Genomic DNA, 57,671 nt, shown 5'->3' with positions numbered 1-57,671 from the left:
GCCCAGAACGGTTAAGTCTACATGACCACCCCGTATCATGGCAAAACTATCTGCACTATTAAATATAGCTGCACCGGTAGCTGCCGTCACGGTTTCTTTACCCGCGTTGATCATATCCGCATCAACAGTGGCTTTAGTAGGGTATTCGCCCATGCCTAAAAGACCATTTTCGGACTGTAGCATAACTTCTATGCCATCGGGTACATAGTTTGCGACGAGTGTCGGAATACCAATGCCCAAATTAACATAAAACCCATCTTGTAACTCTTGAGCTACGCGCATTGCGACTTGTTCACGTGATAATGCCATTGTTAGTGCTCCTGCTTAATCTCGTGTGGTAACACGTTCAATGCGTTTTTCAAAGTTACCTTTTATAACGCGGTTAACAAAAATTCCTGGCGTATGTATTTGGCTTGGCTCAAGTTCGCCTGGCTCAACAATTTCCTCTACTTCTGCAACGGTAATTTTACCCGCAGTAGCCGCCATTGGATTGAAGTTCATGGCTGTATGACGAAATACTAAGTTGCCGTAGCGATCCGCTTTCCATGCTTTTACAATAGCGAATTCACCGGTAATTGACTCTTCTAAAATATAAGGGCGACCATTAAACTCTTTTACTTCTTTACCCTCAGCAACCGGTGTGCCGTAACCTGTGGCTGTGTAAAAAGCAGGTATTCCTGCACCACCAGCACGCATTTTTTCAGCAAGAGTACCTTGTGGCGTAAGTTCTACATCAATCTCGCCACTTAGTAGCTGCTGTTCAAACAAGGCATTTTCGCCAACGTATGAGGCGACCACTTTTTTAATTTGCTTGTCGTGCAGTAACAGCCCTAAACCAAAGTCATCAACACCACAGTTATTGGAAACAACGGTTAACTCTTTAGTTTGCATTTTTTTAATTTGGGCAATTAGACCCTCAGGGATACCACATAAGCCAAAACCACCGGCTATTATTGTATCGCCGTCTTTTAAACCTTCCATTGCAGCTTCATAACTAGAAACTACTTTATCAAAACCGGCCATGAGTCACTCCTCATTCTGTGCTATTTAATTATTGTGCGTGTAATGCTGCAGAAACCTTGCTAGCAGGTTGTTTGTTCAGTGCACTCGTAATTTGCCAACCTGCCTCAGCAAGCCTTTGTAAATCAATTCCATGCTCAATGCCAAGTCCTTGCAGTAAGTATACAACATCTTCGGTGGCAACATTTCCTGACGCGCCTTTGGCATATGGGCAGCCACCAAGGCCGGCAACAGCACTGTCAACCGTTGCTATACCAAGGTTTAGCGCAGCGTAAATATTTGTGAGCGCTTGCCCGTATGTGTCGTGAAAATGTACAGCAAGTTTAGATTTATCAATATGTTTAAGTAGCAATGTAAGTAGCTCTATTACTTTAGCGGGTGTGCCAACACCTATGGTGTCACCTAGGCTAATTTCATAACAGCCCATTTTTAAGAGTTTAGCAGCAACAGCCAGTACAGTATGAGGGTCAACATCTCCCTCATACGGGCAACCTAACACACAACTTACATAACCGCGTACGCGAATGTTATGCGCCTTTGCAAAAGCCATAACTTCACTAAAACGCGCCAAACTTTGCTCAATAGAGCAATTAATATTTTTTTGGCAAAATGCTTCGCTCGCTGCGGTAAATATTGCAAATTCTTTAATACCTACAGCATCTGCTGCCTCTGCCCCTTTTAAATTAGGGGTAAGGGCACTGAGATTAACCTCAGGTAAATTAAGTGCGCTGATTACTTCACTAGAGTCTGCCATTTGTGGCACCCATTTAGGTGAGACAAACGCACCGGCTTCTATGTCTTTTATGCCTGCAGCGGCGAGTGCGTTAATAAGCGTTATTTTATCAGCAGTTTCTACAGCGGCTTCATTTTGAAGTCCATCTCTGGCGCCCACTTCAACAATTCGCACTGCTTTAGGTAATAATGAACTCATATTAAGCGGGTTCCTCTGCAGTTGTGTCCTCAACAATGGCCAGTAATGCGCCATGGCTTACCAGTTCACCTTCAGCAAAGCAGTAGCTTTTAAGTACGCCATCATGTGGGGCATTAAGTGTGTATTCCATTTTCATCGCTTCAATAATAACCACAGCATCGCCTTTAGTGATGGTACTTCCCACCTCTAACAAGTGTTTAACTACAGTACCATTAAGCGGCGCAGCAAGGGGTAATGCCTCATTTTCATGTGAGCTGATGAAATGTTTATCAACACATTCAAACTTAGTTTGCAGTGCTTGGTTCATTACCGTAATGGCGTTATCAACGAGGCTTACATGCGCGGTGTGCTTGGCACCATTAATAAATACGCTGCAGTAACCATCAGCTAACTCACCTTGTACTTCAAAGGTATTGTCATTAATGGACATGCTGTAGCCTTGCGCGGTTTTTATTGCGCTTACAGGCGTATCGCTAAATGGAATGCTAATGTGTTGCGGCGCATTTAAACTAAACCCATGCAATTGTTGCCAAGGATTTGCACTACGTGTGTTACAGCCAAGTGATGCTAAATACGCAAAACCTGCAATTAAGCGGCTAGTTTGTAATAAAGACGGGTCAATAGTAACTAACGCTTCACCTTGCTCTGCAATAAAGTGGGTGCTTGGAGCACCTTGTTTAAAGCGTGGATGAATCGCTAAATTATATAAAAAGCTGATATTAGTGCTAAATCCGGCTAAATGAAATTGTGTTAATGCTTGTTGTAAACGCGAAAGTGCTTGGTCTCGGTTATCATCATGAACAATAAGTTTGGCAATCATTGGATCGTAATACGGGCTTATTTCATCACCTTGGGCAATACCAGTATCAATACGTACATATTCACTGTTAGCGGGCGTATATAGTGCCTCAATAGTGCCAGAGCACGGAATAAAGTCATTACTTGGATCTTCAGCGTAAATACGTGCTTCAAAACTGTGTCCTTGTAGCTGAATATCTGCTTGCGCTAAAGGTAACGCTAAACCACTGGCTACATTAATTTGCCAATTAACTAAATCAACGCCTGTGACCATTTCACTCACTGGGTGCTCTACTTGCAAGCGAGTATTCATTTCCATGAAAAAGAACTCATCACCACAGAGTAAAAATTCCACAGTGCCAGCGCCTCGGTAGTTAATTGCTAGGGCACATCTTACCGCGGCTTCGCCCATTTCTTTTCGCAATGAGTCTGATAAACCGGGGGCAGGCGCTTCTTCAATCACTTTTTGATGCCGACGCTGCAATGAACAATCACGATCACCTAAATACACACAGTTGCCATAGTTATCAGCAAATACTTGTACTTCAACATGGCGTGGTTGGTCAACATAACGCTCAAGCAAAACCAGATCATTACCAAAACCGGCAGTAGCTTCACGTTTAGCACCTTCTAATGCGCTTATAAACTCACTGGCTTTTGAAACTATACGCATGCCCTTACCACCGCCACCAAAGGCCGCTTTGATAAGCACAGGGTAGCCAATTTTTTCAGCCTCAGCTTGTAAAAAGCTAGGGTCTTGTTTATCGCCATAATAACCTGGCACCAAAGGAACATTAGCGGCTGCCATAATTTCTTTTGCACGGGTTTTAGAGCCCATAGCTTCTATGCTGCTTGCTGGTGGCCCAATAAAGGCAATGTTATTAGCTTCACAAACATTTGCAAATTCGCTGTTTTCAGATAAAAATCCATAGCCCGGGTGAATACAATCAGCACCACTCATTTTGGCAACGTTAAGTATTTTATCTGCAACTAGGTATGAGTCTTTACTCGGCGCTGCACCAATATGATAGGCTTCATCAGCCATTTTTACATGTTGAGCGTTTTTATCTGCATCTGAATAAACCGCAACCGTGGTCAAGCCCATTTGCTTTGCTGTTCGCATAATACGACAAGCAATCTCTCCGCGATTAGCAATCAGAATTTTTTGTAAGTGTACTGTGTTCATAATGCGTCCTAGAGTTGCCATTGGGGAGGGCGTTTTTCAAAAAAGGCAGTTAGACCTTCTTGACCTTCGTCTGATACACGAATTTTGGCTATACGTTCTGCAGTGAGCGCAATTATTTCGTTATCGATTTCTTTGTTTGCCACATCATTAATAAGCGCTTTAGCTGCTTTAACCGCTACCGGGCCATTATCTATCAGCGTTTGTAGTAGGTTATCCAGTGCACAGTCTAAATTTCCCGTAATTTGATGAATTAGCCCCAACTGCTTGGCCGTATGCGCATCAAATACTTCAGCCGTTAAAAAATAACGACGAGCAGCGCGTTCACCAATAGCTTTTATTACATAAGGGCTGATCACAGCAGGAATTAAACCTAATTTAACTTCACTTAAACAAAATTGAGCGTCGTCTTTACTGAGCGCAATATCACAGCAAGCAATTAATCCCAATGCGCCACCAAATGCTGCGCCTTGTACCGCACAAATTGTAGGGTGTGGGCTTTGTGCTAATACTTGCATTAACTTAGCCAGCTGCATTGAATCGGCCAAATTATCGTTATAGTTGTTATCTGCCATCGATTTCATCCAGGCTAAATCGGCACCGGCTGAAAAGTGTTTACCCTCAGTTTTTAATACAAGGGCACGAATATCGAGGGTATTAGCATGTTCAATACATTGAATGAGCTCATGGATAACGTCGCTATTAAAGGCATTACGTTTTTCTGGGCGACTTAAAACAAGTACAGCCACATTAGATTTTGTTATTTGTAGTGTTACTGACATTTTAAGCTCCCATTACATTCTAAATACGCCAAATTTCGATTCACGCTCAGGGGCATTTTTAGCTGCGCTAAGTGCAAGCCCAAGAACATTGCGTGTATCGGCCGGGTCAATAATGCCATCATCCCATAAACGGGCACTGGCATAATAAGGGTGACCTTGCTGTTCGTATTGATCGATGATTGGCTTTTTAAAATCGCTAATTTGTTGCTCGCTCATGCTTTCGCCTTTGCGGGCGAGACCATCTTGTTTTACTTGCGCCATTACACCAGCGGCTTGTTCGCCACCCATAACCGAAATACGGGCATTTGGCCACATCCACATCATGGTCGGTTCAAACGCTCGGCCACACATACCATAGTTACCTGCACCGTATGAGCCACCGATTAAAATAGTAAATTTGGGTACATCGGCACACGATACCGCCATTACCATTTTAGCCCCGTGCTTAGCAATGCCTTCAGACTCGTATTTTTTACCGACCATAAAGCCAGTGATGTTTTGTAAAAATACCAGGGGAATGTTGCGCTGAGCACACAGTTGAATAAAGTGTGCGCCTTTTTGCGCTGACTCACTAAATAAAATACCGTTGTTGGCCACTATGCCTACGGGATGACCATAAATGCTGGCAAAACCTGTTACCAGTGTTTCACCAAAGTAGCGTTTAAATTCATCAAACGATGAGTCATCGACAGTACGGGCAATGACCTCACGGATATCAAATGGCTTTTTAAGATCAGTACCGACAATGCCGTAAAGTTCGTTAATATCATAACGAGGGGCTTTTACTTCTTCGAGTAATGGTGAGGTAGGGCGCGAATAGTTAATTCGTTCAATACACTGGCGAGCAATCGACAAGGCATGAGCATCGTTTTCAGCGTAATGATCGGCCACACCTGATGTTTTACAGTGTACATCGGCGCCACCAAGCTCTTCTGCAGTAACTACTTCACCGGTGGCAGCTTTTACTAGTGGCGGACCAGCTAAAAAGATAGTGCCTTGCTCTTTTACAATAATACTTTCATCGGCCATAGCAGGAACATACGCACCACCTGCAGTACATAACCCCATAACCACAGCAATTTGTGGAATGCCTTTACCCGACATACGCGCTTGGTTATAAAAAATACGACCAAAATGCAGTTTGTCAGGGAATACGTCGTCTTGCTCAGGTAAGTTTGCGCCACCTGAGTCAACTAAATAAATACACGGTAAATGACAACGTTCGGCGATGTCTTGTGCGCGTAAATGCTTTTTAACAGTCAGCGGGAAATAGGTGCCGCCTTTTACTGTCGCATCATTAGCAATCACCATACATTCAACGCCTTTAACGCGACCAATACCTGCAACCACACCGGCACAAGGAATATCTTGTTCATAAACGCCAAAGGCAGCAAATTGCGATATTTCTAAAAATGGCGAGCCTTCATCTAGCAAAGTGGTAATACGGTCACGGACAAACAATTTACCGCGGCCTTCATGGCGCTCTTTTAAAGCAGCACCACCGCCTAAACGTATTGTTGCTGCTTTACTGCGTAAATCATCCACTAGCGCCGACATGTTGTTGTGATTTTGCACAAAATTTGGATCATGCGGATTAACGCTCGATTTTAAAATCGTCATAACTAATCCTTAGCGGCTTTCAGTGAATAATTCGCGACCAATTAACATACGGCGTATTTCTGAGGTGCCTGCACCAATTTCATACAATTTCGCATCACGCAGTAAACGACCTGTTGCGTATTCATTTATATAACCATTGCCGCCTAAAATCTGAATTGCGTCTAATGCCATTTTAGTTGCAAGCTCAGCAGCGTATAAAATTGCGCCAGCAGCGTCTTTACGGGTGGTTTCGCCGCGATCACATGCTTTTGCTACTGTGTACACATATGAGCGAGCTGCATTCATTTGTGTATACATATCAGCAATTTTGCCTTGTATTAACTGAAATTGACCAATAGGGCTGTCAAATTGCTTACGCTCATGGATGTAAGGCACCACAATATCCATACACGCTTGCATTATGCCAAGTGGGCCGGCCGCTAAAACAACACGCTCATAATCAAGGCCACTCATAAGTACCTTAACGCCTTCGTTTAAGTTACCTAAAATATTTTCTTCGGGTACTTCACAGTTTTCAAATACCAATTCACAGGTATTTGAACCACGCATGCCGAGCTTGTCGAGCTTTTGTGCGGTTGAAAAACCAGGGAATGTTTTTTCTACAATAAAGGCTGTAATCCCTTTAGCACCAGCGTTTAAATCTGTTTTTGCATAAATTACCAACGTATCTGCGTCAGGGCCATTAGTGATCCACATTTTATTACCATTTAAAATGTACTTATCGCCTTTTTTCTCTGCTTTAAGTTTCATAGAAACAACATCAGAGCCCGCGTTAGGTTCACTCATCGCCAGTGCACCAATGTGCTCACCACTAATAAGTTTAGGTAAGTATTTTTCTTTTTGTGCTTGTGAACCATTACGGTTTATTTGATTAACACACAGGTTTGAATGCGCACCGTAACTTAAACCAATAGAGGCACTTGCACGGCTAATTTCTTCCATGGCAATAACGTGCTCTAAATAGCCTAAGCCAGCACCACCAAATTCTTCATCCACGGTCATGCCAAGCACGCCCATTTCACCCATTTGCGGCCAAAGTTCATTGGGGAACGCATTATCAAGGTCAGTTTTTTCAGCTAGTGGGGCAATTTCTTGACTGGCAAAGCTGTTTACGTGACTGCGGATCATATCTGCAGTTTCGCCAAGGCCAAAGTTCATTTCTTTATATAGTGAAATAGTGCTCATGATTAATTCCTGTGTGTTGATGACGTTGTTATATTTTATTCATCTATTTTGCTAAGCGTGTCGCGACAGCGACGTTCAGCGGTGACCAGTTCCATAAGAACCACTTTAATGTCATCCATCTGTTGTGAAAGATCGGCTTTTTTCTCACTGATAAGGTCAAGCATGGTGACTAACTGTTTTGCACTTGATTTATCAGCATCGTACAGTTCAAACAAACGACCAGTTTCAGCTAAGGTGAAACCTAAACGCTTGCCGCGCAGTATTAGCTTTAGGCGAACCTTGTCGCGCTTTGAGTAAATACGTGTTTGGCCATTGCGCTCTGGCGATATTAACCCTTGGTCTTCGTAGAAACGGATAGAGCGGGTGGTAATATCAAATTCTTTAGCCAATTCACTAATGCTAAAAGTTTGTTCGTTTTTAGCCGGCTCGTTGGCTGAATTTGCAAAGTTTGTTTGATTATCTGATTTCATTGTAATGTTTACCTCATTCGAATAACTCCAATATAAGTGAAGTTTACGTAAAGGTAAAGTGCGATCTGGTTGTTATACTTTAGACGTATAAAATAAAAGCGGAAATACAGCAGAAGTTGAGTGTTTATAAACGTTATAAGCCAGTTAGACAGTATGTAATAATTTTTTAGCAAGCTAACTTTACAGTTTTTACACTAATTAGAAAGTTGATTTTAGATTTACGTTGGCGTAAACGTAAATTTTATGTATGCTCGTATTTATCAGATTAGTTTAAACATTAAGCTAAACATAATAAAACATGTTTGCGTTAATTGAAAATGGAGCCTTTTATGTCTTTCGAAAGCGTTGTAATTGTAGCAGCAAAACGCACCCCAATGGGTGGATTTATGGGCGCACTAAGTGATGCGCAGTCTACCGAATTAGGTGCTACGGCCATTGCAGGTGCACTTGCTCAAACGGGTTTAAGCAATGATGCAATTGATGAAGTAATTATGGGCTGCGTATTGCCAGCCGGTTTAGGCCAAGCACCTTCGCGTCAAGCAATGCTTAAAGCGGGGCTTGCACTAAGCACCGGCGCTACCACTATTAATAAAGTATGTGGCTCTGGATTAAAAGCCGCGATGTTAGCGAATGACCTTATTAAAGCAGGTTCTATTGAATCAGCAATCGCTGGTGGTATGGAAAGCATGACCAATGCACCTTACTTTATTCCTAAAGCCCGTGGCGGTATGCGTATGGGCCATGGCGAAATCAAAGATCACATGATGAGTGATGGCCTAGAAGACGCCTACGACAATAAAGCAATGGGTTGCTTTGCTCAAGACACAGCCGATGAATATGGTATTGGTCGTGAGCAAATGGATACGTTTGCACTGGGTTCATTAAGTAAAGCAAACGCAGCCATAGAGAATGGGTGGTTTGATAACGAGATCACTCCGCACACTATTAAAACGCGTAAAGGCGATGTCACTGTTTCAATTGATGAGCAACCTGGCAACGCACGCCCTGAAAAAATTCCAAGCTTAAGAGCTGCATTTAAAAAAGACGGCACTATTACTGCCGCTAATTCATCGTCTATTTCAGATGGTGGTGCTGCGCTAATACTAATGAGCGAATCAAAAGCAAAAGCTGAGGGTTTAACGCCACTTTGTAGAATTGTTGCTCACAGTACTCACTCTCAAAAACCAAGTGAATTTACCGTAGCTCCAGTGGGCGCAATGAACAGCGTTCTTGAAAAAGCTGGCTGGACAACCGCCGATGTTGATTTATGGGAAATTAATGAAGCGTTTGCCATGGTCACTATGCTGGCTATTAACGAATTAAAGCTCGATGAAAGCAAAGTAAACGTTAATGGTGGTGCGTGTGCACTAGGCCACCCAATTGGTGCTAGTGGCGCACGTATTTTAGTAACACTTATTCATGCGCTTAAAAACCGAGGCCTCAAAAAAGGCGTTGCGTCTTTGTGTATAGGTGGCGGTGAAGCCGTTGCTATGGCAGTCGAAGCACTTTAACTGATAACAAAGCCGCAGCAACTATAACAATCACAGCGCTGCGGCAATTAAATTGACTCAATAGGATTTATTATGCACCAAGTACCTTTACTAATTAACGGCGAGTTCGTTCAGTCAACGTCAAATGAATTAATTGATGTTGTAAACCCAGCTAATCAAGAAGTGCTCGCGCAAGCGCCATGCGCTACAGACGCAGAGATGGATGCGGCGATTGCATCAGCAAGCGAAACATTTAAAACATGGAAAGATGTGCCTATTACAGAGCGTGCGCGCATTATGATGAAATACGCGGCGCTATTAAAAGAAAACCATGATGAACTAGCCACTATTATTTGTCATGAGCTAGGCAAAACGTTTGAAGATGCAAAAGGTGATGTGTGGCGTGGTATTGAGGTAGTTGAACAAGCTGCTAATGCGCCGTCGTTAATGATGGGTGAAACCATGGAAAACGTAGCACGCAAAATTGATACGTATTCTTACATGCAACCACTGGGTGTGTGTGCAGGTATTACGCCATTTAACTTTCCGGCAATGATCCCATTGTGGATGTTCCCACTGGCAATTGTGTGTGGTAACACCTTTATTTTAAAACCGTCTGAGCAAGATCCGCTTACTCCTATGCGCTTAGCTGAGCTATTTATTGAAGCTGGTGCACCAAAAGGTGTGTTACAAGTTGTGCACGGTACTAAACCACAAGTAGACCGCTTATTAGAAGACAAAGCCGTACGTGCTATCTCATTTGTGGGTTCATGTGGTGTAGGTGCATACATTTACTCTAAAGGCACACAAAACTTAAAACGTGTTCAAGCGTGTGTTGGCGCTAAAAACCACATGGTAATTATGCCTGATGCGAGTAAATCGCATGTTGTTAATAACCTTGTGGGTGCCTCTGTAGGTGCGGCAGGTCAGCGCTGTATGGGTATCTCTGTGGCGGTATTTGTTGGTCAAGCAAAAGACTGGGTTGATGAAATTAAAGCAGGCTTTGAAGGTGTACGCCCAGGTGTTTGGGATGATGCAGACGCGGCTTATGGCCCACAAACATCACCTGCTGCAAAAGCACGTATTTTATCACTGATTGCTGATGGTAAAGCACAAGGAGCTACCTGTTTAATTGATGGCTCTGACTTTAGCGTTGAAGGTTACGAGCAAGGTAACTGGGTAGGTCCTACGTTATTTACTGATGTAACCAAAGATATGAACTTGTACAAAGAAGAGATTTTTGGCCCTGTATTGGCGTGTATGTTTGTTGATACCCTTGAAGAAGCCATTGCGCTTATTAACGAAAGCCCTTACGGCAACGGTACTTCATTATTTACCTCAAGTGGTGCGGCTGCACGTAAATTCCAACACGAAATTGAAGTAGGCCAAGTGGGTATTAATGTGCCAATTCCTGTGCCTTTACCATTTTTCTCGTTTACGGGTTGGAAAGGCTCATTCTACGGCGATACACACACGTATGGTAAACAAGGTATTCGTTTTTACACAGAAACCAAAACCATTACTTCTCGCTGGTTTGAAGATGATATCGCTTCAGGTCCAAATATGAGTATTAATCTTAAGTAACAGTTTAACCGCATAATCAATAAAAAAGAGGGGCACAACACATAATGTTGTCGCTCCTCACTAATAACTCCCTTGATGGGATGCACCGACAACAAACAAAACACAACAAGAGGTCTACCATGGACTTTAACTTATCTGAAGATCAACAAGCTTTTGCGCAAACGGCGCGCCAATTCGCAGAATCTGAACTAGCACCACATGCAGCTAAGTGGGATCGCGAACATATTTTCCCAAAAGACACAATAAAAGCCGCTGGTGAGCTTGGTTTTTGTGGCTTATACACGCCTGAAGAAGCCGGTGGCTTAGGTTTATCTCGTTTAGATTCAAGCATTATTTTTGAGCAACTTGCACTGGGTTGTACAGCAACTACGGCTATGCTGACCATTCATAATATGGCAACCTGGATGATCGCAAGCTTTGGCACCGATGCGGTAAAAGACAAATACGTTGAGCAATTGGTAATGGGTGAATTACTGGCATCGTACTGTTTAACTGAGCCAGGCTCTGGCTCTGATGCTGCGTCATTAAAAACTAAAGCAGTTCGTGATGGTGATGAGTATGTTATTAACGGCTCAAAAATGTTTATTTCAGGCGCCGGTGAAACAGAAATTTTAGTAGTAATGGCTCGTACTGGGGCTGATGGCCCAAGTGGCATTTCAGCGTTTGTTGTACCAGCAGATGCCAAAGGTATTGAGTACGGCAAAGCAGAAGAAAAAATGGGTTGGAATGCCCAGCCAACACGCTTAATCAGTTTTGAAGATGTACGAATTCCAGCAGCAAACTTGTTAGGCGCTGAGGGCGAAGGCTTTAAGTTTGCCATGCAAGGTTTAGATGGCGGCCGTATTAATATTGCAACTTGCTCTATTGGTACTGCACAAGCTGCACTTAATACCGCACGTGAGTATTTAAAAGAGCGTACCCAATTTGGTAAGCCATTGGCTGCGTTTCAAGCGCTACAATTTAAAATTGCCGATATGAATACCGAGCTTGTAGCAGCGCGCCAAATGGTACGACTCGCGGCGTTTAAACTTGATACTAACGACAGTGAAAAAACTACTTATTGTGCTATGGCTAAACGCTTTGCAACCGATGTTGGTTTTACTGTGTGTAACGATGCGCTGCAAATTCATGGGGGCTACGGTTACATTAAAGAGTACCCACTTGAACGCCACGTACGCGATGTACGTGTTCATCAAATTTTAGAAGGCACTAACGAAATTATGCGCGTGATTATTGCGCGTCGTATCTTAGCCGAATCAGCCAGCGAAGTTTTATAAGGAGATTAGTATGTCAAATCCTAGCATTGAGTTAACTATTGAAGGCCATGTAGCTATTTTAACTATGTCGAATCCGCCAGCGAATACCTGGACGAAAGACACCTTAGTAGCGCTTAAAGACACAGTTAATCAGCTCAACACCAATAAAAATATTTATGCATTAGTACTGACTGGTGAAGGCGAAAAGTTTTTTAGCGCCGGTGCCGACCTAAATGTATTTGCAGGTGGCGATAAAGGTGTAGCTGCAGATATGTCATGTGTATTTGGTGAAGCGTTTGAAGCGTTAACTAATTTTAGAGGCGTGTCGGTTGCAGCCATTAATGGCTATGCAATGGGTGGCGGGCTTGAAGTAGCGCTTGCTTGCGACATTCGTATTGCAGAAGAGCAAGCACAAATGGCATTGCCTGAAGCAAAAGTGGGTTTATTACCCTGTGCTGGTGGAACGCAAAACTTAGCATGGCTAGTGGGTGAAGGCTGGGCAAAACGCATGATTTTATGCGGTGAGCGCTTAAAAGCCGATAAAGCCCTACAAATTGGCTTAGTGGAAGAAGTGGTTGCACAAGGTGAAAGCTTTGCAGCAGCACTAAAACTAGCTAACCAAGTGGCAGAGCAAAGCCCATCGTCGGTTGCTGCATGTAAAACATTGATTCAAAAAGGGCGTCATCAACCAATGGCGAATGCATTGCCACTGGAGCGAGAGCTGTTTGTTGGTTTATTTGATACCGAAGATCAGCAAGAGGGCGTGAACGCCTTTTTAGAAAAACGCAAAGCTAATTGGGTGAATGGCTAATGAGTGAATTAACCCGTTTAAATTCAGCTGATGCTGCCGTGGTATTCGAAACGGCAACCACAGACAATGGCCGACTCATTGGTTTTGCTACGCTTAACGCGCCGAAGTCATTAAACGCGTTAAATTTTGAGATGATCAGCTTACTTGAGCCACAACTACAGCAATGGGACAAAGACGATAACATTGCATTAGTGGTTCTTAAAGGTGCTGGTGAAAAAGCATTTTGTGCCGGTGGCGATGTAGTGAGCTTACACAAAGCAATGAGTGAGGGTAAACCGAGCTCACTGGTTGAAGAGTTTTTTACTCAAGAGTATCAACTCGATTACCTTATACATTGCTATAACAAACCCATTTTAGTCTGGGGTAACGGTATTGTAATGGGCGGCGGTTTAGGTTTAATGGCCGGTGCCAGTCATCGTGTTGTTACCGAAACATCACGCATTGCCATGCCAGAGCAAACCATTGGGCTTTACCCTGATGTAGGTGGCAGTTATTTTTTACATAAAATGCCCGCCCATGTTGGTTTGTTTTTAGGGCTGACCTCAGCATCTATAAATTGTGAAGACGCTAAGCTTGTATCGCTTGCCGATCACTTTATAAATGCCGATAAATACCCAGAGCTTGTTGAAACGTTACTCAATACTAAATGGGGTAAAACAGCAAGTTTAAACCACGACAAGCTAAGTAACTTGCTTATTGAGTTAGATAACAACTCTAGCCGTATGCCAAGAGGTAATTTAAAAGCAAACTTATCGCTAATTCAAAAGTTAGGCGAGTTTGACACGTTACAGCAGCAGGTCGATTACATTTTAAATCTAACCACAGATGACAAATGGCTACAACGTGCACAAAAATCGTTGGCGCATGGTTGTCCATTAAGTTGTGCTTTAGTGAGTGAGCAGCTTAAACACAGCAAAGGCAAAAACTTAGCTGAGTGTTTTAAAATGGAATTAGGTATGTCGGTTCGTGCTGGCGAAGTGGGCGAGTTTCAAGAAGGTGTACGAGCCTTACTAATCGATAAAGACGGTACGCCACAGTGGCAGTTTAAAACCTTAGCTAATGTGCCAAGCGAAGTAGTAGAGAGCTTTTTTGTAAATCGCTTTGGCGAGCAACATCCGCTAGAGCCGTACTTTTCACAACTAAATTTACAAGGGTAAAGCGATGAGTAAACTTAATATAGGATTTATTGGTTTAGGAAACATGGGCGGCCCAATGGCAGCAAACTTAGTTAAAGCTGGCCACAGTGTGCGCGTGTTTGACTTAAGTGCAGAGGCCGTTAAAGATCTTGTGAATCATGGGGCTAGTGCGGCGCAAAGCGCAAGTGACTGTGCGCACGAGGCTGATGTGCTAATTAGCATGCTACCGGCAAGCAAACATGTTAAATCACTTTATTTAGGCACAGACGAGCAATCGGGTTTAATTAAAGTACTGAGTAAAAGTACCTTAGTGATTGATTGTTCAACCATAGATGCACAATCGGCTCGTGATGTAGGCCATGCCCTTGGCGAGCAAGGCATTGCGTTTGTTGATGCACCGGTATCGGGTGGTGTAGCAGGGGCAACGGCAGGAACGCTGACCTTTATTGTTGGTGGTGAGCAAACTGCATTCGATAAAGCGAATTCTGTATTAGTCGATATGGGTAAAAACATATTCCATGCTGGTGATATTGGTGCAGGGCAAGTTGCTAAAATATGTAACAATATGCTGTTGAGTATTTTAATGGCGGGTACCAGTGAAGCTATTCAAATGGGGATTAATAACGGCCTCGACGCAAAAGTACTCAGCGACATAATGAGCGCAAGTTCGGGTCGTAACTGGACGTTAGAACTTTATAACCCCTGCCCAGGTGTTATGGAAACCGCACCAGCTAGTAACGACTATAAACCTGGCTTTATGGTCGATTTAATGGCTAAAGACTTAGGCCTTGCTATGGAAGCAGCGCAACAAAGTAATTCACTGACGCCAATGGGCTCAATGGCTAAAAATTTATACACTATGATGCAGCACCAAGGTGCAGGCAGTGATGATTTTAGTGCCATTTTTAAATTGTTTTCGAAGTAGGAAAGTATCGTGGAAATAAAAAATAATACCGTAGTTATTACCGGTGGCGCACAAGGCTTAGGTTTTGCAATGGCGCAAAAGTTTGCCTTAATGGGCGCTAATATTGCCTTAATTGATATGGCGCAAGCCCAATTAAATGAAGCAACCGAGCAACTATCTGCATTAGCAGGCGTAACAGGCACTATTAAAGGCTACAGCGCTAATGTAACCGTTGAGAGCGAAGTTGAAGACGTATTTAATACCATTAACAGTGACTTTGGTCACATTGGGGTATTAATTAATAACGCCGGCATTTTACGCGATGGCATGTTTATAAAAGCCAAAGACGGCAAAGTGGTTAAAAAAATGTCGCTTGATCAATTTCAATCAGTGATTGACGTTAACCTAACAGGCGTATTTTTAGCAGGGCGCGAAGCGGCAAGCCACATGATTGAATCAGGCAAAGGCGGCGTAATTGTAAATATGTCGAGCGTAGCGCGTGCGGGTAATATTGGCCAAACTAACTATGCCGCCTCAAAAGCGGGTGTTGTGGCACTCACCACTACATGGGCTAAAGAGCTTGGCCGCTTTGGTATCCGCGTTGGCGCCATTGCCCCAGGTGTTATTAGCACCGCGATGACCGATGTAATGAAGCCAGAAGCCAAACAGCGCATGCTTGCTGTAACACCAGTAGGACGGTTAGGTGAAACCGCTGAAATAGCCCATACTGCTCAGTATATTATCGAAAACGACTTTTTCACTGGCCGTGTAGTAGAGATAGACGGCGGCATACGTTTATAACTTGTCAGCTCTAATTTACTTATTGAAAGCACAGCTCTTTGAGCTGTGCTTTTTTGTTTTAAATCGGAGAGTTATAATTTAATCATGGTTAGAAACAGAGATTTCATAAACGATATTTAACTTAAAAAGGAGTGCTGTATATATAAACAGTAAGTGGTGTTTTGTCTAATAACATTATTAAAAGTCGTTTTGGTGTATTTTAACAACGATAATTTTATAACTTGCGTAATAACTTGTTTACATTGAAGTTATTTAGTGGAATTATTGAGCAATGTAATATACGCCGTTTTGGGGTGCTATAACTCCCCAAAGTGGTGTTCAATAACCTGTTAGAGCACCAGTAATCAAGCATGGATGAACATATGAAGTTTGGTGAAATTTGGGACAAATTCGAATTATACATAATGTCACTTTGGTTTCTTTTTTTCTTAATCATTGTGATCACAGTAGATATTCCTATGTGCTTTGGTGATAACTGCCAATTCGTAGGGTTTTGGGACGTTATTAAAAAGAACATAGTTCCTGCTATTTCTTTGCTGTTGGTTTTATTTGGGGTTATTTTTTATTACCGCTTTGATTACAGGGTTTCAGGTAGTAAAAAATTACCTGTTGAAATTGTAGATATAGAAGATCTGAATTACGAGCACCTTACATTTCTAACCACTTATATAATCCCTTTAATCTGCTTTAACCTGACAAGTACAAGATATTTGATAGCTTTAGCGTTTTTGTTAATTGTCATCGGTATTATTTATGTAAAAACTGATAAGTTTTATGCCAACCCGACTCTTGCTGTTTTAGGATTTAGGTTATACAAAGTTACGATTAAAACAAGAACCGGTATAAAAGAAAATATTGTTGTAATAACAAAAGACAGGTTGAGTGAGCTTGATCAATTAAAAACCCTAGATTTAGATGACAAAGTATATTTTGCGAGGAAAGTCGAATGACTATTGAAAACTTAAAGGAAGAAATTTCATCGGTTATAACAGCGAAAGGATGTTCTGCTGAATTTTTCTTTCTTTTAGATGGCGATGAAGGCATGTGTGTTAAATCTGTTGATATTAATGAAGCAGATCAGACAAAATTGGCAGAAATGTTTACGGAGTCATTGAGTAGTAATATTCTCCTTAATGATGATCTGTCACTTATTCCAATATCAAGTGCAGATGATCGAAAAAATGCTTTATACGAATATGATTTAGATGATATCCCAGATGAACTTTCGAACTTAAAAAAAATAATTGAAAGTGAAAAATTTGATCCTTTCTCATTTAGTGATGACTCATTAAAGCAACTTGAAGGTGTGCTTATTCTAATTGGTAATCAAGACGTTCAACTTGCCATTTATAAACATCACTACCCAATAACATTATTACAAAAAGATAGTGGCTTTAGCCTTACTAAAATGCGAGGCTCAAATAGGTTTCAGAAACTAGATCAAGATATTCTTAAAATTGATCCTAAGTTTCAGTTTATTAAATTGAATGGTAAATATTATATCCTCGATATAAAAGCATTAGAGAGGTTTTTCGGTTTCCATGATGCCATTAAAAACATTGCTACACAGGGTGTAGAGAATATTAAATCATCTGATTTAGTAATGGATTGTGGTGTGTTTGAATCTCGTCTTGATGATATAACCTTTTCAAGAAAGTTAGTTAAATCGGCTAGCCAATCACCTGTTTTATCAGTAATACCTAACCGTGAAATACTATCCTTTACAAATACTCACCCAGCATTAAAAGGTAAGTTTAAATATAGTACCGATGGCTCGCAATTCGATTTAAAAACTAAAAAGTCTCAAAACTTATTTCTTAAACTATTAAACGACGATTTTTTACAATCTGAATTAACGAAGAAATACTATGAGAGCGTTGCAAAAGATAATATTGAAGAAGCTGCTGAAAATGCAGCGTAATGGTGCTCTAACAAGTTGCTTAAACGGACAAAAAACAGCTGGCTTTTGCTCGTCCCTCGCTTATTTTAGCCAGCTATTTTATTGCTGCTTAGCAAGGCGTTAGCAATACAACAAACGGGGTTTCGCAAAATGAAGAGTCTACAAAAACTAGCTGGTATCGCAGCAATTTTCCAAGGGCTTATTTACATAGCAGCCTTTGTGTATTTTGGGGCTTTTTGGTCATATCCGGTTGATGGTAGTCCAGTCGAAAAAATGACTTACATGGCAGAAAATCAACTTCTATTTTCAATGATCTATTTTCTAATGTACGTGGTGTTTGGCATTTTTCTGGCCATACTCGTTATTGGTATGTATGAGAGGCTTAAACATAAAGTTAATCCCTTAATTGCTATTGGATCTCTATTCGGGGGCATTTGGGTCGGTCTGGTGATTGCAAGTGGAATGATTTCGAATATCGGGCTTGATCATGCAATCGATCTGATGGATGCAAATCCAGAAAAAGCTCTTGATATGTGGATAATCGTTTCAGTGATAACAGAAAGTATAGGTGGTGGAAATGAATTAGTTGGCGGACTTTGGGTTTTATTGATTAGCGTAGCAGCTATACAAGAGGGCAGATTACCCCGGTCACTTAACTATCTCGGATATTTTGTAGGCATAGCGGGCATTGCAACGATTTATCCTGACAAACTATTTACTGAAATATTTGGCGTATCACAAATTGTTTGGTTTATTTGGTTGGGTATATGTTTACTAACCGAGGAAAATGCTAACAAATCAATCCAGCAGACCGCTAACGCGTCGGCTGATTGAGGCGTTGTACGAACAAGGAATTGATAAATGCGGTTAACTTTTTTTACTACTTCTGTTAGTCAATTTTGGCTGCCTTGCCTCATCTTGCATCGTCACCGATGAAATGCGCGAGAAGTTCCAAGCATGGTGAACCAAATGGGTTAAATCTTGACTTTAGGCATCATAAGAGCCAATTCTTCAAGCTTTGGCTAGTCTAAATCACTCGTCGTTCTCGATACTCTTTCATTTGCTGCTGTTTATTATTTTTAAAACACGTTAATTGTTTAAAACCGTAACTTAAGGTTGTCGTTTTTTTGCCTACTATTTAAGTTTATTTTAAGCTTGCTCAGTTATTGTAACTAATACTTAAATTCCAGAATCATTAAACCATTGAACTGACTTAGTAACTCATTTTATGTTTCAGATCATTAAACTGTGAGTGATTAAAGGTTAGCCTGTAAACATGTACTCATACGCATAAGTGAGCTTTTAACTTTAATGCGTTTATTAGGAGGTATTATGAATTTTAAAAATACAGATACTCATTACAATACACTTTCTGTTGCTTTGCATTGGTTGATGTTTATTTTAATTGTGACTGTGTACGGTAGTATTGAACTTCGCGAATTATTTGATAAAGGCACTGAAACGCGTGATGCCTTTAAAATGTGGCACTTTATGTTGGGTTTATCGGTGCTAGCTTTAGTTAGTGTGAGGGTAGTTGCGCGTTTAGTGGGTGGCGCAGCACCTGCTATACAACCTGAGCCTGCAAAGTGGCAAAATAAATTAGCTACATTTGTTCATATTGCGCTGTATGTGTTTATGTTTGCTATGCCTATAGCTGGTTGGCTAATTTTGAGTTTAGCAGGTAAACCTGTGCCATTTTTTGGTTTAGAGCTGCCTCCATTGGCAAGTGAAAACAAAGAGCTTGGTAAAACCATTAAAGAAATACACGAAACAGCGGGCGAAGTTGGTTATTACGTAATAGGCTTACATGCAGCGGCTGCATTATTTCATCATTACATTTTGGCTGATAATACGGTATCGCGAATGCGTTTGCCTAAATAATAAAAGTTAACAGTAAAAAGGGAGACAGAGTCTCCCTTTTTTAATGTTTAATACTTTTAAATCCAATTCTAAACCCACCCCAATGTTTACCGTTTACATATATTGGCACCGATAGATCATGCAATATCTCGCCGGTATCGCGCTTATAGGTTTGTAATAAAAAGCTCTCTGTATGGCTACCGCAGCGAATGCCTGTGGGGTCATTAAAAATTCGCTTAGTGCGATTATTAATTAAATCTTGTTCGTAGTTGCCGCTAAGAGGCTGACTAAAACGTTTATTATGCGTTGGAAAATACCCTTTTTTATCCACAGCGCCAGCAAATATTATCTCTTTATTATCAAGTATGGGCTCTTGGATTGCTGGCAATGTTTGATCGCATAGTGCGTCGTAATGAGTGGAATATTTGGGCGGCTTAGTATTAGCAATAGGTGTATAGCTTTGGCTAAACAGTTGCTGCTGCGTAATTTTATTACTGGCTATCCACTGGGTAAAGCATTCACTAATTTTTTTACTCGCTTTTGTGGCTTCTTCTAATATGGGTTTGAAAAACGCATCATGCTCTATGCTGTCAAGTTCTCTAAAAATTAACTCTGATCCCAATGACAGTGATGAAGCCTGCTGCGCTATCGAACCGCTCTTAGTGGTTACCTCACCGAGTAAATGGCTAATGCTAGTTACTGAGCTATTAATTTGTGTGGTTGCTTGCTGAAATGTGGCAACACCTTGATGCATGCTCTCTAGTGCCGCAGATGATGAGCCAATATCTTGATTAATAGCAATGAACGATTCAGTGACGGTTTCAAGCTCAGACTTTACTGTGGCACTGTTTTGGGATACTTGTTTCATATCGTCATTGGTTTTTATGCTGTTAGCATTAATTTGAGTGAGCATATCGGCAATTTGCTTAGTGGCGTCGTTGGTTTTATTTGCAAGGTTACGCACTTCATCGGCAACAACTGCAAAGCCACGACCTTGTTCACCTGCGCGTGCGGCTTCAATAGCCGCATTTAACGCCAGTAAATTGGTTTGCTCTGCAATATTTTGAATAACTTGGGTAATGCTCTGTATATCGTTTGCGCCTTTTAATAAAATATCGAGTTGTAAGGCAACGTTATCAATTGAGTCGCCCAGTGACTCTATTTGTTTGGTTGCTGTTTGTAAGCGACTATCGGCAGTGCTAGATGCTTGGGCGGTTTGAAGCATTGCTTGGTTTATGGTGGTCATGTTGTCGCTGAGCTCAGTGCTATTATGAGATAGCGCTTGGGTTGCAAGCCCCACCGTTTCGCTTTCTTTATAACAGGCGTCTATTTCTTTAGATAAGCTATCAACATAAAACGATACTTCAGCAGCCCCTATGGCATTTTGCGAGGTGGCTTTTGTAATGTTTTGCGCAATTTTATTGGTGAAGCTTTGTTTAGGCGCTGAGTCGTGGTTATGAGTTGTTTTTGAAGTGGCAGGCTTTATATAAAAGAAACCAGACAACAGCACTATAATTGCTGAGGCAATGGCGGAGAGCTGTTCAAAATAAAAAAGAAAACAAATAGATAAATAAAAAATACTATAGAGCAGGTAGGTTATTTTCATTCCTTTGACCTCGTTACTGTTTGATTTTTTATCTTTGCCTATAAATTAAACAAAATCAAATAATAAAACCCATTTAACGTTTTATTTTATGATGCTTTAGTTATAAAACAACCCAGCTAAAATGTAAAAAGCGCCAAAACAGTAAACCATTTTGGCGCTTTTAATTAATCAAATTAATGATGATTAGTTAGCTAATAACCATTCGCTTAGTAAACGTACACCAAAACCTGTACCACCAGGTGAAAGCTCATCTTTGCCTTTTTTCACTAATGCATTACCAGCGATGTCGATATGTACCCAACGGGTTTCACCAGCAAAATGCTCTAAGAAAGTAGCGGCTGTGGTTGCACCAGGGCCACCTGAACCTACATTTGTTATATCAGCAATGTCAGACTTCAACATATCTTTATAACCTAACGGTAAACGCCATAGGTTTTCGTTTACTTGTTTACCTGCAAGGGTAAGTTGCGATACTAGCGTGTCATCATCAGAGAATACCGCTGCGTATTCATTACCAACAGCACGAATTTTAGAACCCGTTAAGGTTGCAACATCAATCATGATCTCTGGCTTGTAGTGCTCACGTGCATACCACATTGCATCACTTAATACTAAGCGGCCTTCGGCGTCGGTATTTAAAATTTCTACGCTTAAGCCTTCAGCTGTACGAACAACATCGCCCGGCGCTACAGCAAACTGCGACACCATATTAGCTGCCATGCCCATAACAGCTACTACGTTTTTATCGGCTTTAGCTAACGCCATTGCTTTTACAGTACCAAGTACTGCAGCAGCACCGGCCATGTCTGATTTCATACGTGCGATAGACGCACCGGTTTTAATGCTGTAACCACCTGAGTCAAACGTAATACCTTTACCAACAAGGGCAATAGGGGCATCGTCAGAGCCTTTATAATGAGCTACCACTAAACGTGCACCTTGCTGGCTACCTCTACCTACAGCTTCTAATGCGCCCATGCCTAGCTCTTTTAGCTCTTTTGGCTCTAATACTTTGATAGTAACACCTAACGAAGCTAATTCTTTTGCTGCATTGGCAAAATCAACCGGCGTCATTTCGGTAGCCACTTCTGAGGTTAAATCGCGTGCTAAAAATACACCTGCTTGAATACTCTCTAATTGGCTGTAAAGCTTGCGAGTTTGCTTGGTGTTATCAACATCAAACGTATAGCTAACAGTTTCAGTGTTTGGCTCTTTTTTGTAGTTTTCAAAACGGTGATCGCGTAAATTTGCACCGTGGGCAAAATTAGCAGCAAGCGCAGCATTATCATTTGCGCCAGTTACATCATCAAAAATAACACTGGCAGTGCCTACTTTAGCTTTAACTAGGCGAGCATGAATATTACCGCCTAACTTAGCCGCTTTTGCTTTATTTAATTCGTCTGCTTTACCTGTACCTACAACCAAAATACGGCTGTAGTTACTTTTACTAGGCGCGACAAGTTGCGTGACTTTTGCGTAATCGCCAGTGAAGTTTTCAATATCGATAACACGTTGTAATTGGCCATCGAATTGTTTATCAAGTGATTTAAATTGGCTGTTGTTGCCATCTTGGCTATAAAATACAACCAGCGTGTTTGCATCGTTGTCTACTTTTGTAGAAAAGTTAAAGTCTGCTGCTTGTGCATTAATACACATACCCAGTGCAAGCGCGATTGAAGAGGCTTTTATAATACGTTTCATTTTTTAACCTAAGAATAATTTAAAGGGGTGTTTTACCCTATTTAGGCTGTTATGGGTAAGTAGGATACGGTGAAACCGCAAATATCAGCGATATACGTCAAAATCATTAGTAAATAATATAAGTTTTGTAAGTCAATAGTGACCTTAAAGGTTTAATAAAAATAACGGCCGCGTTACTATCAAACATAAAGGCATTACGCAGCTTTTAACCACCAACCTAGAGAATCTGCATTGAAAGCAAAAGAAATTCGCAACTTTTATATTAACGAAGAACAGTCTGTTTATTTGTTATCGCACCGTGATGCTAAAAAGCATCGCCAATGGCTTAACATTTGTATTAAACAGCTAACACTACTTGGCTATAAAAATGTTGAAATGATTGGTTCGGGTGCGTTTGGCTTTGTATTTGCGGGTGATGATGAACATGGCCTGCCTTGGGTGTTTAAATTTTCAAGAATAACGCTGGCGCAAAGTGTACGAGACCGCCTTGAAGACGAAGCGTATATGCTGTCTCAAATTGATAATCCGCTAATACCAAAATTTTATGGTTTTGAGCGAATAAAAAAACAGGGCATTTTGATGATGGCTCGTGCAATAGGTGAAGATCTTGAAAAAGTATCACTTAAGCAAGGGCGGCTATCTGCTGCAAAAATAATGAACTTAGCGGTAAAATTGAGAAATGTGTTGCTTGATTTACGTCATCATAAAAACGGATTAAGCCCACAACCTATTGTGCATGGCGATATTAAACCCTCTAACTTGGTTTGGGATGAAAATGCCAAGCAGCTTTCATTGGTTGATTGGGGTAGTTCGGTATATGCCCAAGTAGATGAACAAGGCAACCCAATTGCCAGTAATTTTATGGATTTAATGTCGGGTGATTTAAGCACTACTAACGCGCGAATGGGTGATGTGTATTTTATTGGTGATGCGCAAATGTCTGGTGAAAAGTCATCCCCTCGTTTTGATGAGCAGGGGGTTGCATCAACTTTGTATGCACTTGCATCGGCTCAGTCTTGTCGATTTGGTGCTCAGGCTATTCCGGCCAGTAGTTTAATGCTCCCTAAAGAGCTGGCGAATGTAATTGACGGCATGCTTTCAAAAGAGCGTAGTGTAAGGGATAAAGCCGGCGACTATTTTATGCGTAACATAGAAGCTATGGCAAAAGCATTTTTACCAGAGCTACCAAAGCAAGACACTAAAGCACGCATTCCTTTTTGGTTTAGCCAAGATCCTGAGCCCGAAACCGTTGTATATAGTTCCCGAAAACAGTTTTTACGCCAAGCCGACCATAAACAGCAATTGTTAGATGTAAACGATGCTCAGTTAGATAGGTATTACAAAGAATTTTTGTTTGATACTGGGGATACCGAAAAAGCGTTTTTATCGTCAATTAGTCGCTTAGCGAAATACCCAGTAGTAGGGGGGCTGAGTTTTCATTGGAAAGATGATTCTTTGTATGTTGAGTCATCACTTATTATGCACGATGAAGCTTTAGCAACCGCGTTTACTGATGCGGTAAATAATACTGTAATGCTGGCACAAGCGATTAGTCAAAAGGGCTTATTTAAGTGTTGTTTATTTGATGCCCGTAAAACGATTCAGCTAGAACGCGATGGCACCGGTGCGTTTAAATTTAACCAGTTACCTGAGCTTGACTATGAAGTGGTTAATGTAAAAGCCAGCGATGTAACCCGTCCACACTCATATTTTGAAGATGGTAAAGATCCCGATGAACAACTGCAACTGCCTAAAAAGGTGATTAAATGTGTATTTGAGCTAAACCAGATACATCATACGGGTTGTATTATTTTTGAAGCACTACCAGATAGGATGAAGATTCACCATTACTATCGATTACTCGATGCTAGCAAAGAAGTTGAATTTAAACGTTTGCTAAATAAACTCATGCAGTACGCGGTTAATATAACTGATGTGGGGGTAGCTGGTTTTATGAAGTTGCCGTATAAAAATACTCGCGAGTTTAGTTTATGCGAGCAGCAACCCAGCAATTATTATCCTAAAAATCCAAAACAACTACTTAATTAATAAATCACTCGCTGAGGCTGGTGGCTTAACAATAGAAAGAAAAAATAGAAAGTTAAATGGCAAAATCTAAACCACAAATTACATTAGAAAGTTACGGTATATATACCAACTGGGACAAAGCTGACAAAGCGTTACCACAAATCACGCAATTCACCACAAAGGTAACCGCGTGTATTGATGTGGAATTTGGCCTAATAGTAAATATCAAAAAAGCCAAAGGCGAAAAGCTACATTATTGTATTTATCACCCCGGTATTATAGATGCCGATGGCGAAGTGATGCTGCCTTTTGAGGGGAATGTATACGTTAAAGATAACGATTGGTCGTTTTATTTAGGCGACACCGTGTGGGAGCCTATAGAAGATAAAATAGGTAACTGGCGTATGACCTTATCATTAGCAGGAAAAGTTATTGCGGATAAAACATTTAATCTAACTAATGAACAGACCAAAACAGAAGATGATTTTTGGAAACACCGAGGCTATTAATTTCCTCAATAAACAAAAAAAGCTAACAATAAAGTTAGCTCTTTTATGAAATTAGCTTAGTTACCCCAAGGGTTACTTGAATTTGAACGCTGTTTACGAGTACGGGCACGTTGCTTGGCTGCTTTTTTCTCTTGAATACGCTTAGCATCAGAAAAACTTAACTCGCATGGTTCACCCGGTTTGTCACCTTCAGGGATAATACGGTCGCGTGGCGGTAGTTCGTATTGTACGTCATCTGGACGAGGTAAGTTTTTTAGGCGATACAAATAGAAATTATCTACTTTTTGTTGTGCCCACTCAGTTTTACGTAAAAATTTAACCGCAGATTTAATGTCAGGATTATTTTTAAAGCAGTTGAGTTGTAAGTAGGCATGTAGGAGTTCCCACCCATATTGCTCAACCAGTTCTTCAACCACTTGCTCTAATTTAACGCCTTGCAGTGGGTTATTACTGAAAAGTTCTTGGTTGCTCATAGGTGTTCTCTCGTTATTAAAAATACGGCCAGTATTATAAATTTAATAACGAGAGTTTAATAGCAAAAAAGCTTAACTTTGACAATTAACCACAACACGACCACGAATTTGCCCCTGCATTAGCTGTTCGGCATTTTCAATAACCTGATCAAGTGTGATTTCGGTCGAAATCTTATCTAAGTAATCGCTACTAACTAGGGATGCTAAACGATCCCATGCTTCAACACGATCCGCTTTAGGACGCATTACGCTATCAATACCCATCAAAGAAATACCACGTAAAATAAATGGCGCCACAGACGCTGGCAAATCCATACCTTGTGCAAGCCCACAAGCTGTTACTACACCACCGTATTTAAGTGAGGCACAAATATTAGCAAGTGTGTGACTACCTACCGAATCAATTGCAGCAGCAAAGCGTTCTTTTTGTAGTGGTTTACCTGAGTTTGAAAACTCGTTCCTATCAATTACATTAGTTGCACCTAATGATTTTAAATAGTCAGCTTGTTCCATGCGACCTGTTGCTGCGGTTACTTGATAACCTAGCTGGCTTAGTAAATAAATAGCAAAACTGCCTACGCCACCATTGGCACCGGTGACTAACACTTCACCTGAGTCAGGGGTGATCCCTTGTTTTTCAAGGGCAATCACGCTCAACATTGCTGTGTAACCCGCGGTGCCAATTTGCATAGCTTGTTTAGCAGATAAGTTAGCGGGTAGGGGAATTAACCAATCGCTGCTAAGAGCCGCTTTTTGGGCTAGGCCACCCCAGTGTTTTTCGCCAACACCAAAGCCATTTAAAATAACCTTATCGCCAGCTTTAAATTCTTCACTGTCGCTGTTGGTAACTGTCCCCACTAAATCAATGCCAGGTACCATAGGAAAGCTGCGAACTACAGGACCTTTGCCAGTAATGGCTAAGCCATCTTTGTAATTTAGGGTACTGTACAGTACGTCAATTAATACATTTTCGTTTGGTAAATCGTCACTGTTTATGCTGCTTAAAGTGGCACTGTAGTTGTCGTCTTGCTTATCTATAACAATAGCTTTAATAGAATTGCTCATTAGATTTCCTTTTAGACCGATCGTCTTTAAATTAGTAATAAAAAATGCATTAACAAGGGTCTGATGACCTTTGTAGATTAAAATTTGTTCAAACTAGGGACGGTTTAATTGCGGCGCGAGGTTTGTAACCTAGTGGGCTAAGTCAAAACCGAGCAACAAAGAGTAAATCGCCCCTAGGCAGAACCCAAAGGACAGCGCCTGTTTGGCATTGATGCTGCGTTATCGCCTATTTATGGGGAATAACCACACCACATAGGCTCTGCCTTGCCTAAATACCAAACAGACTGCTGCAAATTTAACCTTGAAAGATCAACAGACCCTAAGTAATGCGCGTAAAAACATTTCTGTATACAAAGTCAGTGGTTTGCTTGATTGTGTTAGTTTAGCTCGCATTACAGCGCCTTCCCAACCAATCCAAAAATATTCACTCATTTGTGTAGTATCAATATCAGCTTTGATAGAGTGTTGCTGTTGAGCCAAGTCTAAGCACTGTGTTAACTGTGCTTGCCAGGCATTGTAGCTTTGCATCAAACGGGCGTTAAATTCGTCACTTAAATGATTGAGTTCTTGGTTTAAATTTCCTACCAAACAACCGCGTTTGTAATCATACTTTTGCATTCCGGCAATAGCACTTTGAGTAAAGTTAACAATGCGCTCTAGGGGCGGTACTTCAGGTTGTTCTAAATAAAACTTAAGTTTAGCTATAAAAAACGCGTCGTACGCATCAACCAGAGCTAAGCCAAATGCTTCTTTACTTTTAAAGTAATGATAAAACGAGCCCTTAGGAACTTTAGCTTTTTTTAATATGGTGTCGAGCCCTGTGGCACTAAAGCCAAACTCAGTTAGGGTTTCTAATCCCACACGCAAAAGCAACGCTTTAGTATCTGCGTTGTCTCTGGCTATTTTAGGTGGGCGGCCACGCCTAGTTGTAACTGCTGATATTTTGTTCATGGCTTATATTAGACCGATCGGTTTTAATTAATCAAGTGTTTATTTGCAATATTCTTAAAACAACGATGTTGGTTTATTTTTCGATTACAAATTAATTGGGAACTTAGACTAATTTATCGCGTCATATAAATGGTACATAAGTACAAAACCAAAAATTTTTGAGGTGTATGTTTTAGCCATTTTATTGCTGCGATTAAACAATAAATCACGCAATAAAAGTTTTTTAATGTTAATTCATTTTTGCATCAGCAGCTTAGTTAAAGTCAAACAAATTAATTGCTTTTACAGTTTGAATTAAACATTTTTATTAGCTATTTATTAAATGTAGATGAAATTAATGCTACAAAAATATAAATATAAAGGTGAGGATTTTACCGATGAAGAGACAGAAAAGAGATCGTTTAGAAAGAGCTCATTCTCAAGGTTTTAAAGCTGGTTTAGCTGGTCGCTCAAAAGAGCACTGCCCTTATCAACAAGTTGATCCTAAGTCTGAGTGGCTTGGTGGTTGGCGCGAGGCAATAGAAAATCGCAATATGTATAAAACATAAACTCATAACTAATTAAAGCAAAAAGGCCTCCAAATGGAGGCCTTTTTGCTACGTGTTTTAAACTTAAAACGCGCTGGTATCTTGGAACAAGCCTACCTTTAAATCTTTTGCTTCGTAGATAACGCGGCCATCTACTTCTACGGTGCCATCAGCCATACCCATAAACAATTTACGCTTAATTACGCGTTTCATGTCTAGACGGTAGGTTACTTTTTTAGCCGTTGGCAATATTTGACCGGTAAATTTAACTTCACCCACACCTAATGCACGACCAAGACCAGGACCACCAGACCAACCTAAGAAAAAGCCTACAAGTTGCCACATAGCATCTAAGCCTAAACAACCCGGCATTACAGGGTCGCCTTTAAAGTGGCAGTCGAAAAACCAAAGGCTAGGGTCGATATCTAGCTCTGCAATTATTTGACCTTTACCATGTTCACCACCGTCATCGGTAATTGAAATGATACGATCCATCATTAACATGTTGTCACTTGGCAAACGACAGTTTCCTTCACCAAACATTTCACCTTGACCACAAAGGATCAAATCTTCTTTTGTATAGCTATTTTTAGGTTCCATAACACTTTATCTTTGCTTAGAAATTGCCCCGTACTTTAGCGTACACTTGTACGCTAAACAACTCGGAGCAGTTAAAAAATGGTTTAATTATAAGCAATCAGTTAATGCAACTGATTTTAGTATGATTAAACCGCGCAATTACTAACAGAAATCATTATAATTAGGGCTGACTTTTAATCAGTTTAAAGGAAATTTATGACCCTTTTTGTTAACTCACTCACTGTGATTGATTTTTCTTACTTATGCAATAAACGCGGTGCAGTTGGCGAAAGTTGGATTGTTGATTTGACTTTACATGGCAAACTAAACGAAGAGTCTATGGTGTTAGACTTTGGCTTAGTTAAAAAGCAAATTAAAGGCATTATTGATGAGTGTATTGATCACCGTTTAGCTGTTCCTAACAACATAAACGGCAGCATTAACGAATTTGCTGATCACAAAACATTAGATTGTACATTTGCTGATAACAAGCACCTTGCAATGAGCGCGCCACATCAAGCATATTGTTTAATAGATACTGATGAAATTACCGTTGAATCAGTGACAGAGTATTTGGTTGCCACCATACTGCCACAGCTTCCTGATAATATTGAAAAAATCGAATTGGTGTTAAAGCCTGAGCACAATCAGAGTTTTTATTACCACTATAGTCATGGCCTTAAAAAGCATGATGGTAATTGCCAGCGTATTATTCATGGTCATCGCTCACAAATTGGTATAAGCCTAGGCGGTATTTCTATGCCTCGTTTGCAAAAACAGTGGGCTGATAAGTGGCGTGATATTTACTTAGCAACTAGTGAAGATCAAATTACCGCTTCTGAATTAAAACATATCACAGCTAAAAATGATGATGTTTGTTTTGCGTATACTGCAGCGCAAGGTTATTTTGAAATGGCCATTAGTGAATCGCGTTGCGACATTTTACCGATTGATACCACGGTAGAATGCATTGCTGACTACATTGCCAGCCAAGTGAAATTAGAGCACCCAGAAAAAGACGTTAAAATTACCGCCTACGAAGGCGTTGGTAAGGGGTCGATTAGTTATGCTTAAAACCTTATTAGTTTCGGCGTTAATCGTATCAACTAGCTTTAGTGCTATGGCGCTTGAGCTAAAAGGGCACTTAACTCAAGGCGGACTAGTAACAGGGCAATTAGAAAACGCTAAGTCGGTGAGCCTTAATGGTAAGTTGTTAAAGCTTGCAGACAGTGGCTTATTTGTATTTGGTTTTGGCCGAGATGCAAAACCTGTGCATACATTAAGCTGGGTAGATAACAGCGGTAAAAGCCACAGCCAAGATTTAGTTATAACTATTCGCGATTACAATATAGATAAAATTACTGGTGTTGCTAAAAAATACGTATCGCCACCAAAAGCGGTGAGTGAACGCATTAGCCGTGAAGCCGTTGCCGTAAGAAAGGCTCGCGCTGTTAACTCTGATTTAGAATACTTTTTACAACCAGTACTTAGGCCTGCAAAAGGGCGTATTTCAGGTGTGTATGGTAGCCAACGTTACTTTAATGGCGAACCTCGCAGGCCTCATTTTGGTTTAGATATAGCAAACAAAACAGGTTCACCTGTGTATGCGCCGATCAGCGGTACCGTAGTATTTGCAGAACCCGATTTATATTACTCAGGTGGCACATTAATTTTAGATCATGGTCATGGGGTTACCTCTACTTATATTCATTTAAGCAAGCTTGATGTAAAAGTAGGGCAGAAAATTGAACAAGGTACAAAGGTGGCTGAAATAGGTGCTACTGGCCGTGTAACTGGCCCGCATTTAGATTGGCGATTTAATTGGCAAGGCGAACGCCTTGACCCTGCATTATTAATGCAAGACACATTAGCAAACAAAAAGTAGAGATTATGACTCAAGTAGAGCGCGAAGCCATTATTGCGCAGCGTATAAAAGATTCAACCACCTCGGTGACAAAAGCAGTATTTCCTGGGCGTACTAACCATCATAATACGTTATTTGGTGGTGATGCATTAGCATGGATGGATGAGGTTGCTTTTATAGCTGCCACCCGTTTTTGTCGTAAACCATTGGTAACTATTTCATCAGATAGAGTAGATTTTAAAGAGGCTATTCCGGCAGGTTCATTTGCCGAATTAATCTCAAAAGTGTCGCATGTTGGTAATACCAGCTTAAAGGTAGATGTTGAAATATTTTTAGAAACCATGCACAAAGATAATAAGCATTCTGCCATTACAGGCAGCTTTACCTTTGTTGCTGTTGATGATAACCACAGGCCAACACCTGTCGTGTGTGACAAAATGCTGCATGGTTTTGAGTTATAACACCTAACAGTAAAAATAATATAAGCACCATGATTGGTGCTTATATTATTAACCATAAAGAACACATCATACTGTATTTATCTAATGGCCAACTTAGCAATTGAATATAATAAAAAGTATTAGTTTTTCAATAAGGAGGGCGTATTAAAGTAGTAAATGAGACTAATAAAAAGGCGTGCAATGCACGCCTTTACATAATTATAAAACCATAGCGGCTATCCAGCCAAACACCAATAGCGGAATATTAAAGTGAATAAAGGTTGGCACAACCGAATCCCATATATGGTCATGTTGTCCGTCAGCATTAAGTCCTGATGTTGGCCCTAATGTAGAATCAGACGCAGGGGAGCCGGCATCACCTAATGCGCCAGCAGTACCAACAAGTGCAGCGGTTGCCATAACCGAAAAGTTTAGCTCTAAACATAAAGGCACAAACAAGGTGGCAATAATAGGCACCGTTGAAAACGAGCTGCCAATTCCCATCGTTATGAATAAGCCGACTAATAAAATAACAGCGGCTGCTATGGGTTTATTACCATCAAAAATAGCGGCGCTACTGTGAACTAAGCTGGCTACGTGCCCAGTTTCTTTCATGACCGCGGCAAAACCTTGTGCTGAGATCATAATAAAACCAATCATGGCCATCATTGTCACGCCTTTACTAAATACGTCGCCGTTTTCTTCCCACTTAACCACACCGAATACACTAAATATAACCACACCAACTAGGCCGCCTAATATCATAGAGCCACTGGCATTTTGAGCAATTAACGACGCAACAACAGCAAATAAACCAACCATCATTACTTTTTTGGGGTTAGCAATTTCTGTTTGTTTACTCTCAACGGTAAGGGCGGTATTTGTATATTCTCGGCGTTTTCTATAAGTAATAAACAGCGCAATTAACAACCCCACGAACATGCCAATAGCAGGAATAATCATTGCCAAAGGTACGCTGGTATTGACTATTTCAAGGCCATTATCCACTAGGTTTTTATGTAATATAGAGTATAAATAAATTCCACCAAACCCATAAGGGAGTACCATATACGAGGTGGCTAAACCAAAGGTTAAAATACAAGCAATAGCGCGTCTGTCTAATCGCAATTTGTTAAACACCACTAATAGCGGCGGAATTAGAATAGGAATAAACGCAATATGAACAGGGACTAAATTTTGTGAAGAAATAGCACAAATCAAAATAATAAACAGGATAAAATAGCTGAGCAGGGTTTCACTCGAACCTGTTTGTGCATTAACTTTAGCTAATAACTTCGCAGCTAAAATACGTGTTAGGCCTGACTTAGAAATTGCGACGGCAAATGCGCCTAACATAGCATAACTGAGCGCTATTTCTGCACCTGACGATAATCCTGAATTAAACGCATCAATGCTTTCTTTCAATCCCATGCCAGCGGTTAATCCAGCAACCAGTGCACTTATTGTCATTGCAACAATCACATTTACACGGACTAAAGTGAGTCCCAGCATTAAAATAACGCCAATAATAACTGCGTTCATAGATTTCTCTGTTTTATAGATTTAATTAATTTTATCAGATCTTTAGCCTGATTTTTATGTTCTTTGGTAAATGGTTGCCTCGCATAGCGTACTTGCTCAAATAAGTGACAAAAGGCGGTTATTTGTTGCTCTGCATAGGGGGCATGTTGACTAATGTGCAGTAAAGTTTGAACTGGCGGGGCATTTTCAGGGTAGTTTATAGCCTGCTTATTAGCCCATTTTAGTAGTTGATAGTACTCGTTTACCAGGGGAGGTTGTTTGGTGGTAACCTTGGGGCGGTTTATATAAATAAAATAAGCGCTAAAACTTAAAATTAAAACAATAATAACCCCTAGCGGTACTAACCAAATATAAGTGTTACCAAATAGGGCCGCTAATAAATCTTGTTGTTTGTTTTTATCAAACCCCAGCACCCAACTAGACCATTGGTAATCTAGGTTTTCTAATTCAAGGCGTAGCCAGTTTATGGCAGCATAATTACTTAAGCTAACTAAACCAAAATTAATATTATTTTTAAATTCGTCATTTAATGCTGCACTTTGCGATAAAGAACCATTTAGTCGTTCGGGGGCTACAACCGCTGTTGCATCAAATATTTTCCAGCCTGCATTAGTATAAACCTCAACCCAAGCATGCGCATCGTATTGACGAACAGTAATATAGTCATTGCTTTGATTGTACTCGCCGCCTAAATATCCGCTGATTACCCGTACTGGTAAACCAGCACTTCTAAAAATAAAGGCTGCTGCACTAGCGTAATGACCACAAAAACCGCGCTTATTGTTAAACATAAATTGATCAAGGGTATCATCGCCGCGCATAGGTGTTGGTGTAAGAGTATAGCTGAAATTATTTTGCGAAAAATAATCTAGCAGTTTATTAAAAAGCTCATCGGCGCTAGCACTACTGTTTTTTAATTGTTGCGCCAGCTGATAACTTCTTGGGTTATTACTCACTGAAAGCGTTTTATAAAAACGCTGCTCTACACTATTAAGTTTTTTACTAGATAATGGTTTAGTACTAACGGAATATTGCAACACTTTGGATTTATATTGTTTTTTACGCAGTAAACCCACTGAATTGGAAATTACATTTTCATTGTCACTGTTGGCATAGCCAATCCCATATAACCAATCAGCCATTGCTGGCTCAGCAATTATTGAGTATTGAGTGCTATTTTCATTGCTGCTATTTTGGGTTGGCAACATCATTGCTTGCTTTAAAAATGAAGATGTTTTCCAAGCTTTACCGTCAAATTCATCATGTACAATAGCGCGCCAGTAATAAGGGGTAGAGGGTGAGTTATCATCAAACTTAGCTCTAAACACCAATTCATCAGAGTTTGATAATTTAGCTATATCAAATGGGTCTACTTGTTCAGATAGGCCTGTTTGCGCCATTTTTGGCCCAGGTAATTGCCAAAATGCAGGGAGTTTTGGTAAAAATAATAAGAGCACAACAGCCAAAGGAAAAGCCAGCAGCATTATTTTAGCGCTTTGTTTCGATGACAGTTTTAAACTATGACTCGATTCGAGCAAACCCAGTACCGCAAAGTTTAAAACATACAGTGTGCTAATAATTAAAGTAGTAAAAATAGTTTGGCTAAACAAATACACTGCTGAAAGTGAAAAGAATGTGAGGGTGATGATCAATTGATAATGCTGCTTTGTTTTTGCCTGTAGTAATTTAAAAACGCATGACAGCAAAAGCATGGCAACAAACAGTACCACGGTATCTTTAAAGCCAATACTGCTAAGCATAATAATTAATGCTATTGCAGCGAGTCCGTTTGCGAGCCACGCATTGGGCTTTTGTTTGTATTTAAGGGTTAAAAAAATATTCCAGCCACATAACATGCTAAGCATAATAATAAAGGGCAGGGGCAAGTGCTCTATAAAAAAACTCACTAACCCTAAGTAAATAAATGACAGAGAAAAATTTATAACGCGTTGATTTTTGATCTTATTCATAATCAGTGTCTACACTACTTAAGGCTTGTAAACAGCGTTGCTGATGAAAATTACCGGAGCCATTTTCTATGACCATATTAGGCAATTTCAACGAGTAATTAATGTCGCTTTCAAACGCTTGGCATACTAGGTAACACAATTGCCCTAAGCGTTGCTCGGTATCGCCAGTCATTAAATTAAAGTCAAATTGTGTCTCGGCAGATTTAAAATCACTAAATTGCTTTACTAATAATTGCTGAGTTTTTGCGTAGTGTTTCCACGAAACTCGCTGCAACCCCATTTCAGGCAAATGAGTAATTAAACTTTCAAACTCGTCATCGCCTTGGTGTTTTTCAGCTCCTTCATCATCATTAGCAGTCATTTGGCTTAATTGTTGATTAAGCGTTTTAATAATTGATGGGTAAACATAAACCGCATGACTAGGTTGAATATAACTCCATACACTAACCAAACCAAATGGATAATTGCTGGCAATTTTTATTGGTTTTAGTGAATAGCGTCCGCGCTTTAAATAAGGTAATGATAACTGGCATTGTATAGCGTCGGTTTTAACACTCTCTATATAGCAGGTGTGTTCAAAATTATTTGGATAACTTAAAGTAATTGACTGACATATGTCGTTTGCTTTTATTTGCCACACTAATTGGGGTGGCTGAGGTGCATAACTCTCAATGGCATATTTAAAGCTAACAGTTAATCCTTTTGCGTTGCTGTAACCTAACAACAAGGCAAAAATAATAATCACAAACATTAAGTACGCCATAAACAGAATTAAATTATTTTGATAATTAATTCCCATTACAAAGTTTAATAGCGCAACTATCGTAAAATATACACCCAGTGTGGAAGGCAAAACATAAGTAGTATTATGCGTTAAAGTGATGCTATTTTTTTTGTGCTTATTTTTTAATAAGGCCGTTAAAATTGCACTTTTTATAGCATGGATAAAAGTAGGGCGTTTTATTTTAAAAATACCCATTGTTTTAAACGGGCACTAAAACATGTTTTAAAATGTCTGCAATTTGGTTGTTGCCCGCTTCACTGTGCAAATCTAATCTATGCTGGCACACACTAGAGAATACCGCTTGTACATCTTCGGGAAGTACAAAATCTCGACCTTCAATATAGGCCCATGCTTTTGCTGATTTTGCCAATGCCATACTTGCTCTTGGTGAAAGAGAAGCTGATAACGATTGAGCCTCACGAGTGTAAGTCACTAATTCAATTATATAATCAACAACCGGAGCGCTTAGCGTAATATTAGCTATAGATTCTTGTATTTGTTTAAGTTGTTGTTGGTTAATTCGCTGTGGTAATTGGGAGTAATCGCGCTTTTGATTGTTTAATAGTAATCTTTTTTCAGCGTTTTTAGGTGGAAAACCTAAGCTTATGCGCATTAAAAAACGGTCTAATTGCGATTCTGGCAGCGGATAAGTTCCTGCTTGATATAAAGGGTTTTGAGTAGCAATAACAAAAAACGGAGTAGGGAGCGGGTACTTTTCTCCATCTACGGTCACTTGTTGTTCTTCCATGGCTTCTAATAAAGCACTTTGGGTTTTAGGACCCGCACGATTTATTTCATCAGCAAGTACAACTTGACTAAAAATCGGGCCTTTATGAAATGAAAAACTGTGTTCTTTATTATTAAAAATATTGGTACCAATAATATCAGCGGGTAATAAATCGCTAGTAAATTGAATACGTTGATACGATAAACCCAAAACAGCAGCTAATGCATGCGATAAAGTGGTTTTACCCATACCTGGTAAGTCTTCAATTAGTAAATGACCTTCACTAAACAAACAGGTTAATGCTAATTTTATTTGTTGTTGCTTGCCAAATATAACGGTAGATAGGTCATCAATAATAGTGGTAACTAGGTGCTGCATAATGTCCTTTAATCTATCAGTTCTAAACGTTTCATTACGGCATCAACTTTTTGCGCGTTGAAAGGCTTGGCTATAAATTCTTTTGCGCCAAGTTCCCAAGTATTTTGTACGGTCTCAAAACTATTATGGCCTGAGCACATAACCACATGAGCATATGGGTGCTCGTTATTAATCGACTCTAAAATTTCGATGCTTTCAGAATTAGGTAAATCAACATCTAAAAATATAACGTTGGGTGATTTTTCGCTAAGTAAGGGTTTAGCACAATCAAAATTATCACACTCAATAATGTCATCAAAACCTAAGCCGGCTAACACTTGGCTTAAGTCAGCACGGATTTGTTTAACATCATCAATAATTAAAATTGGTTCGAGTGGGCGTACAAATTCCATATGAATACTTCAACATTTTTTACGGCTTGTGGTTTAATATTAAGCCAAGCATTAAGGAACCTCAAGGTGATAACTATGAATTACCGTAATAGTCGTTTAAATGCACTTAATGTCCGATACCGTCTGGTATTGGACTTAGTGAGCTTGAAGTTATTAAAATAGAGCGCCACACATGCACTTAAATATTACTACCTATAATTTATATTATGTTAAATAGGGTAAATTAATACTTTAACAAGCTAACGGCACGGTGTTTATGCACGTTATTATCACTGTATCTGAGCCCTTTTCCCATAAAGATGTATTCAACTATAAAACTCACTACGCGCTATTTGCTTTGTTTAAACAATTAAGCTCATTAGTTAATTGTTGTAGCTGCTTAGTTTTTTCATTTAGCTTTTGCTGATACTTTTCAATTTTATCGAACTTGCCTTGTTGCTTAGCTTTATTTATATCAGCTTTATATTCTTCAATTTCGATACTGGTCTTATCTATTTTTTGTTGTAACTCTGTAATTAATCCTTCGTGGCTACAATGTGAATTTATACTCTTTAGTGCTTTATCAAGGCCCGCGACTTTGTGATCATTACCTTGTTGTTTTGCAATTAATAATTCTTGGTTAACTTCACAGGCTTTCTTTTCACAGCCGTTTAAATTCATACAATTGTTTTGAGCTAACACACTTGCTGAGCTTACTAATAACAGGCTTATTGCTATACCTCTTAAATATTTCATTTATAGTTTCTCATTCTGGATATTATGCTTATTTAATTACTATCTACAAAATACAGATAACAGCCCTTGTAGCTCGTCACTAATAACGTGTTGTTTTACAACATCTTGCATAGGAGTATTTGATACTTTGTTATTTAAAATACCCACCATTATAGCGGTTTCCCCAGCACATAATGCTTTTACACTTTGTACAGCCAGTCTAATTGCTAACATACGATCAGCCGCTGATGGATTACCACCTCGTTGTAAGTGCCCTAGTTTAGTTACACGTAAATCTATATTTGAATTTACAGCAGCTATTTTTTCACACACATGCTCAACACCAATTTCGTCGCCTTCAGACACTACCACGATAAATGCGTGTTCACTGTGATAATCGCTAATCTTTAGCAATAAATCATCAATGTCTTTATCATTTTCAGGAATTAATATTGAGTCGGCACCAGAAGTTAGCCCTGCATAAGTACCAATATATCCGGAATCACGCCCCATAACTTCAATAACAAACACCCTATTATGAGATTCTGCTGTATCTCTAATATTATCAATACATTGCATTGATGTGTTTACTGCCGTATCAAATCCTAAGGTGTAGTCTGTGCCTGCAATATCGTTATCTATGGTGCCGGGAATACCAATATAAGGGATATTGGTTATGTGTGATAACCATAAACAGCCTCTAAAAGAGCCATCGCCACCTATGACAATTAAGGCATCAACATTATTATGTTCAATTGTAGCTAAAGCTTGCTGTCTGCCTGTCTCAGTTCTAAACCTTTCACTACGTGCGGTTTTTAAAACGGTACCGCCCAAGTGCATACTTTGTTGCAGGTTTTTGCAATCAAGTGTCACTAAATCATTATCAATTAAACCCTCATATCCTTTTCGAACTCCTGACACTTTTATGCCTTGTTGTTGAGCGGTTTTTACGATGGCAAATAAAGCGGTGTTCATCCCTGGAGCATCACCTCCAGAGGTAAGCACGGCAATATGATTAATTGGTTGCATCGGTTCACGTCCTTAAAGCAAGCTATACATTAAAATGATAATAGCTGTTTATTGTTAGGCAGTGTTAACTAAGTGCAGTAAAGTTGATCTAGTTATGTGTTATTAAACAATATTTTTCATAACAATAGAGGGAAGTACTTATATTGGCATGCTAACTTGATGTCAACATGCCGTGGTTAGGTATTAATGTAGAGCAGCAGTAAATGGTATATTTTTACAAATTTCTGCTTCTATTATTAATAACTCTTCTAAACGATCATCAACTTCTTGTTTATCAAAGTATTCGTAAGCAAGTTCAACAAATAGGTTTTTATGTTTTTCTTCAGACTTGGCTATCGCAACATAAAAATCTTTTTCTTTTCCTTCTGGTAAGGCTTCGGCAACTAAAGAAAAACGTTCGTGTCCCCTCGCCTCAATTACACCGCCAACGAGTAGCCTATCCATTAAAAATCCATCGCGTCCATGTCTAAAGTGTGCGCGAATTTGTTTAATGTAAGGGTCTTTTTTATCGTCACCTAAATTAGTATCACGCTCAATGAGTAATTTCAGCACTTGCTTGAAATGAATTAACTCTTCTAAGGCTAAGTCAGTCATGGCTTTAACTAATTTACGCTTATCAGGGTAATGTGAAAGCATAGACATAGCCATGCCCGATGCTTTTTTTTCAGCAGCAGCGTGGTCTTGTAAAAAAGTTTCAAAGTCGGCTAAAACAACTTCGGTCCATTCAAATGGCGTGTGGTATTTTAATTCAAACATATGGATACAACTTATAAAATAATGCGTGGATTTTAGCGTATTTAAAAATAAAAATCTTTGCTCGCGGTTTAAATTTGTCTCTCATAAGGTAAAAATTTATCTATCCGCCCTTTCGCGGTCGACTCAATTTTTAATGGATGTTTTATATCATTCCACGCGGTGACCTTACCCCCCATATTCATTTTTTCAAAGCCATTTAACTCAGAGGTAATACTTAAAAAATCACAAAGCTGACTAAAACTGTTAGGGTTGGCAATATCTATCGCTAAAAAATCATGTTCTCGATTACTAAAATAAGCCTTAGCATTATTAATGTGTACGTTATAACAATCAGTTAAATACTGATCGTTATTTATATTCTCTAGTGAAAAGTCTTTAAATGTATTTAAATAACAGCGCTTTAAATGAATGTTAAAGCCACCATCTGTACGGATTAAATTAGTGTGCATTCGCTGTAAAAGCTGTCTTATTGATGGTATCCATGTAGTAAGCTCTCGCTCTAAATATATAAATTTTGCGCCAGGATAGTATTTATCTAATACTTTAAAATCGTTAAATATGGGGGTGTCTGCAATTGCGACCGCATTATCAAAACAGGCGGTAGTGTATGCAGTATGAGCAGTTGGTATACCAAAATGTAAAAATGCATTACATACACTGGTGGTACCGGTTCGCGGTAAGCCAATAATAAATATTTTTTGTTTCATGGGGTTTTACATGTCTTTTTCTGAAAACCAAAGTGAAGTATTATCAAGTGGTGTTAGTAAGGGTAAGTTTTTGTTTTCTAATCTAATAATAATCTTATTTTTGATATCTGCATGCTCAATGGCACTGCGATGATACGCATTAAATAAGCGGTCAAACTCGCCATTTTTACGCATGACCGCTAAGCCATTTTCAACTGCATAGGCCAACTCGGGCGTATCTTTACTAAAAAAGAAGTAAATTGCACTTGGGTATTGCAGTATTAACTGAGGAAGAGTTGTAAGTTTTGCATCACCTTTAAAGGTATTTAGCTCCGTTTCAACTTCAAGCAACGATCGAGGGAATACATCTCCTCTGCCTTTTATTAACATATTAAATAATGAGCTGTATTCAATTGATGTTGATACCGTTAATCCACTATCTAATAAAACTTGAGTATCTGGCCAGTCGTGACCTTGAATAAAGTGGATACCTTTAAAGTCATCAATTTTTTTTAGGCTTGATAATTGTTTTTGTTTATTCTGTGTAGTGACAAGTAAACGCCACCCGTATAAACCTTTAAAAATAGGCACTCTTACGGGCAATAGCTCTTTTTCTCGCTGCTGTGAAGTCATGGTCCATGCAACGTTGACTTCATCATTATGTATAATTTGTTTTAATGAGCGGCTTTGAGGCATAGAAATACTCGATGCTTTTAATGTATATTTTGCGCCGCTGTATTGTAAGGCCGTTCTCAATAAAACTAACGGATAAAGAATTTCATCTTCACCCACTCGCATCGTTTTAGGATAAACATAATTTAAACCATCAATACTTTGATTGCTATTGTCATTTTCTATTGCCCCTACAAATGACGCCAACGAAGTGGCAAAACATAAGCTTATAAAAACAATAGCGAATCGCATCTTTATTTATCGACTTAACAATAAAATTAAGGAACTTACAAAAAGAATAGCAAATGTCATCATCATACTTAATACACGTGCTTTCAAATTGTTAGTACTAATAGCAGAGCCATGAAGCGCACGGCTAATAAATAACAAACCACCGAGTGCATGCACATAGTGACTCGCTAACCCTTGATACTCTAATAAGAACAGTAAAATTAGGCTAATTGGCACGTACTCAATAAAGTTACCGTGAGCCCGAGTTGCACGCTCAAGTGCAGGATGACTCCCATTACCAAGTGAAATGCCTTCAGCCTTGCGTATTTTTACAACATTAATACTCAAGTAAATATAATATAGTGCCAGTAAAGCGGCATAACTTGATATGATCACAGTATTTTCCATTTAATTTTTAAGCAATAATAACACATAACTAAAGCAGTAAAATCACCATTTGTGGTAGAGTGATTTATGAGCTGGAATCGTAATTAGTAAGGATATTATGTGTATTTAAGAACGAGAATAACCAATATCTATCGGGAAATAATTAACAGTATTGGATTTTACCCCTCAGTCTTGTCGGTGGCATTTTTATTTTTTGCTGTGCTGACTATGTCAGTCGAGTACTTAGCCCCCATAGAACAATTTAAAACATTAATTTCTTTTATATTAGTTGATAGCGCAGAAAACGCACGCACCATTTTAAGTACTCTTGCAGGCAGTATTATTTCGTTAACCGTCTTTAGTTTTTCTATGGTAATGGTGGTATTAAATGCAGCTAGTGCAAGTTTATCACCGAGAGTTGTTCCAGGGTTGATAACACGCAAGTCACATCAAATGGTATTAGGGTTTTATTTAGGCAGTATTATTTATTCAATTATCATGCTGATAAATATAAACAAACTCGATAATGGTAACACTGCTATTCCGTCTCTTGGCGTGTTGTTTGCGCTTGTTTTTGGGTTAATCTCTTTAGGGTTATTTGTATTTTTTATTCACTCTATTTCAAAAGCAATTCAAGTTGATAACGTATTAAATGGGTTGTTTAGGCAAACCAAAAAAGAAATTCAAGACATTATCAATATGCAAAATGAAAACCCCGTTGATAACTTTCCCGAGTTTTCAAACTGGCATTCAATAAATAGTACGACCGAGGGTTACTACAAAGGGGTTCACACTAATAAATTGTGTGCCCTGCTAGCAGATGAAAACATTGAGCTGTTTATTACGGTTAAGCAAGGTTACTTTACAGTTAAAGGTTACCCGTTTTTAAAATGTAATAAGGATATTTCTGAGAACGAAGCGTTAATTGAGAAAATCCTAGACTGTTTTATATTTTATATAGAAGAATACATTAGTGACCATTACCGCTACGGTTTAACGCAAATTTCTGAAATTGCGGTAAAAGCTATGAGCCCAGGAATAAACGATCCGGGTACTGCCGTTAAATCTATTGATATGTTGAGTATATTATTAATAGAACGACTAAAGATTAATGCAATAAATTATTCATGCTATGAAAAAGATGAGCAACCATTGTTGTACTTTCATGAAACCAGTTTTGATGAACTACTTCATGATAACTTCACCCCTTTACGCAATTATGCAAAAGCCGATGCCTATGTAATGACTAACGTTATTGAGGCATTTAAAAATATTTTATTTATTGCTAATGAGAATGTGGATGCACGAAACAGTGTGTTTAATTATTTAAATGCCATTGTTGATGATATTAATCAGCACATAGTTAACGAATACGATCGTCAAGAGATTAGTAATATGCTGTATGCCATTGTGCGTATTAGTGAGTCACAAGGAAAGCAGTTGGTGGCACGATTTGAGCGCCACCCACCTATAAGCGCTTAATCAATATAATAAATTGCGTAACTTGATGCGCTTATTGTAATTTCACCAGCATGATATGCATCGGGTACATAGTTGCTCGGTGCACCATCAGCCATCATTACTTTTTCACTGCGCATGTAAGGTACTGATGGCATATCAAGCGGACTTAAAGACGCACTATATAAGCCTTTCAATTCAACATCAAAATCAGCACTTAATTCTTTTGCCGCTGCTTTAGCTTGTTTAATTGCCATTTTTTGCGCTTTTTTATGCAGCTCATCATAGTTGCTCGCTAAAAATTGGGTTTGCCTAATTTCATTAATGCCATTATTAACTAAGCTTTGTAAAAGCTCAGGGTATTTATTAATCGCAGAAAGTTTAATTGTCAGCGTTCTCGATACTTTAAAGCCGGTAAACTCTTGCTTACCTGTTTCACGGTTATATTGATTATCGCGATAGATTGAGATTTGACCAGCATTAATATCGGCATCAGCTACACCTAGTTTTTTTACTAAACTAATTGCGTTGGCCATAGTGGTATCGGTTTGTTTTTTTGCGGCAATTAAGTTTTTATCTATTTCAGTAATACCTACTGTTAATAGAACATGATCGGGCATAGTTGTTAGTGAAGCTTCACCTTTAACATAGATATGCGGCTCTTCAGGAGCACTGGTTGCATAGGCTGACGTACTCAGCAAAGCAGCCGTTATAATCGAAAGCGTTTTCATAAGTCTATCCTTTTAAATTTGATTGCCTTAGTTAACACCTTATGTGGTTAATTGCAGATGAACAAGCATAAAAAAACAGGCAAAAGCCTGTTTTTTTAGTAATGAAGCATTAAATGCTGCAACGCTTGTAGTTACGATACTTCGGTAACCAGTAGTTTCTGTCGATGGCTGCCCACAGTGCATCATCTGAAATTTCAAGGGCAACGCCCTCTTCAATCGCTTTTTTAGCGACTGCAAAAGCAATGCGTTTACTCAGCGTTTCAATTTCTGTTAACGCAGGTAATAAGCTACCTTTACCTGTATTGGCTAATGGTGATGACTCTGCCAACATTTCGCTCGACATAATTAACATTGCATCGGTAATACGCGTTGCTTTAGCAGCAATTACACCTAAACCAATACCAGGGAAAATATAGCTGTTATTACATTGAGGAATGGGGTAAGTCACGCCGTTATAAACAACTGGGTCGAATGGGCTACCTGTGGCTACAATCGCTTTACCATCAGTCCATTTGATAACATCTTCTGGGTAAGCTTCTACTTGTTTAGATGGATTACTTAACGGGAAAATAATAGGTGCTTCACATTTCGCGTGCATAGCGCGAATAACTTGCTCAGTAAATAAGCCCGGTTGACCTGATACACCAATTAAAATATCTGGTTCAGCGCAGTGCATTACATCTAATAATGACGCGTATTCGCCACTGTAAGTCCAATCGGCTAGGCAGCTTGTTGGTTGCGCTAACATTTGTTGGAAGTCGCGTAAGCCTTCCATGCCATCAGTTAACAAGCCAAAGCGGTCAACCATAAACACTTGGCTGCGTGCTTGTGCTTCACTGATGCCTTCAGCCACCATAGTGCTAACAATTTGTTCAGCAATACCACAACCTGCAGAGCCTGCGCCGACAAACACGACTTTTTGAGTCGATAGTTTAGCGCCTTTAACACGACAAGCTGCTAATAAAGAGCCCACAGTAACCGATGCAGTACCTTGAATGTCATCATTAAAGCTACAAATTTCATTACGGTAACGCTTTAATAATGGCATAGCATTTGGTTGTGCAAAGTCTTCAAATTGCAGTAACACGCTTGGCCAACGACGCTTAACCGCTTTAATGAATAAATCTAAAAACTCATCGTACTCATCTTGCGCAATACGCTTATGTCGAGCACCCATGTACATTGGGTCGTTTAATAGTTTTTCGTTATTGGTACCTACATCAAGCATAACCGGTAATGTGTACGCTGGGCTAATACCACCACAGGCGGTATACAAAGAAAGCTTACCAATTGGAATCCCCATACCGCCAATACCTTGGTCGCCCAAGCCTAAAATACGTTCGCCATCGGTAACCACGATAACTTTAACTTTACCTTTAGTGGCATTACGTAAAATATCGTCAATTTGAAAGCGATCTTCATAAGAAATAAACAAACCACGGGCACTGCGATAAATATCAGAAAACTTCTCACAGGCATCACCCACCGTTGGGGTGTAAATAATAGGCATCATTTCTTCAATATGATCGCGTACCAAACGGTAGTAAAGCGTTTCGTTATTGTCTTGAATGGCACGTAAATAGATGTGCTTATTTAAGTTGTCATTAAAACTTGAGTACTGTTGGTAACAACGCTCAACTTGCTCTTCTATTGTTTCGTAACGAGGTGGAAGTAAACCAGCAAGATTAAAGTTTTCACGCTCTTTTTGGCTAAATGCACTTCCTTTATTCAATAACGGGGTTTCAATTAGGCCTGGGCCAGAATAAGGAATATAAAGATAATTTGGATCGGTATTTGTAGTCATATTTCCAAGCTTTACTGAATCTTAAATAATGATCTGCCATTATCATTGTTAAAGGCTAAATTGCAATGACATTTAAGCTTGTCAGACCATTAAAAATGTACAAATACAAGCGCTACTTTAGTATAAAGCCACTCATATTTGGTGAATATGTTAGCTGCCTGATGTGGGTTTAAAACGTTAAACGCGCTGCGTGCTTTGTTTAATGGTTACAACAGTGCCAATTATATTTAGGTTTGCTAATTTTTTTACGTTAGTTAACATGCTATTTTCAACCAAATAGTTATTAACTATTAATCTGTTACATTTAAAACAGCAGGCAGCAAACCTGCTGTTTATTATACATGTTTTAAAATTTAAATGAGGCTTTATTATTACTTAAATCAGATAACGCCATCCCTTCTCTGCGCGGATCGGCAGCGCCATACAAACGGTTGTTTTTTACCTCTACCGCATGCAAGCCTGAGTTTAGGTCAATCACACGTACATCATGGCCGCGCTCTTCAAGCTCTGGTACAAGCGCTTCAAGCTCAGTACCTTTCTCAAGGCTAGTATAATCATTACGATTAGTAGTACGCGGTAGATTAATGGCTTGTTGGGCGTTTAAATCCCAATCTAGAACACCAATAACCACTTGCGCTACATAATCAATAATACGACTCCCACCAGGAGAACCCACCACTAAGCGTAAGCTGCCATCTTGGTTAAATACCATCACCGGTGACATTGAGCTACGCGGGCGTTTATGCGCTTCTACTCTGTTAGCCACTAACTTGCCATTTTTACGTGGCGAAAGTGAAAAATCAGTTAGCTGATTATTTAAAATATAACCATTTACCATCACTGTTGAGCCAAACGCCATTTCAATAGAGCTGGTCATTGATACGGCGTTGCCGTTGCTATCAACAATCGATACGTGTGAGGTAGAGGGCAGCTCAAAAGAATCATCATTTGCATAGCTTAAGTAATCCACTGGATTGCCTGGCAATGCTTTTTGATCTTTTTCAGTAATTAATTTTGCGCGGGTGGCAATATAGTCTTTATTTAATAACTCTTGAGTAGGTACTTGGGTAAAGTCAGGATCGCCAATGTATTTATTACGATCGGCAAATGCAATACGTGAGGCTTGGCTAAAGTAATGAATTGCCTCGGCGCTATTGGCTTTAATATTTGCCATGTTTTTGTGTTCAAGCAAACCTAAAATTTGTAGCACTGCAACACCACCACTGCTAGGAGGCGCCATAGAGCACACATTATACACTCGATATTTTATACAAACGGGTGCACGCTCTTTACTGCTGTAATTAGCAAGGTCTTGCACAGATAATTTACCAGGCGCGATTTTTGATTTTTGCACCGCTTTTACCATGGCTTTAGCGTTATCGCCTTTGTAAAACGCATCTATTCCTTTTGAAGCAATATCTTTATATAAATTAGCCAGTGGCTGATTTTTTTTAATACTACCTACTTCAATTACTTTGCCATTAGGGAAAAAATACTCATTAATCACCGGCATACTCATTACGCCTGGGTTTAGTTGCCTAACCAGTAACCCATGTAATCGAGGCGATACTTCAAACCCTTGCTCAGCAAGGGTAATTGCAGGTTTAAATAAGCTAGCCCAAGGTAAGGTGCCATACTGTTTATGGGCGCTGGCAAACGCATGTAATATACCAGGTACGCCTACAGAGCGGCCACCTACAACCGCTTCTATCCATTTTACTGCATTGCCGTGTTTATTTAAAAACAGGTTAGCATCGGCATTACTCGGTGCGGTTTCGCGGCCATCAAAGCTGGTAAGTTTATTATTAGCTTTGTTGTAATACATCATAAATGTACCACCACCAATGCCTGATGATTGCGGCTCGACTAATGTAAGTACTAATTGTGTGGCAATAGCGGCATCAACAGCACTACCGCCTTGGGCTAAAATGGCTCTACCCGCTTGTGAAGCATACGGGTTTGCCGCGGCAACCATATATTTATCACCAGCCACTAATTGTTTTTGTACAACGCCAGTAGCCGCTTCAGGCTCACGTGTTTCAATTTGGCTTGCTTGCTGTGCAAATAAAGGTAAAGACAGTGCACTTAAAGAGAGAGCAAATAAAGAGTGGAGCTTAAAATTCATAATTACTGATTAAACTTAAATTGCATGGAAGATAATTGGCATCTTAAAGTTAAACAGGCACAATATGCAAAAATAAATATAAAAATGATCCCTAAATGCTTAATTTACCTCTTCAGCCGCGCTATGTTTTCCCTCCTTTGTGTTTAATTTTATTAAGCTCACTTTTAGCATGGCTGGGTATAAACGACGAACTTGAATTTAATCGTCAACTGATTGAACGAGGCCAACTATGGCGTTTATTTACCAGCCAATTTGTACATGCCAACTGGGCGCACTTAGGGTTGAATTGTGCCGGTATCGCGCTTATATGGTTATTGCATGGTGAGTACACATCACCAAGCAGATATGGTTTTAATATTGCCACATTGGCAATTTGGTGTGGCTTAGGTGTTTTTTGGTTTTGCCCCACAATTACAATTTACACAGGGCTTAGTGCCCTATTGCATGGCGTGATCATTTGGGGAGCGATAAAGGATGTCACTGTTGGACTTAAATCGGGTTATGTGTTGTTTATTGGTGTGTGGGTAAAGTTAATCGCTGAACAAATAAATGGCCCTAGTGCTGATATAGGCGCATTGATCAACTCAACGGTGGCTGTTGATGCACATTTAATTGGCGCGATTGGCGGCGCATTGTTGGGCGTTCCTTTAATTATTAAATTCATCAGCAAAAATAAAGAATAAAAAAGCGCCACATTGTGGCGTTTTTTATTAATTTACCGCTATTTATAGTGTTTCTTTAAACAACTTATAAATACGACGGTATTCGTCTAACCAGCTCGAAGGCTGCACAAAACCATGCGGCTCTACTGGGAAGATTGCTGTTTCAAAGTTTTCTTTCTCAAGTTCTATTAAACGCTGCACTAAACGCACTGAATCTTGAAAGAACACATTATCATCAACCATAGGCGCATTGATTAATAAATGCTTTTTAAGCCCTTCAGCATAGTAAATAGGAGAACTACGTTCATAAGCAATTGGGTCAACATCTGGGTGATTCAAAATGTTAGCGGTATAGCCCGTGTTGTAATGTGCCCAATCAGTCACAGGGCGAAGCGCCGCTCCTGATTGAAACAAATCTGGCGCGGTAAATAACGCCATAAAGGTCATAAATCCGCCGTATGAACCACCATAAGTACCAACCGCTTGAGTATCAACGTTGGCATTTTCAGCCATCCATTTTACGCCGTCAGCTAAATCTTGTGTTTCAGGTGTTCCCATTTGGCGGTAAATAGCAGTACGCCAATCACGGCCATAACCTTTAGAAGCACGGTAATCCATATCCATCACTACGTAACCTTCATCGGCAAGTAATGAATGAAACATAAATTCGCGAAAGTAACCAGACCAACCCATGTGTGAATTTTGCAGGTAACCGGCACCGTGGTTAAAAATAACCGCTTTACGGTTTTTACCTGTTTCACCTTCTTGGTAATCAGCCGGGTAATAAACTTTGGCGTATATTGGCTGATCTGTATGGCTTGAAGGCACAGCAACAATTTTAGGCGCCGTGAGTTTTTTAGCTAAAAACGTCTCAGATACCGTGTTAGTTAAACGAGTTGCGGTTGTGTTTGCTTTAGCCTCAGCCACATAAAGCTCAGTGGGCATGGTAATTTTAGAGTGTCTTAATAATAACTTAGACTGATCTGGGCTTAAGGTATAATCCGTCATGCCATTTAAGTCTGTTACTTGCTCACTAACACCTGTTTGTGGGTTTACACGGTAAATTTCGTAAAGGCCAGGATGCTCAACATTCGCTTTATAGTAAATAGCGCTATTGTCATCAGTAAGGGTTAAATTAGATACTTCAAATTTACCCATGGTAAGCGCAGTCGCTTTACCATCAAGTGGCTTTTTATAAAGCTGACTATAGCCCGACTCTTCAGATAAATAATACAAGGTAGTGGAATCATTTAACCAACCAAAGTCGTTAAACGCATAGGCAATCCACGCATCGTCATGTAAACGATGTTGAGAGACAAGTTTGTTATTTTCAAAATCTACAGTGGCTAACCAACGATCTTTGTTATCCCATGCTTCAAGCATAATAGCTACTTGGCTACCATCATCGTTCCAGCTAATAGGTGATTGATTCCAACCCCAATCTGAAATAACGTTAATACCACGAGGCTGTTTTTTAGATTTATAGGTTTTGCCTTCACGGGCGTAGTTTTCTTTTTTAACCTCAGCAAGTACATCTTCATCAAAACCAGGTAAGGTATTGAACCCTAATGTGGTTTGGCTTTGATCTGCAAGGTTAATATAAACAAGCTCAGAAGTTTGCTTTTTAGAATCAGCTACGCGGCGGCGAACTTTTTTAGGCTCTATCGTCGCATCATCAGTGATGTAATTAGGCATAATATCGCCTTCACCACGCCATGAGCTTTTTTCTTGTACGACTACAATTAACGCATCGCCATTTGGAGAAAGCTCTGCTTCATCAACCGTGTTGCCATCGCCTAAATAATAATGAGTGTTAGCAATTGAGCTGTTATTAGCTTTTACTTGCTCTTTACGCGCATGCTTATCTTGTTTATTTTTGTGCTGCAGTGCAATGTAATCAATAAGCTTATGTTGCTCTTTGGCAATATAAGTTGATGGTTCTTTTACGCCTTGTGGTTTGTCAGCGAGTTTTAAATTGGCTATTTCGCGGGTTAAACCTGTGGTTAAATCCACTTTGAAAAAGATATTACCTTGACGATACGCTAAGTTACCATCGTTTAAAAACTGTGGTTTTGACTCAGTAGCAGAGCTTTGCGTAATTTGTTTAATTACGCCTGACTTTACGTTTTTGATAAATACGTTACCCTCAAACACATAAGCTTGAAGTGATTTATCGTTAGAAAAAACAGCTTTACTTGAACCAACACGGTGTAATTTTTCTAGTGCCACTTGCTCTGCTGTTTGTGAGTTTACAGCTTGAGTGAATAAATCTCTTAGCTCACTACCTTGCTGCTTACGCGCATAAATAATGGTACTTGAATCTGCACTCCAAAAAGCGCTTTGTGGCTGGCGTCCAATCCAATCAGGATGCGCCATGGCTTGTTCAAGGGTGATTTTTGATTCGCCCAAATCTGCGGGCGTGTTAACAACATTAGCAACGGTGATATTTGTTTGAATAGATGAGTCAGTAGAAGTTGTGGCGGTTGCGGTACAACCCGCTAACATAACACTTGATGCAACAGCGATTGCAACAAGTGTTTTAGAAGATGAGAATTTAAAAATCATAGTGCTTCTTGACGGTTATTATAATTAACCATATTTAAGCAGAAGCACCTTTATAATTGCAATTATTTAAGATAAACAACGCTGATATTGGGGTGAATAACCCGTTTATTCAACCGTTAAATCAAGCCATACCATGCGGTGGTCGCTTGATGCATTTCTATCTTTAATTAAACGATATAATTCGCTTTGCTTTTTCGGCCAAAATACACCGCCATCTTTAATGGTTAATCCATAGTTTGAAGGTAAAACGTAATCAACCCGTGCTTGCCAGCTAGCGGTATAATTTTTAGCATAAGCTTGTGAGTATTGCTCTTTAGCGCCCTCACTTGTTGGAATGAAGCCAGCGTTAATCAATGGGCTTTTAAGTATTTGATCTGTTGTATTAGTGCGCTTTTTATCACCCTCAGCAGTGGCATTTAAGTCACCTAAAATCACAAATCGGGATTGTGCTGCAAGGCCACCCTTTTTACCGTTATCATCATAGAGGTAACTTTCGTTATTAACGTAATCAGCAATGAGCCTAATTTCATCATGGTTGCGAATGCCATTTCTGTCTTCATCGCCATCAAACACAGGCGGTGTTGGATGCGACGCTAACATATGGACTACTTTATCGTTTACCTTTACGGGTATATCCCAAAAAGATTTAGAGCTTAAACGTAAAGCATTCCACTCTGCATCGTTATACCAATTGGTATTGGTTTTTGGGTCAACCGGCATTTTTACATTGGGTAAATCTTTGTGCTTAAAGGTTTGCAGGGTTCTGATATTGTCAAAATCAATTGGATAACGAGATAAAAACGCCATTGCATAATGGCCTTCAAAAAAACCAAAGCCCTGTGCATCACCCATTACACCGGTTTTTTTACCATCGTTGTCTAAGTCAAACTCAGTTGCTAAGCCAGTATTAACGGGGGCGATGTAAACGTATGGGTAATCAATTGCTGCTTGATTATTTTGCCCTACATTTAAGTAGTGGCTTTTAAAATACTCGATACCTTGCTCTTTTGGAATGTAGTCAAACTCATTGAGTAACACCACATCTGGGCGGACACGTTGGATTATTTCAGCAATATTTTTAATTTGCTGGTGGTCTGAACGAAGCGCGTTTACCAGTGCATCACTTTTTACTTGTTCATTTTTAGCGGTGTAATTAGTGGCGTCCATACTAACATTGAAGGTTGCTACGCGTAGCGATTCAGCCAATACAGGGCTGGTAGAAAAAACAGCAAATAACACACTGCTGATTGCTGTAATACTCAGATTACGTTTCATTATATGAATCCATCTATAATTAATAATAAAATAGTGCTGCTGACAATAACCCACAAAGTAATGGCCATCAAAAACGGCTTTATACCTGCTTGTTTAAGCACTGATAACGACAAACCACTGCCAATTAGGAACAGTGTCATCACTAATAATTGCTTAGCCGCACTATTAATAAGTTCCCATGTGGATGAAAACGACGGCATATAAGTATTAATTAATGCGGCTAATAAAAAGCCCACAATAAATAAAGGAATACTCGCCTTTTCGTCAGAGCGCATAAACACTCCCGCAACCGCTGTATAAGGAATGATCCACATCGCACGGGTCAATTTTACCGTAGTGGCAATACTCAGTGCCACAGCACCATAAGTAGCCGATGCCCCCACTACGCTGCTAGTATCGTGAATGGCTAATGCGGCCCACAGACCAAATTGCTGTTGGGTTAACTCAAAATAGTGCCCAATTGCGGGAAATAATAATAATCCCACGCCATTGAGTAAAAATACAATCCCTAAGGCAACAGCGACTTCGTGATCTTTAGCTTTTATGACCGGTGCCATAGCGGCAATGGCGCTGCCACCGCAAATAGCGGTACCAAATGAAATTAGCACGCCTGTATTACGATTAAGCTTAAAAACCTGGGTTAAAATCTCTCCAAGCCCGATTATGGCAGTAATACTAACAATTGTTAATACTAAAGAGCTGCGTCCCACCTCAATTACTTCATTAAAATCAACAGCAAAGCCTAAGCCCACAACGGCAAGCTTGAGCATCACTTTACTGGCCTTTTGAGAAAGCTCACTAAACGGGTTGCCTAAGGTAATGGCAAATATGGCGCCTAATACCAATGCACTTCCTGCTCCTATAAACGGAGTCATACACAGTGCCAGTAATAATATGAATGTTGGCTTATGCAGTTTAGCGATCATCATAGTTTTAAGCCCGAATAAGTTTATTAGTCAGTTTATGGACAACGGGGGCAACAAATACAACTGTGGGAAAAGCAATACAAAAAGCAAATAACCACGCTTTAAGCCATATAGTTACAATATTATCGACCATACCCACATTAAATATTGAAATAACAAATGACATAAACCCTGACATGAAAAGTGCCATAAAAAAAGCAAACACAATAGTACGAAACTTTGGATGAACCATTGAAAAACAACCTTTAGAAGGTAAAGCGATAAATTGCATTAAATTTATCGCTTTATTTTTTAACTTATAATAGCGATTTGCTGGTAGCTAATACACCTGGGTAATCCTGCTCTGGCAAGCAAGATGTAAGTTCACTTAGGCGGCTACCTAATTGCTGTAAACTCTCACCCGAAACATTAATATGCCCCATTTTACGACCGGGCTTAACGCCTTTACCATACCAGTGACTGGTTACATCCGCCGTTTTTAAAACATCAGCAGGAATATGTGCTTGGCCTAATACATTGATCATAGCAGTAGGTTGCTTAATTTGCGTATTACCCAAAGGTAACCCTGCAACAGCACGCATATGGTTTTCAAATTGCGAGCAGTGAGCACCTTGCTGTGTCCAGTGTCCTGAGTTATGCACTCGAGGAGCTATTTCGTTAACTAATAACGTACCTTGAACATCAAAAAACTCTATGGCCAATACACCTACATAATCAAGTTCTTGTGCTATACGAGTAAATGCCGAGGTCGCTTGGCTCTCTACTAAACTATTATCTTTACCGGCTAGTGAAAGGGTTAACACACCGTTTGTATGTTGATTTTCTGTAAGTGGATAAATTGCAACGTTACCCTCTTTGTCGCGCGCGCCAATAATAGAGACTTCACGATCAAACGGGATCATTTTTTCAGCAATAATTGAATGAGGTGCACGCTCTGTACCTGATGCAATAAAGTCAGCCATTTCAGCCCAAATAGTGTCTATTTCATCATCTGATTTTAAACGCCACTGGCCTTTGCCGTCATACCCAGCTTGACAGGTTTTTATTACTAACGGTTTGCCTAATGTTTTAACTGCTTGTTCAAGATGCGCTTTTTCAGTAATAAGTTGGTATGGCGCACAAGCTACTTTGGTTTTATCTAACAAGGCTTTTTCAAGTGAACGGTCACCACCGGTTTTTATTGCTTGTTTACCTGGATAAAACTTATTGCTATTACAGCAAAGCGTTAATACATCATCGGGAATATGCTCAAACTCAGCGGTAATCGCATCGGCATCATCGATAGCTTGCTCAAGTGTGGTTGAATACACTTGGTTGGTTAGCGGATGCACAATTTTTTGGCTGCCAACATCATAAGCAACCACATTTAAATTAAGCGGTGCGCCAGCAAGGCTCATCATTCGCGCAAGCTGCCCAGCACCTAAAATTAATATAGTCATTATTACTCTGCAGGATTTGGGTTAGCTAGAATAGTGTCGGTTTGCTCTTTACGGAACGCTTCAATTTTGGCGAAAATTTCAGGATTTTGACAGCCTAATATTTGTGCAGCCAATAAACCTGCATTAGCTGCACCTGGCTCACCAATAGCCAATGTACCTACAGCAACGCCCTTAGGCATCTGGCAAATAGACAATAATGAATCAACACCATTTAACGCTTTTGACTTAACTGGAACGCCTAAAACGGGCAATGATGTAAACGCTGCAGCCATACCCGGTAAGTGAGCCGCCCCACCTGCGCCAGCAATAATCACTTTAATGCCACGCTCGCTTGCTGAACTTGCGTAATCAGCAAGTAATTGAGGAGTACGGTGAGCAGAAACCACTTTAGTTTCATAAGCAATACCAAATTTTTCTAGCATCAGCGCAGCGTGTTCCATGGTTGGCCAATCTGATTTAGAACCCATAATAATGCCAACAGTCATAAATACTCCTCAGTAATGTATTTTAAAAATAGCGGACTTATGTCCGGTTTTATGGCGGGTATTATATACTTAAATACCGCAATAATGCGACCAGCAGGCAATAAAAAAGCCATGTTAAACATGGCTTTTTTAAAATGCTTGAAATACTTGCTGTTATGCTTCTTTACTCGCCAAGTATTCGCTGTAGTTTCCTCTAAAGTCGATTATTTTACCGTCTTTAATTTCCCAAATACGGGTAGCAACTGATGATACAAACTGACGGTCGTGAGACACAAACATCAGAGTACCTTCATATGCTTCAAGTGCTAAGTTAAGCGCTTCTATAGATTCCATATCCATGTGGTTAGTCGGTTCATCCATTAATAAGATATTTGGTTTATGCATCATGATTTTACCAAACAGCATACGACCTTGCTCACCACCTGAAATAACTTTTACAGATTTTTTAATATCGTTTTGCGAAAACAACATACGACCCAAGAAACTACGAACAACTTGCTCGTCATCACCCTCTTGCTGCCACTGCTCCATCCACTCAAATAAGTTCATGTCTTTTTCAAACTCATCGGCATGATCTTGTGCATAATAGCCAATGTTAGCATTTTCGGACCATTTAAACTCACCGCTTTTAGGTGCTAAACGCCCTGCTAAGGTGTTTAGTAGTGTTGTTTTACCCACACCATTCTCACCAATAATAGCAATGCGTTCACCTACTTCAACTAGGCCTTCTAATCCTGAGAATAAAGTTTCTTCAAAGCCTTGCGATAAGCTGGTCATTTCAAGCGCGTTACGGAATAACTGCTTTTCTTGTTCAAAACGAATAAATGGCGACTGACGTGATGAGGCTTTCACTTCGTCTAATTGAATTTTATCAATACGTTTTGCACGTGAAGTGGCTTGCTTTGCTTTTGAGGCATTAGCAGAAAAGCGCGATACAAACTGCTGTAGTTCAGCAATTTGGCTTTTCTTTTTGGCATTTTCACTCAATAAACGTTCGCGAGCTTGAGTTGCTGCAAACATATATTCATCGTAATTACCCGGGTAAATACGTAGCTCACCATAGTCAATATCGGCCATGTGTGTACAAACCGAGTTTAAAAAATGACGGTCATGCGAGATGATAATCATGGTACAGTCACGTTGATTAAGTACATCTTCTAACCACTTAATCGTGTATATATCCAAGTTATTGGTAGGCTCATCAAGCAACATGATATCAGGGTCTGAAAACAACACTTGAGCTAATAGTACACGCAATTTAAAACCGGGTGCGATTTCAGACATAGGACCGTAATGTTGCTCTGTCGCTATACCAACACCTAATAATAGCTCACCCGCTTTTGACTCGGCAGAATAGCCATCCATTTCAGCAAACTCAGTTTCAAGGTCGGCTACTTTCATGCCATCCTCTTCACTCATCTCAGGTAGGCTATAGATACGGTCACGCTCTTGTTTAATATCCCAAAGCTCTTTGTGACCCATAATTACAGTATCGATCACTGAGTACTCTTCGTAAGCGAATTGATCTTGATTTAGTTTAGCAACACGTTCATTAGGATCTGTGCTTACATTACCCGATGATGGCTCAAGCTCACCGCTTAGAATTTTCATAAACGTTGATTTACCACACCCATTGGCACCAATTAAACCATAACGGTTTGATTCGCCAAATTTAGCTGAGATATTTTCAAATAACGGTTTAGCACCAAATTGCATGGTGATGTTAGCTGTACTAATAATAGCGCTACCCTCCAAGGGAGACTGAAGTATTTAAATTGCGCGCAGTTTAAACCAAACGAGTGATTTTTTCTATGAAAGTTTATGTAACAACCTAAAGTAAAGAAGCGCTGTTTATTAACTATTAAAGCATTAAAACAGACAAAGGAATGGACGGATAAATGGACAAAAAAGCTGAGTAAAATTCACTCTTGTGCTGTTTATGCAGTAAAAATATGTTTAATAAAAAAACAATCGCCGTTACAGACAAATAACTAAATTAAACGTGCTAAACCGCTAATTGGTCGCATTTTACTTTTATTAACATTTTATACGGCTATATTAACGTTTTTTATAGTATTAGAGTTTTAGCTCTACCTATGCCGAAAGTAATAACTATGAAAAAAACTCAACTCCCCCTCCCCTGCATTTAAGCCAAATGTCTTATTCCAAAATTCGATAGTAGTTTATACGGCTACAAAATGAAAACAGCATTAACTTAAAATGAACAACACCCAATTTTTGCATTAATATTCATTGATAATTTTTCACTTTTGAGCCTTTTATTGCTTTGCTAGTCTGCACCACTTCAAATTTAGTAATCATAAAAACGTCTTTATTAGGCAAGGCACACACGGAATGAAATAAAATTAGTATCGCTGGCGATTGCAGGTGTTTTAGCTACACCGAGTGTTTCAGCAATTGAAGTATTTAAGGATGAAAAAAATACAGTCGCTATTGGC

The 57,671-nt window shown here is 39.7% G+C and carries 54 protein-coding genes (1 of these 54 running past the window's edge); 19 read left to right on the top strand and 35 right to left on the bottom strand.

Annotated elements, in window-relative coordinates:
* The 8 genes in view from P20311_RS15750 to P20311_RS15715 are tightly spaced (at most 35 nt apart) and all read right to left on the bottom strand, a layout consistent with a single transcriptional unit that may run on beyond the window.
* Positions 1–309: the 5' end (the start) of a 3-oxoacid CoA-transferase subunit B gene (locus P20311_RS15750; RefSeq protein WP_008114705.1), read on the bottom strand. The gene continues 348 nt to the left of window position 1, outside the view; 309 of the gene's 657 nt are visible here — the first part of the coding sequence; the start codon lies at positions 307–309; the stop codon falls past the left edge of the window.
* Positions 310–324: 15 nt separating this feature from the next.
* On the bottom strand, positions 325–1,023 hold the full coding sequence (locus tag P20311_RS15745; RefSeq protein WP_008114703.1) for a CoA transferase subunit A: 699 nt from the start codon (positions 1,021–1,023) through the stop codon (positions 325–327).
* Positions 1,024–1,051: 28 nt separating this feature from the next.
* A complete protein-coding gene (locus P20311_RS15740) occupies positions 1,052–1,951 on the bottom strand; it encodes a hydroxymethylglutaryl-CoA lyase (protein ID WP_008114701.1) in 900 nt (299 codons plus the stop codon).
* A 1-nt stretch (position 1,952) separates the two neighbouring features.
* Positions 1,953–3,935, bottom strand: a complete 1,983-nt coding sequence (locus tag P20311_RS15735; protein ID WP_008114699.1) for an acetyl/propionyl/methylcrotonyl-CoA carboxylase subunit alpha — start codon at positions 3,933–3,935, stop codon at positions 1,953–1,955.
* An 8-nt stretch (positions 3,936–3,943) separates the two neighbouring features.
* Positions 3,944–4,714: an enoyl-CoA hydratase/isomerase family protein gene (locus tag P20311_RS15730; RefSeq protein ID WP_008114697.1), complete on the bottom strand. Its 771-nt coding sequence runs from the start codon at positions 4,712–4,714 to the stop codon at positions 3,944–3,946.
* A 12-nt stretch (positions 4,715–4,726) separates the two neighbouring features.
* Positions 4,727–6,334 (bottom strand): carboxyl transferase domain-containing protein, encoded by a 1,608-nt coding sequence (locus P20311_RS15725; RefSeq protein ID WP_008114695.1) that lies wholly within the window; start codon positions 6,332–6,334, stop codon positions 4,727–4,729.
* A gap of 9 nt (positions 6,335–6,343) precedes the next feature.
* Complete coding sequence (locus P20311_RS15720; RefSeq protein WP_008114693.1) at positions 6,344–7,519, bottom strand: isovaleryl-CoA dehydrogenase; 1,176 nt, start codon at positions 7,517–7,519, stop codon at positions 6,344–6,346.
* A 35-nt stretch (positions 7,520–7,554) separates the two neighbouring features.
* Entirely contained in the window at positions 7,555–7,989 is a 435-nt protein-coding gene (locus P20311_RS15715) for a MerR family DNA-binding transcriptional regulator (RefSeq protein ID WP_008114692.1), read from the bottom strand.
* 329 nt (positions 7,990–8,318) lie between these two features.
* Here P20311_RS15715 and P20311_RS15710 point away from each other — a divergent pair, with 329 nt between their 5' ends.
* The 11 genes from P20311_RS15710 (at position 8,319) to P20311_RS15660 (ending at position 19,752) form a co-directional block, all read left to right on the top strand.
* Positions 8,319–9,500, top strand: a complete 1,182-nt coding sequence (locus P20311_RS15710) for a thiolase family protein (RefSeq protein WP_008114690.1) — start codon at positions 8,319–8,321, stop codon at positions 9,498–9,500.
* 72 nt (positions 9,501–9,572) lie between these two features.
* Positions 9,573–11,063 (top strand): CoA-acylating methylmalonate-semialdehyde dehydrogenase, encoded by a 1,491-nt coding sequence (locus P20311_RS15705; RefSeq protein ID WP_008114689.1) that lies wholly within the window; start codon positions 9,573–9,575, stop codon positions 11,061–11,063.
* Between the two features lie 119 nt (positions 11,064–11,182).
* Complete coding sequence (locus P20311_RS15700; RefSeq protein ID WP_008114688.1) at positions 11,183–12,340, top strand: acyl-CoA dehydrogenase family protein; 1,158 nt, start codon at positions 11,183–11,185, stop codon at positions 12,338–12,340.
* A 10-nt stretch (positions 12,341–12,350) separates the two neighbouring features.
* Positions 12,351–13,130 carry an enoyl-CoA hydratase gene (locus P20311_RS15695; RefSeq protein ID WP_008114687.1) on the top strand — a complete coding sequence of 260 codons (780 nt, stop codon included), beginning with the start codon at positions 12,351–12,353 and terminating at the stop codon, positions 13,128–13,130.
* On the top strand, positions 13,130–14,287 hold the full coding sequence (locus P20311_RS15690; RefSeq protein WP_008114686.1) for an enoyl-CoA hydratase/isomerase family protein: 1,158 nt from the start codon (positions 13,130–13,132) through the stop codon (positions 14,285–14,287). Before P20311_RS15695 ends, P20311_RS15690 begins: the two co-directional genes overlap by 1 nt.
* A 4-nt stretch (positions 14,288–14,291) precedes the next feature.
* Complete coding sequence (gene mmsB / locus P20311_RS15685; RefSeq protein ID WP_008114684.1) at positions 14,292–15,191, top strand: 3-hydroxyisobutyrate dehydrogenase; 900 nt, start codon at positions 14,292–14,294, stop codon at positions 15,189–15,191.
* A gap of 9 nt (positions 15,192–15,200) precedes the next feature.
* Entirely contained in the window at positions 15,201–15,971 is a 771-nt protein-coding gene (locus P20311_RS15680) for an SDR family oxidoreductase (RefSeq protein WP_008114682.1), read from the top strand.
* Positions 15,972–16,333: 362 nt separating this feature from the next.
* Positions 16,334–16,921 carry an anti-phage protein KwaA gene (kwaA, locus tag P20311_RS15675; RefSeq protein WP_008114680.1) on the top strand — a complete coding sequence of 196 codons (588 nt, stop codon included), beginning with the start codon at positions 16,334–16,336 and terminating at the stop codon, positions 16,919–16,921.
* Positions 16,918–17,892 carry an anti-phage protein KwaB gene (gene kwaB, locus P20311_RS15670; RefSeq protein WP_008114677.1) on the top strand — a complete coding sequence of 325 codons (975 nt, stop codon included), beginning with the start codon at positions 16,918–16,920 and terminating at the stop codon, positions 17,890–17,892. The genes kwaA and kwaB overlap by 4 nt, the downstream gene beginning before the upstream one ends.
* 129 nt (positions 17,893–18,021) lie before the next feature.
* Positions 18,022–18,705 (top strand): DUF4386 family protein, encoded by a 684-nt coding sequence (locus tag P20311_RS15665; protein ID WP_008114675.1) that lies wholly within the window; start codon positions 18,022–18,024, stop codon positions 18,703–18,705.
* Between the two features lie 498 nt (positions 18,706–19,203).
* Positions 19,204–19,752: a cytochrome b gene (locus P20311_RS15660; RefSeq protein WP_008114672.1), complete on the top strand. Its 549-nt coding sequence runs from the start codon at positions 19,204–19,206 to the stop codon at positions 19,750–19,752.
* 40 nt (positions 19,753–19,792) lie between these two features.
* Here P20311_RS15660 and P20311_RS15655 read toward each other — a convergent pair whose 3' ends face one another.
* Positions 19,793–21,337: a methyl-accepting chemotaxis protein gene (locus P20311_RS15655; RefSeq protein ID WP_008114671.1), complete on the bottom strand. Its 1,545-nt coding sequence runs from the start codon at positions 21,335–21,337 to the stop codon at positions 19,793–19,795.
* 183 nt (positions 21,338–21,520) lie between these two features.
* Complete coding sequence (locus tag P20311_RS15650; RefSeq protein ID WP_008114669.1) at positions 21,521–23,038, bottom strand: leucyl aminopeptidase; 1,518 nt, start codon at positions 23,036–23,038, stop codon at positions 21,521–21,523.
* A gap of 231 nt (positions 23,039–23,269) precedes the next feature.
* Here P20311_RS15650 and P20311_RS15645 point away from each other — a divergent pair, with 231 nt between their 5' ends.
* Together P20311_RS15645 and P20311_RS15640 are read left to right on the top strand one after the other, a co-directional pair.
* Positions 23,270–25,087, top strand: a complete 1,818-nt coding sequence (locus tag P20311_RS15645) for a phosphotransferase (RefSeq protein ID WP_008114667.1) — start codon at positions 23,270–23,272, stop codon at positions 25,085–25,087.
* Between the two features lie 56 nt (positions 25,088–25,143).
* A complete protein-coding gene (locus P20311_RS15640; RefSeq protein ID WP_008114666.1) occupies positions 25,144–25,575 on the top strand; it encodes a DUF3859 domain-containing protein in 432 nt (143 codons plus the stop codon).
* 56 nt (positions 25,576–25,631) lie between these two features.
* Here P20311_RS15640 and P20311_RS15635 read toward each other — a convergent pair whose 3' ends face one another.
* The 3 genes from P20311_RS15635 to P20311_RS15625 all read right to left on the bottom strand — a co-directional run bounded on the left by P20311_RS15635 (position 25,632) and on the right by P20311_RS15625 (position 28,064).
* Entirely contained in the window at positions 25,632–26,048 is a 417-nt protein-coding gene (locus tag P20311_RS15635; RefSeq protein ID WP_008114664.1) for a VF530 family DNA-binding protein, read from the bottom strand.
* A 72-nt stretch (positions 26,049–26,120) separates the two neighbouring features.
* Positions 26,121–27,113, bottom strand: a complete 993-nt coding sequence (locus P20311_RS15630; protein WP_008114662.1) for an MDR family oxidoreductase — start codon at positions 27,111–27,113, stop codon at positions 26,121–26,123.
* Positions 27,114–27,422: 309 nt separating this feature from the next.
* Positions 27,423–28,064, bottom strand: a complete 642-nt coding sequence (locus tag P20311_RS15625) for a TetR/AcrR family transcriptional regulator (protein WP_008114660.1) — start codon at positions 28,062–28,064, stop codon at positions 27,423–27,425.
* A gap of 377 nt (positions 28,065–28,441) precedes the next feature.
* On the opposite strand from P20311_RS15625, the gene rmf reads away from it, so the two are divergent.
* Positions 28,442–28,612: a ribosome modulation factor gene (gene rmf / locus P20311_RS15620; protein ID WP_008114656.1), complete on the top strand. Its 171-nt coding sequence runs from the start codon at positions 28,442–28,444 to the stop codon at positions 28,610–28,612.
* Positions 28,613–28,675: 63 nt separating this feature from the next.
* Here the strand turns inward: rmf and fabA are convergent, their stop codons facing one another.
* Positions 28,676–29,191, bottom strand: coding sequence for a bifunctional 3-hydroxydecanoyl-ACP dehydratase/trans-2-decenoyl-ACP isomerase (fabA, locus tag P20311_RS15615; protein WP_008114654.1), 516 nt, complete (start codon positions 29,189–29,191; stop codon positions 28,676–28,678).
* A gap of 195 nt (positions 29,192–29,386) precedes the next feature.
* Here fabA and P20311_RS15610 point away from each other — a divergent pair, with 195 nt between their 5' ends.
* Genes P20311_RS15610 through P20311_RS15600 form a run of 3 tightly spaced genes read left to right on the top strand, consistent with a single transcriptional unit; the run spans position 29,387 to position 31,495 of the window.
* A complete protein-coding gene (locus P20311_RS15610) occupies positions 29,387–30,244 on the top strand; it encodes a 6-carboxytetrahydropterin synthase (RefSeq protein WP_008114652.1) in 858 nt (285 codons plus the stop codon).
* Positions 30,237–31,055: a M23 family metallopeptidase gene (locus P20311_RS15605; protein WP_008114651.1), complete on the top strand. Its 819-nt coding sequence runs from the start codon at positions 30,237–30,239 to the stop codon at positions 31,053–31,055. Before P20311_RS15610 ends, P20311_RS15605 begins: the two co-directional genes overlap by 8 nt.
* 5 nt (positions 31,056–31,060) lie before the next feature.
* A complete protein-coding gene (locus P20311_RS15600) occupies positions 31,061–31,495 on the top strand; it encodes an acyl-CoA thioesterase (RefSeq protein WP_008114650.1) in 435 nt (144 codons plus the stop codon).
* A 198-nt stretch (positions 31,496–31,693) separates the two neighbouring features.
* Here P20311_RS15600 and P20311_RS15595 read toward each other — a convergent pair whose 3' ends face one another.
* The 11 genes from P20311_RS15595 to P20311_RS15545 form a co-directional block, all read right to left on the bottom strand.
* Complete coding sequence (locus tag P20311_RS15595) at positions 31,694–33,016, bottom strand: Na+/H+ antiporter family protein (RefSeq protein WP_008114649.1); 1,323 nt, start codon at positions 33,014–33,016, stop codon at positions 31,694–31,696.
* The gene (locus P20311_RS15590) at positions 33,013–34,986 is read right to left on the bottom strand and encodes a DUF3488 and transglutaminase-like domain-containing protein (RefSeq protein ID WP_008114648.1); all 1,974 of its coding nucleotides are present in this window, start codon (positions 34,984–34,986) and stop codon (positions 33,013–33,015) included. The genes P20311_RS15595 and P20311_RS15590 overlap by 4 nt, the downstream gene beginning before the upstream one ends.
* Entirely contained in the window at positions 34,979–35,965 is a 987-nt protein-coding gene (locus tag P20311_RS15585) for a DUF58 domain-containing protein (protein ID WP_008114647.1), read from the bottom strand. The genes P20311_RS15590 and P20311_RS15585 overlap by 8 nt, the downstream gene beginning before the upstream one ends.
* Before the next feature lie 4 nt (positions 35,966–35,969).
* On the bottom strand, positions 35,970–36,875 hold the full coding sequence (locus P20311_RS15580; protein ID WP_008114646.1) for a MoxR family ATPase: 906 nt from the start codon (positions 36,873–36,875) through the stop codon (positions 35,970–35,972).
* A gap of 8 nt (positions 36,876–36,883) precedes the next feature.
* A complete protein-coding gene (locus P20311_RS15575) occupies positions 36,884–37,267 on the bottom strand; it encodes a response regulator (RefSeq protein WP_008114642.1) in 384 nt (127 codons plus the stop codon).
* Positions 37,268–37,588: 321 nt separating this feature from the next.
* Positions 37,589–38,002 carry a DUF1090 domain-containing protein gene (locus P20311_RS15570; protein ID WP_008114639.1) on the bottom strand — a complete coding sequence of 138 codons (414 nt, stop codon included), beginning with the start codon at positions 38,000–38,002 and terminating at the stop codon, positions 37,589–37,591.
* A gap of 39 nt (positions 38,003–38,041) precedes the next feature.
* Entirely contained in the window at positions 38,042–39,010 is a 969-nt protein-coding gene (locus P20311_RS15565; protein WP_008114637.1) for an ATP-dependent 6-phosphofructokinase, read from the bottom strand.
* 183 nt (positions 39,011–39,193) lie between these two features.
* On the bottom strand, positions 39,194–39,766 hold the full coding sequence (locus P20311_RS15560) for a tRNA-(ms[2]io[6]A)-hydroxylase (protein ID WP_008114635.1): 573 nt from the start codon (positions 39,764–39,766) through the stop codon (positions 39,194–39,196).
* 68 nt (positions 39,767–39,834) lie between these two features.
* Positions 39,835–40,473, bottom strand: coding sequence for a sulfotransferase (locus tag P20311_RS15555; protein ID WP_008114633.1), 639 nt, complete (start codon positions 40,471–40,473; stop codon positions 39,835–39,837).
* Between the two features lie 6 nt (positions 40,474–40,479).
* Complete coding sequence (locus P20311_RS15550) at positions 40,480–41,376, bottom strand: transporter substrate-binding domain-containing protein (protein WP_008114632.1); 897 nt, start codon at positions 41,374–41,376, stop codon at positions 40,480–40,482.
* Positions 41,377–41,382: 6 nt separating this feature from the next.
* On the bottom strand, positions 41,383–41,751 hold the full coding sequence (locus P20311_RS15545; RefSeq protein WP_008464784.1) for an MAPEG family protein: 369 nt from the start codon (positions 41,749–41,751) through the stop codon (positions 41,383–41,385).
* A gap of 111 nt (positions 41,752–41,862) precedes the next feature.
* Here P20311_RS15545 and P20311_RS15540 point away from each other — a divergent pair, with 111 nt between their 5' ends.
* Entirely contained in the window at positions 41,863–43,224 is a 1,362-nt protein-coding gene (locus tag P20311_RS15540) for a DUF2254 domain-containing protein (RefSeq protein WP_036985268.1), read from the top strand.
* Here P20311_RS15540 and P20311_RS15535 read toward each other — a convergent pair.
* From P20311_RS15535 to ggt, 3 genes are all read right to left on the bottom strand, one after another.
* The gene (locus P20311_RS15535) at positions 43,221–43,931 is read right to left on the bottom strand and encodes an SIMPL domain-containing protein (RefSeq protein ID WP_008114625.1); all 711 of its coding nucleotides are present in this window, start codon (positions 43,929–43,931) and stop codon (positions 43,221–43,223) included. The genes P20311_RS15540 and P20311_RS15535 overlap by 4 nt on opposite strands.
* Before the next feature lie 109 nt (positions 43,932–44,040).
* A complete protein-coding gene (locus P20311_RS15530) occupies positions 44,041–45,735 on the bottom strand; it encodes an NAD-dependent malic enzyme (protein WP_008114623.1) in 1,695 nt (564 codons plus the stop codon).
* Positions 45,736–46,081: 346 nt separating this feature from the next.
* Positions 46,082–47,860, bottom strand: a complete 1,779-nt coding sequence (ggt, locus tag P20311_RS15525) for a gamma-glutamyltransferase (RefSeq protein WP_008114621.1) — start codon at positions 47,858–47,860, stop codon at positions 46,082–46,084.
* A 95-nt stretch (positions 47,861–47,955) separates the two neighbouring features.
* Between ggt and rrtA the strand changes: the two genes are divergently transcribed.
* On the top strand, positions 47,956–48,543 hold the full coding sequence (gene rrtA, locus P20311_RS15520) for a rhombosortase (protein ID WP_008114619.1): 588 nt from the start codon (positions 47,956–47,958) through the stop codon (positions 48,541–48,543).
* A gap of 42 nt (positions 48,544–48,585) precedes the next feature.
* Here the strand turns inward: rrtA and P20311_RS15515 are convergent, their stop codons facing one another.
* The 7 genes from P20311_RS15515 to P20311_RS15485 all read right to left on the bottom strand — a co-directional run bounded on the left by P20311_RS15515 (position 48,586) and on the right by P20311_RS15485 (position 56,952).
* Positions 48,586–51,087 (bottom strand): prolyl oligopeptidase family serine peptidase, encoded by a 2,502-nt coding sequence (locus P20311_RS15515; protein ID WP_008114618.1) that lies wholly within the window; start codon positions 51,085–51,087, stop codon positions 48,586–48,588.
* A gap of 105 nt (positions 51,088–51,192) precedes the next feature.
* Positions 51,193–52,362 (bottom strand): endonuclease/exonuclease/phosphatase family protein, encoded by a 1,170-nt coding sequence (locus P20311_RS15510; protein ID WP_008114616.1) that lies wholly within the window; start codon positions 52,360–52,362, stop codon positions 51,193–51,195.
* A complete protein-coding gene (locus tag P20311_RS15505) occupies positions 52,362–53,291 on the bottom strand; it encodes a YeiH family protein (RefSeq protein WP_036934450.1) in 930 nt (309 codons plus the stop codon). Before P20311_RS15505 ends, P20311_RS15510 begins: the two co-directional genes overlap by 1 nt.
* Positions 53,292–53,295: 4 nt before the next feature.
* Positions 53,296–53,520 carry a DUF2798 domain-containing protein gene (locus P20311_RS15500; protein WP_008114614.1) on the bottom strand — a complete coding sequence of 75 codons (225 nt, stop codon included), beginning with the start codon at positions 53,518–53,520 and terminating at the stop codon, positions 53,296–53,298.
* A gap of 64 nt (positions 53,521–53,584) precedes the next feature.
* Positions 53,585–54,727, bottom strand: a complete 1,143-nt coding sequence (locus tag P20311_RS15495) for a 5-(carboxyamino)imidazole ribonucleotide synthase (protein ID WP_008114612.1) — start codon at positions 54,725–54,727, stop codon at positions 53,585–53,587.
* Positions 54,728–54,729: 2 nt separating this feature from the next.
* Positions 54,730–55,212, bottom strand: coding sequence for a 5-(carboxyamino)imidazole ribonucleotide mutase (purE, locus tag P20311_RS15490; protein WP_008114610.1), 483 nt, complete (start codon positions 55,210–55,212; stop codon positions 54,730–54,732).
* Between the two features lie 153 nt (positions 55,213–55,365).
* A complete protein-coding gene (locus P20311_RS15485; protein WP_076919581.1) occupies positions 55,366–56,952 on the bottom strand; it encodes an ABC-F family ATPase in 1,587 nt (528 codons plus the stop codon).
* Positions 56,953–57,671: the final 719 nt, after the last annotated feature.

The organism is Pseudoalteromonas sp. BSi20311, from assembly GCF_000239875.1.
Classification (GTDB): domain Bacteria; phylum Pseudomonadota; class Gammaproteobacteria; order Enterobacterales; family Alteromonadaceae; genus Pseudoalteromonas.
The sequence above is the reverse complement of the archived record's forward strand: the minus strand, read 5'-3'. Positions and strand labels throughout refer to the sequence as shown.

Bases quoted from the DNA above. Each gene is read 5' to 3' on its own strand.
- P20311_RS15745 (WP_008114703.1), bottom strand. From the start codon at position 1,023: ATGGCCGGTTTTGATAAAGTAGTTTCTAGTTATGAAGCTGCAATGGAA.
- P20311_RS15740 (WP_008114701.1), bottom strand. From the start codon at position 1,951: ATGAGTTCATTATTACCTAAAGCAGTGCGAATTGTTGAAGTGGGCGCC.
- P20311_RS15735 (WP_008114699.1), bottom strand. From the start codon at position 3,935: ATGAACACAGTACACTTACAAAAAATTCTGATTGCTAATCGCGGAGAG.
- P20311_RS15730 (WP_008114697.1), bottom strand. From the start codon at position 4,714: ATGTCAGTAACACTACAAATAACAAAATCTAATGTGGCTGTACTTGTT.
- P20311_RS15725 (WP_008114695.1), bottom strand. From the start codon at position 6,334: ATGACGATTTTAAAATCGAGCGTTAATCCGCATGATCCAAATTTTGTG.
- P20311_RS15720 (WP_008114693.1), bottom strand. From the start codon at position 7,519: ATGAGCACTATTTCACTATATAAAGAAATGAACTTTGGCCTTGGCGAA.
- P20311_RS15715 (WP_008114692.1), bottom strand. From the start codon at position 7,989: ATGAAATCAGATAATCAAACAAACTTTGCAAATTCAGCCAACGAGCCG.
- P20311_RS15710 (WP_008114690.1), top strand. From the start codon at position 8,319: ATGTCTTTCGAAAGCGTTGTAATTGTAGCAGCAAAACGCACCCCAATG.
- P20311_RS15705 (WP_008114689.1), top strand. From the start codon at position 9,573: ATGCACCAAGTACCTTTACTAATTAACGGCGAGTTCGTTCAGTCAACG.
- P20311_RS15700 (WP_008114688.1), top strand. From the start codon at position 11,183: ATGGACTTTAACTTATCTGAAGATCAACAAGCTTTTGCGCAAACGGCG.
- P20311_RS15695 (WP_008114687.1), top strand. From the start codon at position 12,351: ATGTCAAATCCTAGCATTGAGTTAACTATTGAAGGCCATGTAGCTATT.
- P20311_RS15690 (WP_008114686.1), top strand. From the start codon at position 13,130: ATGAGTGAATTAACCCGTTTAAATTCAGCTGATGCTGCCGTGGTATTC.
- mmsB (WP_008114684.1), top strand. From the start codon at position 14,292: ATGAGTAAACTTAATATAGGATTTATTGGTTTAGGAAACATGGGCGGC.
- kwaA (WP_008114680.1), top strand. From the start codon at position 16,334: ATGAAGTTTGGTGAAATTTGGGACAAATTCGAATTATACATAATGTCA.
- kwaB (WP_008114677.1), top strand. From the start codon at position 16,918: ATGACTATTGAAAACTTAAAGGAAGAAATTTCATCGGTTATAACAGCG.
- P20311_RS15665 (WP_008114675.1), top strand. From the start codon at position 18,022: ATGAAGAGTCTACAAAAACTAGCTGGTATCGCAGCAATTTTCCAAGGG.
- P20311_RS15660 (WP_008114672.1), top strand. From the start codon at position 19,204: ATGAATTTTAAAAATACAGATACTCATTACAATACACTTTCTGTTGCT.
- P20311_RS15655 (WP_008114671.1), bottom strand. From the start codon at position 21,337: ATGAAAATAACCTACCTGCTCTATAGTATTTTTTATTTATCTATTTGT.
- P20311_RS15650 (WP_008114669.1), bottom strand. From the start codon at position 23,038: ATGAAACGTATTATAAAAGCCTCTTCAATCGCGCTTGCACTGGGTATG.
- P20311_RS15640 (WP_008114666.1), top strand. From the start codon at position 25,144: ATGGCAAAATCTAAACCACAAATTACATTAGAAAGTTACGGTATATAT.
- P20311_RS15635 (WP_008114664.1), bottom strand. From the start codon at position 26,048: ATGAGCAACCAAGAACTTTTCAGTAATAACCCACTGCAAGGCGTTAAA.
- P20311_RS15630 (WP_008114662.1), bottom strand. From the start codon at position 27,113: ATGAGCAATTCTATTAAAGCTATTGTTATAGATAAGCAAGACGACAAC.
- P20311_RS15625 (WP_008114660.1), bottom strand. From the start codon at position 28,064: ATGAACAAAATATCAGCAGTTACAACTAGGCGTGGCCGCCCACCTAAA.
- rmf (WP_008114656.1), top strand. From the start codon at position 28,442: ATGAAGAGACAGAAAAGAGATCGTTTAGAAAGAGCTCATTCTCAAGGT.
- fabA (WP_008114654.1), bottom strand. From the start codon at position 29,191: ATGGAACCTAAAAATAGCTATACAAAAGAAGATTTGATCCTTTGTGGT.
- P20311_RS15610 (WP_008114652.1), top strand. From the start codon at position 29,387: ATGACCCTTTTTGTTAACTCACTCACTGTGATTGATTTTTCTTACTTA.
- P20311_RS15605 (WP_008114651.1), top strand. From the start codon at position 30,237: ATGCTTAAAACCTTATTAGTTTCGGCGTTAATCGTATCAACTAGCTTT.
- P20311_RS15600 (WP_008114650.1), top strand. From the start codon at position 31,061: ATGACTCAAGTAGAGCGCGAAGCCATTATTGCGCAGCGTATAAAAGAT.
- P20311_RS15595 (WP_008114649.1), bottom strand. From the start codon at position 33,016: ATGAACGCAGTTATTATTGGCGTTATTTTAATGCTGGGACTCACTTTA.
- P20311_RS15590 (WP_008114648.1), bottom strand. From the start codon at position 34,986: ATGAATAAGATCAAAAATCAACGCGTTATAAATTTTTCTCTGTCATTT.
- P20311_RS15585 (WP_008114647.1), bottom strand. From the start codon at position 35,965: ATGGGTATTTTTAAAATAAAACGCCCTACTTTTATCCATGCTATAAAA.
- P20311_RS15580 (WP_008114646.1), bottom strand. From the start codon at position 36,875: ATGCAGCACCTAGTTACCACTATTATTGATGACCTATCTACCGTTATA.
- P20311_RS15575 (WP_008114642.1), bottom strand. From the start codon at position 37,267: ATGGAATTTGTACGCCCACTCGAACCAATTTTAATTATTGATGATGTT.
- P20311_RS15570 (WP_008114639.1), bottom strand. From the start codon at position 38,002: ATGAAATATTTAAGAGGTATAGCAATAAGCCTGTTATTAGTAAGCTCA.
- P20311_RS15565 (WP_008114637.1), bottom strand. From the start codon at position 39,010: ATGCAACCAATTAATCATATTGCCGTGCTTACCTCTGGAGGTGATGCT.
- P20311_RS15560 (WP_008114635.1), bottom strand. From the start codon at position 39,766: ATGTTTGAATTAAAATACCACACGCCATTTGAATGGACCGAAGTTGTT.
- P20311_RS15555 (WP_008114633.1), bottom strand. From the start codon at position 40,473: ATGAAACAAAAAATATTTATTATTGGCTTACCGCGAACCGGTACCACC.
- P20311_RS15550 (WP_008114632.1), bottom strand. From the start codon at position 41,376: ATGCGATTCGCTATTGTTTTTATAAGCTTATGTTTTGCCACTTCGTTG.
- P20311_RS15535 (WP_008114625.1), bottom strand. From the start codon at position 43,931: ATGAAAACGCTTTCGATTATAACGGCTGCTTTGCTGAGTACGTCAGCC.
- P20311_RS15530 (WP_008114623.1), bottom strand. From the start codon at position 45,735: ATGACTACAAATACCGATCCAAATTATCTTTATATTCCTTATTCTGGC.
- ggt (WP_008114621.1), bottom strand. From the start codon at position 47,860: ATGAATTTTAAGCTCCACTCTTTATTTGCTCTCTCTTTAAGTGCACTG.
- rrtA (WP_008114619.1), top strand. From the start codon at position 47,956: ATGCTTAATTTACCTCTTCAGCCGCGCTATGTTTTCCCTCCTTTGTGT.
- P20311_RS15515 (WP_008114618.1), bottom strand. From the start codon at position 51,087: ATGATTTTTAAATTCTCATCTTCTAAAACACTTGTTGCAATCGCTGTT.
- P20311_RS15510 (WP_008114616.1), bottom strand. From the start codon at position 52,362: ATGAAACGTAATCTGAGTATTACAGCAATCAGCAGTGTGTTATTTGCT.
- P20311_RS15505 (WP_036934450.1), bottom strand. From the start codon at position 53,291: ATGATGATCGCTAAACTGCATAAGCCAACATTCATATTATTACTGGCA.
- P20311_RS15500 (WP_008114614.1), bottom strand. From the start codon at position 53,520: ATGGTTCATCCAAAGTTTCGTACTATTGTGTTTGCTTTTTTTATGGCA.
- P20311_RS15495 (WP_008114612.1), bottom strand. From the start codon at position 54,727: ATGACTATATTAATTTTAGGTGCTGGGCAGCTTGCGCGAATGATGAGC.
- purE (WP_008114610.1), bottom strand. From the start codon at position 55,212: ATGACTGTTGGCATTATTATGGGTTCTAAATCAGATTGGCCAACCATG.